Source organism: Agrobacterium sp. SORGH_AS_0440 (assembly GCF_031453135.1).
Classification (GTDB): Bacteria; Pseudomonadota; Alphaproteobacteria; order Rhizobiales; family Rhizobiaceae; genus Agrobacterium; species Agrobacterium pusense.
The window spans coordinates 916,409-972,500 of record NZ_JAVIYR010000001.1 but is presented as its reverse complement, the minus strand read 5'-3'; the positions used below and the strand labels follow the sequence as shown (position 1 = coordinate 972,500).

General features: G+C 57.0%; 46 protein-coding genes, 1 tRNA gene, 2 rRNA genes and 4 pseudogenes. 31 read left to right on the top strand and 22 right to left on the bottom strand.

Annotation, left to right across the window (positions count from 1 at the left end):
• Window positions 1-91: 91 nt before the first annotated feature.
• The 3 genes from QE453_RS04505 to QE453_RS04495 all read left to right on the top strand — a co-directional run bounded on the left by QE453_RS04505 (window position 92) and on the right by QE453_RS04495 (window position 3,565).
• A 23S ribosomal RNA gene (locus tag QE453_RS04505) occupies window positions 92-2,890 on the top strand.
• A gap of 264 nt (window positions 2,891-3,154) precedes the next feature.
• Window positions 3,155-3,269, top strand: a 5S ribosomal RNA gene (gene rrf, locus QE453_RS04500).
• A gap of 219 nt (window positions 3,270-3,488) precedes the next feature.
• A tRNA-Met gene (locus QE453_RS04495) sits at window positions 3,489-3,565 on the top strand.
• Window positions 3,566-3,751: 186 nt separating this feature from the next.
• Here QE453_RS04495 and QE453_RS04490 read toward each other — a convergent pair.
• Both QE453_RS04490 and QE453_RS04485 read right to left on the bottom strand, forming a co-directional pair.
• Window positions 3,752-3,971 (bottom strand): annotated as a pseudogene (locus QE453_RS04490) (IS3 family transposase); the annotation flags it as partial.
• A 23-nt stretch (window positions 3,972-3,994) separates the two neighbouring features.
• Window positions 3,995-4,945, bottom strand: a complete 951-nt coding sequence (locus QE453_RS04485; protein WP_309776478.1) for an AraC family transcriptional regulator — start codon at window positions 4,943-4,945, stop codon at window positions 3,995-3,997.
• A 96-nt stretch (window positions 4,946-5,041) separates the two neighbouring features.
• Between QE453_RS04485 and QE453_RS04480 the strand changes: the two genes are divergently transcribed.
• A complete protein-coding gene (locus QE453_RS04480) occupies window positions 5,042-5,794 on the top strand; it encodes an SDR family oxidoreductase (RefSeq protein WP_100911259.1) in 753 nt (250 codons plus the stop codon).
• 87 nt (window positions 5,795-5,881) lie between these two features.
• On the opposite strand, the gene QE453_RS04475 is transcribed toward QE453_RS04480, so the two are convergent.
• Window positions 5,882-6,613: an SDR family oxidoreductase gene (locus QE453_RS04475; RefSeq protein ID WP_309776476.1), complete on the bottom strand. Its 732-nt coding sequence runs from the start codon at window positions 6,611-6,613 to the stop codon at window positions 5,882-5,884.
• A gap of 81 nt (window positions 6,614-6,694) precedes the next feature.
• On the opposite strand from QE453_RS04475, the gene QE453_RS04470 reads away from it, so the two are divergent.
• From QE453_RS04470 to QE453_RS04450, 5 genes are all read left to right on the top strand, one after another.
• Window positions 6,695-7,087: a helix-turn-helix domain-containing protein gene (locus QE453_RS04470; protein ID WP_022563258.1), complete on the top strand. Its 393-nt coding sequence runs from the start codon at window positions 6,695-6,697 to the stop codon at window positions 7,085-7,087.
• Window positions 7,088-7,258: 171 nt separating this feature from the next.
• On the top strand, window positions 7,259-7,888 hold the full coding sequence (locus tag QE453_RS04465) for a hypothetical protein (RefSeq protein ID WP_309776475.1): 630 nt from the start codon (window positions 7,259-7,261) through the stop codon (window positions 7,886-7,888).
• Between the two features lie 257 nt (window positions 7,889-8,145).
• Window positions 8,146-8,457, top strand: a complete 312-nt coding sequence (locus QE453_RS04460; RefSeq protein ID WP_022563255.1) for a hypothetical protein — start codon at window positions 8,146-8,148, stop codon at window positions 8,455-8,457.
• Window positions 8,458-8,635: 178 nt separating this feature from the next.
• Window positions 8,636-9,025 carry a hypothetical protein gene (locus tag QE453_RS04455; RefSeq protein WP_309776474.1) on the top strand — a complete coding sequence of 130 codons (390 nt, stop codon included), beginning with the start codon at window positions 8,636-8,638 and terminating at the stop codon, window positions 9,023-9,025.
• A 248-nt stretch (window positions 9,026-9,273) separates the two neighbouring features.
• Window positions 9,274-9,672 (top strand): hypothetical protein, encoded by a 399-nt coding sequence (locus QE453_RS04450; RefSeq protein WP_044459344.1) that lies wholly within the window; start codon window positions 9,274-9,276, stop codon window positions 9,670-9,672.
• Window positions 9,673-9,948: 276 nt separating this feature from the next.
• On the opposite strand, the gene QE453_RS04445 is transcribed toward QE453_RS04450, so the two are convergent.
• On the bottom strand, window positions 9,949-11,052 hold the full coding sequence (locus QE453_RS04445; RefSeq protein WP_309776472.1) for a hypothetical protein: 1,104 nt from the start codon (window positions 11,050-11,052) through the stop codon (window positions 9,949-9,951).
• 137 nt (window positions 11,053-11,189) lie between these two features.
• Here QE453_RS04445 and QE453_RS04440 point away from each other — a divergent pair, with 137 nt between their 5' ends.
• Complete coding sequence (locus QE453_RS04440; protein ID WP_004446155.1) at window positions 11,190-12,050, top strand: LysR family transcriptional regulator; 861 nt, start codon at window positions 11,190-11,192, stop codon at window positions 12,048-12,050.
• Window positions 12,051-12,317: 267 nt separating this feature from the next.
• On the opposite strand, the gene QE453_RS04435 is transcribed toward QE453_RS04440, so the two are convergent.
• On the bottom strand, window positions 12,318-13,397 hold the full coding sequence (locus tag QE453_RS04435) for a LacI family DNA-binding transcriptional regulator (RefSeq protein ID WP_006697922.1): 1,080 nt from the start codon (window positions 13,395-13,397) through the stop codon (window positions 12,318-12,320).
• Window positions 13,398-13,634: 237 nt separating this feature from the next.
• Here QE453_RS04435 and QE453_RS04430 point away from each other — a divergent pair.
• From QE453_RS04430 to paoC, 10 genes and pseudogenes are all read left to right on the top strand, one after another.
• Window positions 13,635-14,613: pseudogene (locus QE453_RS04430) on the top strand (substrate-binding domain-containing protein).
• Window positions 14,614-14,731: 118 nt separating this feature from the next.
• Window positions 14,732-16,222, top strand: coding sequence for a sugar ABC transporter ATP-binding protein (locus QE453_RS04425; RefSeq protein WP_060942241.1), 1,491 nt, complete (start codon window positions 14,732-14,734; stop codon window positions 16,220-16,222).
• Window positions 16,215-17,228, top strand: a complete 1,014-nt coding sequence (locus QE453_RS04420) for an ABC transporter permease (protein ID WP_244405569.1) — start codon at window positions 16,215-16,217, stop codon at window positions 17,226-17,228. The genes QE453_RS04425 and QE453_RS04420 overlap by 8 nt, the downstream gene beginning before the upstream one ends.
• The gene (locus QE453_RS04415) at window positions 17,228-18,223 is read left to right on the top strand and encodes an ABC transporter permease (protein WP_004446146.1); all 996 of its coding nucleotides are present in this window, start codon (window positions 17,228-17,230) and stop codon (window positions 18,221-18,223) included. Before QE453_RS04420 ends, QE453_RS04415 begins: the two co-directional genes overlap by 1 nt.
• A 1-nt stretch (window position 18,224) precedes the next feature.
• A complete protein-coding gene (locus QE453_RS04410) occupies window positions 18,225-19,073 on the top strand; it encodes a sugar phosphate isomerase/epimerase (protein ID WP_045535017.1) in 849 nt (282 codons plus the stop codon).
• Window positions 19,074-19,099: 26 nt separating this feature from the next.
• Entirely contained in the window at window positions 19,100-19,765 is a 666-nt protein-coding gene (locus tag QE453_RS04405; protein ID WP_111814399.1) for a nucleoside triphosphate hydrolase, read from the top strand.
• A 66-nt stretch (window positions 19,766-19,831) separates the two neighbouring features.
• Window positions 19,832-20,701 (top strand): sugar phosphate isomerase/epimerase family protein, encoded by an 870-nt coding sequence (locus QE453_RS04400; RefSeq protein WP_022563244.1) that lies wholly within the window; start codon window positions 19,832-19,834, stop codon window positions 20,699-20,701.
• 631 nt (window positions 20,702-21,332) lie between these two features.
• Window positions 21,333-21,968, top strand: a complete 636-nt coding sequence (paoA, locus tag QE453_RS04395) for an aldehyde dehydrogenase iron-sulfur subunit PaoA (RefSeq protein ID WP_004446138.1) — start codon at window positions 21,333-21,335, stop codon at window positions 21,966-21,968.
• Window positions 21,965-22,915 (top strand): xanthine dehydrogenase family protein subunit M, encoded by a 951-nt coding sequence (locus QE453_RS04390; RefSeq protein WP_244405571.1) that lies wholly within the window; start codon window positions 21,965-21,967, stop codon window positions 22,913-22,915. Before paoA ends, QE453_RS04390 begins: the two co-directional genes overlap by 4 nt.
• 5 nt (window positions 22,916-22,920) lie before the next feature.
• Window positions 22,921-25,125: an aldehyde oxidoreductase molybdenum-binding subunit PaoC gene (gene paoC / locus QE453_RS04385; protein ID WP_244405573.1), complete on the top strand. Its 2,205-nt coding sequence runs from the start codon at window positions 22,921-22,923 to the stop codon at window positions 25,123-25,125.
• A 371-nt stretch (window positions 25,126-25,496) separates the two neighbouring features.
• On the opposite strand, the gene QE453_RS04380 is transcribed toward paoC, so the two are convergent.
• From QE453_RS04380 to QE453_RS04325, 12 genes and pseudogenes are all read right to left on the bottom strand, one after another.
• On the bottom strand, window positions 25,497-26,744 hold the full coding sequence (locus QE453_RS04380; protein ID WP_112765527.1) for a glucarate dehydratase family protein: 1,248 nt from the start codon (window positions 26,742-26,744) through the stop codon (window positions 25,497-25,499).
• A gap of 8 nt (window positions 26,745-26,752) precedes the next feature.
• Complete coding sequence (locus QE453_RS04375) at window positions 26,753-27,538, bottom strand: sugar phosphate isomerase/epimerase (protein WP_037092172.1); 786 nt, start codon at window positions 27,536-27,538, stop codon at window positions 26,753-26,755.
• Window positions 27,535-28,570, bottom strand: a pseudogene (locus QE453_RS04370) (hydroxyacid dehydrogenase). Before QE453_RS04370 ends, QE453_RS04375 begins: the two are co-directional and overlap by 4 nt.
• Window positions 28,567-29,736: an SGNH/GDSL hydrolase family protein gene (locus tag QE453_RS04365; RefSeq protein WP_045535032.1), complete on the bottom strand. Its 1,170-nt coding sequence runs from the start codon at window positions 29,734-29,736 to the stop codon at window positions 28,567-28,569. The pseudogene QE453_RS04370 and the gene QE453_RS04365 overlap by 4 nt, the downstream one beginning before the upstream one ends.
• A gap of 15 nt (window positions 29,737-29,751) precedes the next feature.
• A complete protein-coding gene (locus QE453_RS04360) occupies window positions 29,752-30,501 on the bottom strand; it encodes an SDR family oxidoreductase (protein ID WP_309776468.1) in 750 nt (249 codons plus the stop codon).
• 19 nt (window positions 30,502-30,520) lie between these two features.
• Window positions 30,521-32,851 (bottom strand): alginate lyase, encoded by a 2,331-nt coding sequence (locus QE453_RS04355; RefSeq protein ID WP_309776467.1) that lies wholly within the window; start codon window positions 32,849-32,851, stop codon window positions 30,521-30,523.
• A 70-nt stretch (window positions 32,852-32,921) separates the two neighbouring features.
• Window positions 32,922-34,451 carry an extracellular solute-binding protein gene (locus tag QE453_RS04350; protein WP_034497518.1) on the bottom strand — a complete coding sequence of 510 codons (1,530 nt, stop codon included), beginning with the start codon at window positions 34,449-34,451 and terminating at the stop codon, window positions 32,922-32,924.
• Between the two features lie 60 nt (window positions 34,452-34,511).
• Entirely contained in the window at window positions 34,512-35,393 is an 882-nt protein-coding gene (locus QE453_RS04345) for a carbohydrate ABC transporter permease (RefSeq protein ID WP_137069646.1), read from the bottom strand.
• Window positions 35,394-35,403: 10 nt separating this feature from the next.
• Window positions 35,404-36,333 (bottom strand): sugar ABC transporter permease, encoded by a 930-nt coding sequence (locus QE453_RS04340; protein ID WP_309776466.1) that lies wholly within the window; start codon window positions 36,331-36,333, stop codon window positions 35,404-35,406.
• Window positions 36,330-37,445, bottom strand: coding sequence for a sn-glycerol-3-phosphate ABC transporter ATP-binding protein UgpC (locus QE453_RS04335; RefSeq protein ID WP_309776465.1), 1,116 nt, complete (start codon window positions 37,443-37,445; stop codon window positions 36,330-36,332). Before QE453_RS04335 ends, QE453_RS04340 begins: the two co-directional genes overlap by 4 nt.
• Before the next feature lie 34 nt (window positions 37,446-37,479).
• On the bottom strand, window positions 37,480-38,190 hold the full coding sequence (locus QE453_RS04330; protein ID WP_035210402.1) for a GntR family transcriptional regulator: 711 nt from the start codon (window positions 38,188-38,190) through the stop codon (window positions 37,480-37,482).
• A 902-nt stretch (window positions 38,191-39,092) separates the two neighbouring features.
• Window positions 39,093-39,974: a LysR family transcriptional regulator gene (locus QE453_RS04325; protein ID WP_006697902.1), complete on the bottom strand. Its 882-nt coding sequence runs from the start codon at window positions 39,972-39,974 to the stop codon at window positions 39,093-39,095.
• Window positions 39,975-40,096: 122 nt separating this feature from the next.
• On the opposite strand from QE453_RS04325, the gene QE453_RS04320 reads away from it, so the two are divergent.
• The 6 genes from QE453_RS04320 to QE453_RS04295 all read left to right on the top strand — a co-directional run bounded on the left by QE453_RS04320 (window position 40,097) and on the right by QE453_RS04295 (window position 45,948).
• Window positions 40,097-41,146: a hydroxyacid dehydrogenase gene (locus QE453_RS04320; RefSeq protein ID WP_309776464.1), complete on the top strand. Its 1,050-nt coding sequence runs from the start codon at window positions 40,097-40,099 to the stop codon at window positions 41,144-41,146.
• Window positions 41,147-41,178: 32 nt separating this feature from the next.
• A complete protein-coding gene (locus tag QE453_RS04315) occupies window positions 41,179-41,862 on the top strand; it encodes an RraA family protein (protein ID WP_045535044.1) in 684 nt (227 codons plus the stop codon).
• 94 nt (window positions 41,863-41,956) lie between these two features.
• Window positions 41,957-42,913: a tripartite tricarboxylate transporter substrate binding protein gene (locus QE453_RS04310; RefSeq protein WP_309776463.1), complete on the top strand. Its 957-nt coding sequence runs from the start codon at window positions 41,957-41,959 to the stop codon at window positions 42,911-42,913.
• Entirely contained in the window at window positions 42,913-43,377 is a 465-nt protein-coding gene (locus QE453_RS04305; RefSeq protein WP_309776462.1) for a tripartite tricarboxylate transporter TctB family protein, read from the top strand. The genes QE453_RS04310 and QE453_RS04305 overlap by 1 nt, the downstream gene beginning before the upstream one ends.
• Window positions 43,378-43,388: 11 nt before the next feature.
• Window positions 43,389-44,897: a tripartite tricarboxylate transporter permease gene (locus QE453_RS04300; protein ID WP_006697897.1), complete on the top strand. Its 1,509-nt coding sequence runs from the start codon at window positions 43,389-43,391 to the stop codon at window positions 44,895-44,897.
• Window positions 44,898-44,967: 70 nt separating this feature from the next.
• Entirely contained in the window at window positions 44,968-45,948 is a 981-nt protein-coding gene (locus QE453_RS04295) for a D-2-hydroxyacid dehydrogenase (protein ID WP_309776461.1), read from the top strand.
• Window positions 45,949-46,163: 215 nt separating this feature from the next.
• On the opposite strand, the gene QE453_RS04290 is transcribed toward QE453_RS04295, so the two are convergent.
• Complete coding sequence (locus QE453_RS04290) at window positions 46,164-47,060, bottom strand: LysR family transcriptional regulator (protein WP_006697895.1); 897 nt, start codon at window positions 47,058-47,060, stop codon at window positions 46,164-46,166.
• A gap of 136 nt (window positions 47,061-47,196) precedes the next feature.
• On the opposite strand from QE453_RS04290, the gene QE453_RS04285 reads away from it, so the two are divergent.
• Window positions 47,197-47,523: a nuclear transport factor 2 family protein gene (locus QE453_RS04285; protein WP_309776459.1), complete on the top strand. Its 327-nt coding sequence runs from the start codon at window positions 47,197-47,199 to the stop codon at window positions 47,521-47,523.
• Entirely contained in the window at window positions 47,520-48,299 is a 780-nt protein-coding gene (locus QE453_RS04280; RefSeq protein ID WP_153776030.1) for an SDR family oxidoreductase, read from the top strand. The genes QE453_RS04285 and QE453_RS04280 overlap by 4 nt, the downstream gene beginning before the upstream one ends.
• 29 nt (window positions 48,300-48,328) lie before the next feature.
• Here QE453_RS04280 and QE453_RS04275 read toward each other — a convergent pair whose 3' ends face one another.
• Complete coding sequence (locus tag QE453_RS04275) at window positions 48,329-48,796, bottom strand: MarR family winged helix-turn-helix transcriptional regulator (RefSeq protein ID WP_035210393.1); 468 nt, start codon at window positions 48,794-48,796, stop codon at window positions 48,329-48,331.
• Between the two features lie 144 nt (window positions 48,797-48,940).
• On the opposite strand from QE453_RS04275, the gene QE453_RS04270 reads away from it, so the two are divergent.
• Window positions 48,941-49,732 carry an alpha/beta fold hydrolase gene (locus tag QE453_RS04270; protein WP_035210392.1) on the top strand — a complete coding sequence of 264 codons (792 nt, stop codon included), beginning with the start codon at window positions 48,941-48,943 and terminating at the stop codon, window positions 49,730-49,732.
• A gap of 32 nt (window positions 49,733-49,764) precedes the next feature.
• A pseudogene (locus tag QE453_RS04265) lies at window positions 49,765-50,211 on the top strand (GMC oxidoreductase); the annotation flags it as partial.
• Between the two features lie 351 nt (window positions 50,212-50,562).
• Here QE453_RS04265 and QE453_RS04260 read toward each other — a convergent pair.
• Window positions 50,563-51,060, bottom strand: coding sequence for a DUF6985 domain-containing protein (locus QE453_RS04260; protein WP_244405583.1), 498 nt, complete (start codon window positions 51,058-51,060; stop codon window positions 50,563-50,565).
• 277 nt (window positions 51,061-51,337) lie between these two features.
• Here QE453_RS04260 and QE453_RS04255 point away from each other — a divergent pair, with 277 nt between their 5' ends.
• The gene (locus tag QE453_RS04255) at window positions 51,338-52,726 is read left to right on the top strand and encodes a GGDEF domain-containing protein (RefSeq protein ID WP_309776457.1); all 1,389 of its coding nucleotides are present in this window, start codon (window positions 51,338-51,340) and stop codon (window positions 52,724-52,726) included.
• A gap of 149 nt (window positions 52,727-52,875) precedes the next feature.
• Here the strand turns inward: QE453_RS04255 and QE453_RS04250 are convergent, their stop codons facing one another.
• Both QE453_RS04250 and QE453_RS04245 read right to left on the bottom strand, forming a co-directional pair.
• Window positions 52,876-54,831 carry a methyl-accepting chemotaxis protein gene (locus tag QE453_RS04250; RefSeq protein WP_060942244.1) on the bottom strand — a complete coding sequence of 652 codons (1,956 nt, stop codon included), beginning with the start codon at window positions 54,829-54,831 and terminating at the stop codon, window positions 52,876-52,878.
• 511 nt (window positions 54,832-55,342) lie between these two features.
• Window positions 55,343-56,092, bottom strand: coding sequence for an SDR family oxidoreductase (locus tag QE453_RS04245; protein ID WP_309776456.1), 750 nt, complete (start codon window positions 56,090-56,092; stop codon window positions 55,343-55,345).

The window sequence follows — 56,092 nt, the reverse complement described above, 5'->3', positions numbered from 1 at the left end:
CGTCGATGTCATCAGGAAGGACTTGATTGTAAAAGGTAATCAGGTTGCCGTTCCTTTGGAACGGCTATGGATGAGCATAGACAATGAGAACGAAGAAGTGAATTAAGGGCATTTGGTGGATGCCTTGGCATGCACAGGCGAAGAAGGACGTGATACGCTGCGAAAAGCCGTGGGGAGCTGCGAATAAGCTTTGATCCATGGATCTCCGAATGGGGCAACCCACCTTAAATGCTTGGAAAATCCAGTCTGTTTTAACGAACGGCCTGGGTTTCCAAGCATTGTGATAAGGTATCTTACTTTCGAATACATAGGGGTAAGAAGCGAACGCAGGGAACTGAAACATCTAAGTACCTGCAGGAAAGGACATCAACCGAGACTCCGCAAGTAGTGGCGAGCGAACGCGGACCAGGCCAGTGGCAATGATGAATAAAGCGGAACGATCTGGAAAGGTCGGCCATAGAGGGTGATAGCCCCTTACGCGTAGAACAGTCATTGTCCTTGAGTAGGGCGGGACACGTGAAATCCTGTCTGAACATGGGGAGACCACTCTCCAAGCCTAAGTACTCGTGCATGACCGATAGCGAACAAGTACCGTGAGGGAAAGGTGAAAAGCACCCCGACGAGGGGAGTGAAATAGAACCTGAAACCGGATGCCTACAAACAGTCGGAGCCCGCAAGGGTGACGGCGTACCTTTTGTATAATGGGTCAACGACTTAGTGTAACTAGCAAGCTTAAGCCGGTAGGTGTAGGCGCAGCGAAAGCGAGTCTGAATAGGGCGATTGAGTTAGTTGCATTAGACCCGAAACCGAGTGATCTAGCCATGAGCAGGCTGAAGGTTGGGTAACACCAACTGGAGGGCCGAACCCATAACTGTTGCAATAGTTCGGGATGACTTGTGGCTAGGGGTGAAAGGCCAATCAAACTCGGAAATAGCTGGTTCTCCGCGAAATCTATTTAGGTAGAGCGTCGACCGAATACCCTCGGGGGTAGAGCACTGGATGGGCTATGGGGACTCACCGTCTTACTGATCCTAACCAAACTCCGAATACCGAGGAGTACTAGTCGGCAGACACACGGCGGGTGCTAACGTCCGTCGTGAAAAGGGCAACAACCCTGACCTCCAGCTAAGGTCCCCAAGTCATGGCTAAGTGGGAAAGGATGTGAGGATCCCAAAACAACCAGGATGTTGGCTTAGAAGCAGCCATCATTTAAAGAAAGCGTAACAGCTCACTGGTCTAAATAAGGGTCTTTGCGCCGAAAATGTAACGGGGCTAAAGCCATGCACCGAAGCTGAGGATTTGCAGCAATGCAAGTGGTAGCGGAGCGTTCCGTAAGTCTGTGAAGGCGGACCCGTGAGGGCTGCTGGAGATATCGGAAGTGCGAATGTTGACATGAGTAACGATAAAGGGAGTGAGAGACTCCCTCGCCGAAAGACCAAGGGTTCCTGCTTAAAGTTAATCTGAGCAGGGTTAGCCGGCCCCTAAGACGAGGCGGACACGCGTAGTCGATGGGAACCACGTTAATATTCGTGGGCCTGGTGGTAGTGACGGATCTCGTGTGTTGTTCAACCTTATTGGATTGGTTGGGCGGCGAAGAGGTTCCAGGAAATAGCTCCACCGTATAGACCGTACCCGAAACCGACACAGGTGGTCAGGTAGAGTATACCAAGGCGCTTGAGAGAACTATGTTGAAGGAACTCGGCAAATTGCACGCGTAACTTCGGAAGAAGCGTGACCCTTTTGTACGCAAGTATGATGGGGTGGCACAGACCAGGGGGTAGCGACTGTTTATCAAAAACACAGGGCTCTGCGAAGTAGCAATACGACGTATAGGGTCTGACGCCTGCCCGGTGCTGGAAGGTTAAAGGGAGGGGTGCAAGCTCTGAACTGAAGCCCCAGTAAACGGCGGCCGTAACTATAACGGTCCTAAGGTAGCGAAATTCCTTGTCGGGTAAGTTCCGACCTGCACGAATGGCGTAACGACTTCCCCGCTGTCTCCAACATAGACTCAGTGAAATTGAATTCCCCGTGAAGATGCGGGGTTCCTGCGGTCAGACGGAAAGACCCCGTGCACCTTTACTATAGCTTTACACTGGCATTCGCCAAGGCATGTGTAGGATAGGTGGTAGGCTTTGAAGCAGGGACGCCAGTTTCTGTGGAGCCATCCTTGAAATACCACCCTTATCTTCGTGGATGTCTAACCGCGGTCCGTTATCCGGATCCGGGACAGTGTATGGTGGGTAGTTTGACTGGGGCGGTCGCCTCCGAAAGAGTAACGGAGGCGCGCGATGGTTAGCTCAGACCGGTCGGAAATCGGTCGTCGAGTGCAATGGCATAAGCTAGCCTGACTGCGAGACTGACAAGTCGAGCAGAGACGAAAGTCGGTCATAGTGATCCGGTGGTCCCGTGTGGAAGGGCCATCGCTCAACGGATAAAAGGTACGCCGGGGATAACAGGCTGATGACCCCCAAGAGTCCATATCGACGGGGTTGTTTGGCACCTCGATGTCGACTCATCGCATCCTGGGGCTGGAGCAGGTCCCAAGGGTATGGCTGTTCGCCATTTAAAGCGGTACGTGAGTTGGGTTCAGAACGTCGTGAGACAGTTCGGTCCCTATCTGCCGTGGGTGTAGGAATATTGACAGGATCTGTCCCTAGTACGAGAGGACCGGGATGGACGTATCTCTGGTGGATCTGTTGTCCTGCCAAGGGCATAGCAGAGTAGCTATATACGGAATGGATAACCGCTGAAGGCATCTAAGCGGGAAACCAACCTGAAAACGAGTGTTCCCTATCAGAGCCGTGGAAGACGACCACGTTGATAGGACGGGTGTGGAAGCACAGCAATGTGTGAAGCTTACCGTTACTAATAGCTCGATCGACTTCTTCGTTCCCATTGTTCATGCTCATCAAGCGGAGCTTGATGATCTGTTCTGTCTTCACGCTGACGTGGCCTTCGGCCACTACGCTGCAGACGGCGCGCCAAACGATTGGCGACGGACTAGCGTCCTGTATGGGCGCCACGCTCGACCTCGAGCAAGGCAACATACGGATAAGTCACAGAAACGACGTGTAAATTAAACAGAGCCTTGAGCTCTCCAGCTTCTCGAAAACAACGTTCATGTGAAAACATGAACAATGTTGCGTTTTGCCGACCTGGTGGTTATCGCGGGGCGGCTGCACCCGTTCCCATTCCGAACACGGCCGTGAAACGCCCCAGCGCCAATGGTACTTCGTCTCAAGACGCGGGAGAGTAGGTCGCTGCCAGGTCTGCAAAACGCATCAAAATCTTCTCATCACATCCCTCGGCCCAGCCGAAAAAAAAGGGCCGCCAAAAGCGGCCTTTTGCAGTTTAAGACAAAACTTAAGGAAAACGCCAAGTGCGTCCCTTACAGGAGATAAATTGCTCCGCAATTTACTCCGGCAAAGATCCGTCGTCGCTAAAGCAACGACGTAACCGCGACATTCGGCCTTGCCGAATGCGCTGGACGCGGGGTGGAGCAGCCCGGTAGCTCGTCAGGCTCATAACCTGAAGGCCGCAGGTTCAAATCCTGCCCCCGCAACCAAAATTACGATACAGTGTCCCAGAATAGCCCAAAGCTACGAGCCAGCGCGCTAAACAGCTACGATCAAGAAGGCAAAATTCTCGACTTAACAAAGCTCCTCCGCGTCAGCGTCGAGGAGCTTTTTGTGTTTCTGTTGCGTGTCGATCTCTCAACGTCCATGACCTTTGACCCTGTCCCCAGACTTTGTCCAGTTTTGAGTTCGCTCCAGCGGTTTGGGTTGCTGTATTCTGGGCGGTAACAGCGGGTTGAGGTGCCGATCCATTCTGGCTCCGCAGCACCTCATCACGTCACGTCGCGGGTTGATTGTCTGAGTGAAGAACTCGGCGGATGTCAGCCACCGGAGTCCAGAGTTCAGTCGATGATCGTTGGAATCGCTGCGCCAGTTTGAAAGCGCTGGTCGGGCGTATTGTCGATAGGCCAACTGCATTGTTATAATTCTGTCAGTGGCCGTAGCAATCGGTTGTCTCCTGCCTCGCCGTTCTGCGCGGCCATACGGGCGTATCGAGCAGGAGGGATGCCGGTGCGTCGGGCAAAAGCCACGCTGAACGTACTTGCTGATCCATATCCCACCCGCTCGGCTACATCCTCGATTGCGAGATCACAGCTCCGCAAGAGCTGCCTTGCCAACGCCATACGCCATGTCAGCAGGTATTCCATTGGCGCAACCCCGATTATTCGGTTGAAGCGCGCAAAAAATGCCGAACGGGAGAGCGCCGCCTCTTTCGCCAGATCAACGACGGTCCAGGGATGGCCGGGACGGTCATGCATAGCCCGAAGTGCCGCCGAAAGGCGCTCATCACCAAGCCCTCTGCCGAGGCCCTGCGCAGAATTGGTGTCGGTTGAGGACCGTAGTGCCTCGATCAACAGTACCTCGATAAGTCGTTCCAGAACCGGTTCGCGCGCTGCGCGCCGTTCCTGCGTCTCCTCGTCAATCAACTGCATCAACGTCGCAAGCCGGGGTTTGTCGCGAACCAGAATCACGTCCGGCAACAAAGAAACGAGCAGGGCCGCATCCGGTGTGCCGAAGCTGCAATGTCCGATACGCATTCGTAGTGCGGGTGGGCCGTCATGTGGTCCCACACGAAAATGTCCCTCATTGATCTTTGTCGGGACCGTTGCCGGCAAGTGGGCTGTGGCGTTGGAGCTTTCATTGACGAGATCGCGCATGGCAGGCGCGAGAATGAAGTCCCCGGCCTGCAGGATAAACGTTTGTCGGCCACCGAAAGTGACCCGGCATTGCCCTTCCAGGATGGCACAATAAAACGGCTCGCCTGTGCCCTCACGACGTATACGCCATGCACCGGCGCACTCCACCAGTTTCGACGCCCGGGCGGCGGGTTGCAGGAGTGTGACGATCTCGGTGAGCGGGTCTGTTGTCATATCCAGGACTATTACTAAAGAAATGAGGAGCCTGGAACATATAAAGTCTCCCTTCGGGTCGCTACCATAATGACACAGCCACTTATGGAGAAAATAATGCCCGCAATTCTGATAACCGGTTGTTCCTCGGGTTTTGGCCTGGAAACTGCAAAACTGTTCCTTGAAAAAGGCTGGGACGTGATCGCCACGATGAGAACGCCCGACGAAAGCTTACTCCCGGCGTCCGGGCGTCTGCGTGTTCTAGCACTCGATGTCACCGTCCCGGACAGCATCTCACAGCTTGTGAAGGCAACGGGTCAAATCGATGTTCTCGTCAATAACGCCGGGTTCGGAGCGCCATCTCCTGTCGAACTGACTGCATCCCAGACCGCACAGGCACTCTTTCAGACGAACACGATAGGCACTCTGGCGATGATCCAGGCCGTCGGCCCGCAAATGCGTCGTCGCCGGGCTGGCGTCATTATCAACGTTACGTCCTCGGTCACACTGAAGCCGCTGCCGATCATCGGGGTTTATCGCGCCAGCAAGGCCGCAGTGAATGCGCTCAGCGAGTCCCTTGCGATTGAAATGGAGCCCTTCGGCGTTCGCGTCCACATCGTTTTGCCCGGACGTTCGCCGGAAACGAGTTTCGGCGCCAGTGCCCGCCCACACCTGCGCGGCATGGACGATGCGGACTATGCGCCTCTTTTGCACCAGTTCGTCAGGAATGTTCAGGACGACAAGGGCCCTGTGACCCACGCGCGCGATGTCGCGGAAGCGATCTGGAAGGCTGCCACCGATCCGTCTGCGCCACTGCGCATACCGGCAGGTGCAGACGCAGCGCTATGGATGGCTGAGGCGGGCCTGTAATCTGCGAAATTGCGATCCGTCGCTTCTCTGTGGAGCGTTTGCTGTACCCGGTCATTCCAGATCGGGTACAGCGTTTCGAATTCTGGCTCAGACCTGCCGCAAGCCGCCATCGACGCACAGTTCGGCACCGGCGATGTAACTCGCCTCATCGCTTAACAGGAACAAGGCAGCTGCAGCCACTTCGGCGGGGCGCGCCATCCGTCCCATCGGGATCGGAGCGACAATGGCCGCGCGCATGTCTGGCTGAACCGCAGCCATCATTTCCGTATCGGTTGGACCCGGTGCGACGACGTTAACGCGTATACCCTTGGATGCCAGTTCTGCAGTCCAGGTTCGTGCATAGGAACGCACGGCTGCCTTGGTCGCAGCATATGTGCCATAGGAAGCATAGCCGCCGCTGTCTGCAATTGATCCGACGAGGACGACTGAGCCGCCGTCCCTCATCGCCGGCAGAGCCGCCTGGAAGCCGAAGACCATTCCTCGAACGTTAACGTCGAAGTGGCGGTCAAAGTGTTCAGGCGTTATCTCCGTGATCTGGGCGGGCTCGGAAAGACCGGCGTTCAAGACCAGCGCGTCGATACGGCCGTGTTCCCTTCTCACTTTTTCGACCGCCTCCCGCATATCTTCGGGGAGCGCGGCATCGGCGACAATGCCGACCGCACCATGACCGATGGCAGTTGCCGCCCTTTTGGCATCTTCGCTTCGGCGACTGGTGATGAAGACCATCGCTCCTTCGGCCGAAAGCCGCTCTGCAATTGCCAAGCCGATACCCTTGGCGCCCCCGACAATCAGGGCAACCTTGTTACTCATCCGAGCCATCGTAAGTCCTTTCAATTGATGGTCGCTGCATGATATACATTAGATATCTGGTATCAATTACGCACCTTAAGTAGCCTAGATATGGACGAGTATACTGACCTTGAAGCACTTTCTCAGTGCGCCCTTAGAGACATGGCGCAGGTTCGCCCCGTGCTCGACAAGATCGCGGACAAATGGACAATCCTGATCCTGACGGTGATTTGTCCCAGGCCCTCGCGCTTCAACGAGATCAAGCGCCGTCTCGACGGTATCACCCACAAGGCCTTGGCCGATGCTCTAAAGAGGCTTGAGCGGAACGGTCTTGTGACGAGGACCGTCCTGCCGACCCAGCCGGTGGGTGTAGAATACGCGATCACCCCGCTGGGCCATTCTCTGCGGCAACCGTTTGAGGCCCTGTGCTCATGGGCAGTAGCTAATGGCGATAAGGTCGAGGCCGCTGCGCTGCTTTATGACAACAGGGCAAATCATCGCTGATATCGCGATGGCCGCTTGAGCACCTACTGGCCGGAAGGCTCGTCGTTTTAAACCGGAGAGCCATACCCCGGCTAAGCAGGACGTTTCCGATAATCGTAGGCTGATTCGGATCTGCGGTCGCCGAACAGTTCACCTCGTTGAACGAAAGGAGATCGGCACTATTTAGAAGAGATGCGGAAACTCGAGAAGAGCGATATCGAACTGATCAGGACGTGGATGTTGTCGCCTGCGGTGACGCTGGGATCGTCCGTGCGAGCGAAAGGCATTCTGCAGGAAATGCAGGCCCGACTGCCTGCGGCTTTGAAGAAAGCGATCAGCCTGGAGGGCAACGAGATCACGCTCGCGATGCCAGCCCGCGACAAAAACGCCTTCGACGCCGCTGCGAGGACCGTGGCCGGCGTGATGATGGAAGCCGAAACTCTTCCGGTGATCCCGCGCGAGATACAGGACATCCTCGCCATCAAGACGAGCGAGCGACATCGCTGGCTCGCGGATGGACGTCTCAAGAGCGCCGGGACGAGAACCGTGCGGCTGAACGGCCGTGCCCGGCGCATCACCTTCCATGTCTTCGATCCGAAGGTGGTCGAGGACCTTCTCGATCGCGGGCTCGTGGAAGAGTGGCGGGTGGAGGACGCCGAGGCGAAGGCAGAGAAACGACAGAAAGCGGCCTATCAGAGGCGGCTGGCTCGATCGCTCAAAAAGAAGTTGAAGCCGGGAGAAAAGGCGGGTCAAAAGGTCGACGAAGGTGCGGCCGACCTTCGTGGATGGGGAGAGTTCGATCGGGATGGGTTCCTTCGGTAGGCAATCGGGCCAAACGTGGTGCCTCCAGCGATTTCGAGAAGCTGTCCCTCCAGCGTTACGGGAACGTTCTGTTGTTATCAGCAGCATCAATCGTGGCCGCGCGCTGGGTCGACCTTCGCGGAATGGAAGGTGGCATAGAGTTCCGGCCGGGACATAATGGAAGCCGCCCCACCACAATGTGGGAGAAACTTCTGATTGAGGGAACAAACAGGGCAAAATCCCCGTTGCTCGCACAATAATTTCTTTGGAGGCGCGTCATGAGACTCAAGCTGGCTTTAAGCGTGGTTCTAAGCGTTACCTTTACGGCGGCAGCGGCGGAAGCGCGGACACAATTGCATCTTTACGGTACCGTTCCGGTGACGGGTAACCATGTACTGGAGATGGCCTATCAGGCAGCCCTCGACAGATGCAGTTTCGAACGTTACCCATCATATGGCGACGTGGGTTTCTATGCAGGTGCCTATGGCTCCGCCCACGTGCGCAGTTGCATGTATCGCAAGGGTTTCGTTTTTGAGAATGGTGAGCCTTTCGCATATCCTGTGAGAAAAGCGACCTACCTTTCATGGTGACGAGATTACGAAGCGTCTGACGGCGGAGCGCCCGAGGGTTGCAATCTCGGAGTGAGGCCGTCTTCGCAATTCACAAGTTGCGGGTTTCAGGAGCATGTGATTTTTCAGTCGAGTGGCCCGAATCCGTATTGAAAACCGGCGGCAGAGTATCGATTTCAGGGGTAACCTGGAGGTCGGAATGATCTACGTTATTTTCGCGTTGTGCGCGCTCGCGGTAACATTCTTTGCCTGTCGGTATTTCGCCGCCAAGGCTCTCCTTGTCGAACGCGAAATCGACAAAGCGATCGCAAGGCGGTTTGAATCGAGCGGAAAGGTTATCGAACTGGCGGAGCTGCGAGAGGAAAACGCGGTCATGCGTAATCTTCTGCTGGACCTTCTGGAAAACGAAGCCGTTTTTCCAGTCCAGTCAGCACCTCCATCAAGGGTCGATTTGCGCAGGATGGGCGCCGCAAAGGTCCAGAGGTATCGCGAAATACTTGCTGAAAGTCAGTACGTCTTGCAACAGCGTGGAGCCACTGGGGTCTTCGAAGACCATGGCGCATTCAAGGACGATCAACGCAGGTCTTGAGTTTAGGAACAGCTCGCGCAGCTTCCTCGTGGGAGTGCGGTAGGAAGAAAGGCCTGAAGTTTTCCTTGTAGAGCGAGGCATCTTCACCCTCCTCGATTGCTTTACCCGATGCGACCGTCTGACGAACCGGTTCTGCGTGGACTCCATCTGGAATTCCCGACGTGTTTTGACTATCACGGTAGCGCCTCGCGTCGCAGCTGAAGCGAAGCAAAAAGTGTATTCGCATGAGAGCTGACAAAGGAATCCGGATGTCGATCACTGTACAGAGAACAATTCCTGCCGAGCGGATGCGCCAGTTCCATCAGATGGTTGATCGCTGGCTGGAAGAAGGTCCGATCAAGCTCGCGACGAACGCAACGATAACCGCCATGGAGAACGCCGGCATCCCAAAGGCCGAACAGGCAGCGATCATCGAGGACCGCGATATCATCATGAAATACAATATGCGCCTCGGTGTAATCAGCGAGGTATTCGGCCCCGCCATCGAGAAGGCGGTGGGGTCGTACCGCTCGGGAAGTGAAGCACAGGACGAGATCGCGCGTTTGATTGTAACTGCCATGGGTCTCCGGCAGGACGATGACAGCGAACTGGTCACGTTCACCTTCACGACCCAGAGTGAGGCAGATGTATTCGAAAAAGCCACTTGAAACATCAAATTCTGCCCGCCGCGCGCGGCCCCTGCGAATCAGGGCTTGGGACCGTGACCGTCAATGCGGCTGAAGGGCAGGCAAGATTAGCTCGGGCCTCTATCGATCAATCCATCAATCGGAAAGCGCGACTGGAAACCGATATCGAATTGCCAGACGGATCGTTGGAAGCGTCTCCATAAAATTCGATCGTGACCGGCTCGTCCGCGACATAGATCATTATGTAGCCAATTTCATTCGACGTTCCTTCTGCGGTTCAGATGCATATGCATCCCTCTAGTCGAACGCGCGCAACTCGCGCCGCATCAGGACCCACCATGTCAGGGTCAAGAGAATGCCGATCACAGCGACGAGTATGGCGCTGAACGAAAACGATACCCAGCGCATGAGCCCGACAGTCAACGCCGCACCGATGCCTATGCAGATCTCCTTGATGAACATGGTTTTTTGCCGGACAGAATAGTAGTCGATATGACCAAAGGTACATTCTGCCAGCGAAATCATGAACACCCAGACCACAGCGCCGGTGAATGTATGGACGCGGAATGCACCCGGAAAAGCCAGAAGAAGAAAGCCGGAGAAGATAAAGGCAAAGATCACCAACAGTCGGAAGCGGCCGGTCATCTCGATGAATTTTAACGTCGGTATCTGGCCAAGGACCACCACCGCACTGTTGAGGATGATCATCAGACCATACCAGGCAGGAAGCGACTGCCCCGATTTCAAAATTGTCTGTGGTAGCACCGAAAAAACACCAAAAAGCATCATTCCCATTGCTGTGCCGACAGATATCCACGCGACGATGGCACCGGCTGATTGCCCTTGGAATATTTTGACGTGAATGAGGGTTGTATCGAAGCGTCGAGGCATTGCGACAAGCGCGCAACCCGCGATCAGCGCGGCGGCGCCCCAGAAAAACACGTCCTGCCTAAGAAATGGCAGCATGATCACAAGTCCCGCCGTGAACGCACCGACATTCATGGCAATGCGGTTATTGGCCGAGCCGCGTTTGGATTGCGCCGCGACGTTCTTGATCAGATAGCCACTGTTTGCCGCGCCATAGGAAAAGAGGCATGCCGCAGAAAGCGATTGTATCAGGCTTCCATTGAGAGACAGCAAGCCGGCGCCTGCCGCCATGGCGGCAAGTGAGACCAGCAAGGACCGGCCACCAAACAGATGAATTGTCACTGGCAGCAAAACGAGGCCAAAGCGATAGCCGAGGGCCAGCACGGTATTTGTGGTAGCATCGAGCCAGATATTAGCTTCGCCCAAAACGGCAAAGAGCGTGACGGCCGTCACGATACGGATGCTGATTAAATTAAAATCATATGTCAATCGGCCACGGGAGGCCCCGATTTCAGGTTCGGCAATTTCAGCCACTTTTCAAGCTCCGCTGGACCTTAGCGCGAGAGGCGTCCGGCCCTGTTGTTTTGTGAATTGGATAAGCCGTTTTTGCAGTCTGGGATGGCCTTTAGAAGCAGGTTGGAATAGATTTCAGTGATCACGATCTGGAATAAATGGCATTACTAATGTTGGATCCCGAGGCGGTGCTGACCTTCATTTTGGTGAGCGAACACAAGAGTTTTACCAAGGCGGCGCACGCGCTTAACACCACTCAATCGGCCGTCAGCATGCGTTTGCGTCGGTTGGAAGAACAATTGGGGGTCCTGCTTGTCGAGCGATCGACACGGAGCCTGAAACTTTCCTCGCCAGGGCAGGCTTTTATACAGCCGGCGCGAGACTTTCTGAGCGCGCATGACCGGGCGATGGGAGTGTTCGAAACGCATCGACCACAATTGAGCATAGGAATAAGCCACCATTTGGTGGGCCTCGACGTCTCACAGGTTTTAGCATCTATCGCTCGCGAGAATCCCGGCCTGATTGTCAATCTCACTGTGGACGGATCGCAGGCCCTTCTCGCCCGATATGAGCAGGGCGAAATGGACGCAATTATCTTGATGAAGCACGCGTCAGGGAGACGGCACGGAGAGAAGATCGGCGTTGCCCGTTTCGGCTGGTTCGGGGCGCCGGATTTCGAGAGCGGGACGCGCGAAGAAATTCCGATCGTCATCTATCCCGAAGGATGCAGTATGCGAAATATGGTCATTAACTCGTTGGGCGATGCGAACGTGCAATGGCGCGAAGCCTTCATCGCTACGTCAGCCACTAACCTCCGCGCGGCGATCCTGGCGGGATTTGGCGTCGGCGCGCTATCGATCAATGTGACAGAAAACGGTTTGCTCGACCTTGGCGATACTTTCGGCCTTCCGCGGCTGCCGTCTCGCGATATTATGCTCTTGTCGCAGGTCCGCTCGCACCAGGCGCAGCGAGGCATCGAGACGATCAAAATGGCAATCAGCGATTTGAGTAACAGCTGAAGCGAATTGCGGTTTCGTCGGGCTTTCGGCAGCTCGGATTCCGCATGTGAAAGCGGCGGTCATCTTGTCGAGTTTACGACAGGTTGGCGACTGATCTGCGGGGCGAAAGGAGATACTCGTGGATGAAAACAGCCTCGACGTCCATCATGCGCCGATCACCAGGCGGTCGTCGAGCGTGCATTCGTCAGCCATGGCGCTCCAGTGCTCCAGCCGATTGAAATTTATCGCGACGCGCCGACCGTTGAGGTCAAGTGGCATTTCGCATGTTCATCGCGCCATGCGGCGCAATGCCAGGGGATCCCATATGTCGTCGAGCGGACCTTCGAGAGCGGTTCGCGGCGAAATGAGTGTCGGTTCGATAATGGTGACTTCGGGTTCGGTCCGGTTCTCTGCCAGAAGTTCGAACCCCTTGTTGAGCATTTGCGCTATATCGGGCTTGATCATGTAGACCGGGAACGGAAGGAACGATGCGAAGGGGTCGTAGTCAAAACAGCCGACAACGATATCGCCAAACGCCTCGCCGTCATGGCGCCCCATGAAACGCAGCAATCCTTCGAAATTGATCGATGAATTGACGAAGAAGCAGCGGGGCAGGCGGCCTTTGCGTTCAAAGAAACGTTCGAAAGCGAGTTCCGTCATGCGTGGTGAATAACCGGTGATTTCGATATCGTCCCCGTTATCGACCCCGAAATAGGCGGCCTTGGTGGCGTGGAAGCCATCTATACGGGCGCGGCTGGCGTGGTCGTCATGACCGCCGAACAGGATGACGTCGTCAGGGCCGAGAGGTCCGTGTTTTTCCGCATGGGCAAGGATTGCCGATGTCAATATTTCCGCACCATGTCTGTTGTCGGAAATGACCGAGGGTACAAATTTGCCGGGAAGGTCAATATTGACATGCGGTAGTGCTGCGCGGGCGCAGACCTGGTGCACGCCGTCGGGATCGGTCGCGCCCGCAATGAAGAGTGCATCGATCGAATAGGCGATCAGTGTCTCCACCGTGCGGCGTTCTTCTTCAGGATCGCGCCGCCCCGATACAACCATCGGCGAAAGGCCGCGCTTGCGTGCCTGCCCCTCGAATGTTTGTGCCATCGAGGAAAAGAACCGGTTGTCATAAATCGGGACCAGTAGGCCAATGAGTCCGGATTTCGAGCTCCTCAAACCTCTCGCCTGCAGGTTGGCGGTGTAGCGGTGCGTCTTGGCGAGCGAGAGAATTTTGTTGGCCGTTTCCTCGGAAATCCGCCTTTTTCGCCATGATCCATTCAGGACGGCGCTGACCGTCGACGCTGATGCGCCGGACAATAGCGACAAGTCGTATATAGTGGCCTTCTTGGAACTCATGCCCGTCATTGTGATCTCCCCAACTGATTCTAATTATTAGAGTAGGCGTCCCCTTGACGGAAGGGAGCTTCATGATATGGTTATTGCACCATCGATTGTGCAACTTGGCAATATCGATTGTGCAAGATGGTTGCTGTGGGAGTGGCAAGGGAGAGTCTCGAATAAGCGAGATGAGAAATTTTGAACGCGCCAGATGAAAAATGGCTGCGGCGGGTTTCGTTTGCCTGTTTTTTGAGGAGGAACATCATGAAGAAAATTATTGCTGCAGCGGTTGGTCTGTCGCTCGCGCTGCTCTCGTCCGCAGCCTTTGCCGAAGGGCCGAAGGTGGGCGTCGTCGTCAAGATCGGCGGCATTCCGTGGTTCAATGCCATGGAGGCCGGGATCAAGGAGCAGAGCAAGAAGCTCGGCGTTGACGGTTTCATGGTCGGCCCGACGAGCGCCGATCCCGCCCTGCAGGTCCGCGCCATCGAGGACCTGATAGCCCAGAAGGTCGATTTCATCGGCGTCGTGCCGAATGATGCCAAGGTGCTGGAGCCAGTTCTGAAAAAAGCCCAGGCCGCCGGTATCAAGGTCATTACCCATGAATCCCCGAAGCAGCTCGGTGCCGACTGGGATTTCGAACTCGCCTCCGCCAAGGGTTTTGGTGAAGCGCATGGCAAGCTGCTGGCGGAGAAGATGGGCGGCAAGGGCTCCTATGCCGTCTTCGTCGGTTCTCTCACCGTTCCGCTTCACAATGCCTGGGCGGACGCCGCCATCGCCTATATCAAGGCCAATTATCCGGACATGAAGCTGGTCGGTGATCGCTACGGCGTGGCGGAGGACCTCGACAAGAGCCGTTCGACGGCGCTGGACCTCATGTCCGCTAATGCCGACCTCAAGGGCTTTCTGGCCTTCGGCTCGCAGGGACCGATCGGAGCGGGGCGTGCAGTTGAAGAGCGGCGCAAGGATGGCAAGGTCTTCGTCATCGGCCCGTTCTCGCCGGGACAGGGCGCCAAGCTCATCAAGACGGGGGCGCTGACGGGCGGCTTCATGTGGAACCCGAAGCAGGCCGGTGAGGTATTCATCACGCTCGCGGATCGCATCGCCAAGGGTGAGGCACCCAAGGCCGGCGGACAATATCGAAGGTCTCGGCACCATCAATCCCGAGGGCAACACCATCGTCGTCGATCAGCTTCTGAAGATCGACAAGGAAAGCATCGACAAGCTCGTTTCCATGGGCCTCTGATCCTCCCCAAGGCAAGGGCGTCGCGCGAGGTATCATACTCTCGCGCGACGCCTCATCTGGAAAACATGCCGAGCGCCACGTCTGCAATGCTGCCGCGGCGAAGGAGATTTACGTTATCATGAGCGCAGAACCGCTCCTGTCCCTCAAAAATGTCAAAGTCACCTTCGGCGGTGTTCGCGCGCTGAAGGGTGTTTCTTTCGAGGTCAATCCGGGTGAAGTGCATTGCCTTGCCGGCGAAAACGGCTGCGGCAAGAGCACGCTGATCAAGGTCATAACGGGCGTTTACACGCCCCAAAGTGATGCTGAACTCTATTTCGACGGCAAGCCGATAGCCGCAATGACCCCAACGCTTGCGCAATCGCTTGGCATTCAGGTGATCTGGCAGGATCTGGCGCTGTTCGATGAGATGACGGTGGCTGAAAATATCGGCTTCCAGTACGCGGTGAATGCAAAATACGGGCTGGTCGACAAGCGCGCCATCGAGCAGGCTGCCGAAAAGGCGTTGGCCCGGCTCGGTGTCGAGATCGATCTCGACAGGCCACTCAAGGAACTGCCCATCGCCCAGCGTCAGATCGTGGCGATTGCCCGCGCGCTGGTCGGTGAGGCACGGCTCGTTTTTATGGACGAACCGACCGCGTCGCTCACGCAGTCGGAAACGGATTACCTGATCGACATCGTCCGCAACCTGTCGGCCTCGGGTGTCGCGGTTGTCTTCGTCTCGCACCGCCTTGCGGAAGTGCTTGAGATTTCAGACCGCATAACCGTTTTGCGGGATGGCTCGCTTGTCGGTGTCTTTCCCGTTGAAGGCATGACCCAGTCACGGGTGACCGAGCTGATGACCGGCCGCAATTTCGACAGTGCCGTCATTGCCGCCGATCACGATGACAAACCCGTCGTTCTCTCGGTACGCGGGCTGAGCCGTGCCGGCGAGTTCGAGGATGTTTCGTTCGATCTGCGGCGGGGCGAAACGCTTGGCATAACCGGCCTACTGGGAGCCGGCCGCACGGAACTGGCTTTGACACTGTTCGGCATGCATCGGCCGCAATCGGGTGAAGTACTGATTGACGGTGAGAACGTTGATTTCCGTTCCAACCGCGATGCGATCCGGGCGGGCGTAGCCTATCTTTCCGAGGACCGGCTTTCGCTTGGTCTCAACCAGCCGCAATCCATTGCCGACAATCTGGTCATGGCCTCGCTCGACCGGCTGCTGCGCGGCGGCCTGATCTCACCGTCGAAAAAGGCGGATGTCGTTTCCCGCTGGATTTCTGCGCTCGGGGTGAAGATCGGCCTGCCCGAAGACCCGATCCGGACGCTTTCGGGCGGCAACCAGCAGCGTGTGGCGATCGCCAAGTGGCTGGCGATCGGGCCGAAAATCCTCATTCTCGACGCGCCGACCGTGGGGGTCGATGTCGGCGCCCGCGCCGGCATCTTCGAAATCGTCCGCAAGCTCGCCGCAGAAGGGCTCTCGATCATCGTCATCTCCGACGAGCCGCCGGAAGTCTATTTCAACACAGACAGGGTCATCCACATGGTCGAAGGCCGGTTCCACGCCACCTATGATCCGCGACGACTGTCGTTGACCGAACTGGAGGCCGCCATCTATGCGTAGGCTCATCCTCGGACATACGACCGAATTTACGCTGCTTGTGGTCATGGTGCTGCTTTGCACGGGACTGTCCTTCGCCACCGACCGGTTCCTCACCATCTCAAACGCCTTCGATGTACTGAATGTCTCTGCGGTCAACATCATCTTTGCGGTCGGCCTGCTTGTGGTGCTGATCTCGGGCGGTATCGACATTTCCTTCGCGGTCGCCGCTTCCGTCGTTCAATATGTGACGGTGCTGGCGCTCAATGCGCTCGGCGGCGGCAACTGGGCGGAAGGTTTCATCATTGCCGGCGCGGTTGGGCTTGGTCTCGGTTTCGTCAACGCTTTCCTCGTCTGGCGGCTCAACATCATTTCAATCGTCGCGACGATCTCCACCTTCAACATCTTCTTCGGGTTGCTGATGTTCTTCACCAAGGGTGTGTCGATCTACGACCTGCCGGAATGGCTGTCGACGCGTGTGGTATTTTACGAACATGAAATGCCTGATGGTTCATGGGTAGAGCTGACGCTGCCGGTCGTGGTCATGATCCTCTGCTGTATTGCAACGTGGTTCATGATTTCGCGCACCACTGTTGGGCGCAGGCTTTACGCCTTCGGCGACAACCCGGAAGGTGCTCGCCGCTTCGGCATCAATATCGGCGCGATGCATTACATTTCCTTCGGCTGGCTTGGCCTGATGGCGGGCATTGCCGGGCTCATGCAGGCGCATTACGCGCAGGAAGTGGTGCCGAACGCGCTTTATGGCCGCGAGCTGGATGTTCTTGCAGCAACGGTCCTCGGCGGTGCGCGGCTTGGCGGCGGCAAAGGCTCTGTCATCGGCTGCGTGCTCGGGGTTCTCATGGTGTCGATCACCCAGAACGGTCTTAACCTCATGGGCGTATCACCCTTTGCCTTCAAGATGATCGTTGGTGCCATCATTCTGATCGCGATCACCCTCTCTTCCACCCGGTTCGACAAGCTTTTGCCGAGTGCGCTTCGCACGTCCACGAGAAAGGGGAGCGCCCAGTGATGAGCAGCCTTGTCAGGAAATTCAACGCCATTTTCGGTGCCGATATGGCTGGACCGGTGATTGCCTTCATCGCAGTCATGCTCATCTTCGGAACGTTCGCGAATAACTTCCTCTCGCTTGCGACATTCGGTTCGGTGGCCTTCCAGCTGCCGGAACTCGGCCTTCTCACGCTGGCGATGCTGCTGCCACTGCTGACGGGCGGGATCAATCTGTCCGTCACCTTCGCGGCCAATCTCTCAGGACTTGCCGCAGCCTGGGTACTCCAGGCCCATGGCGGCGTAGATGCACCGCCGAGCGCCTTTCTCTTCGCCTGCCTTGCTGCATTTGTCACCGGCGGGGCTGCCGGTGCCATGACGGGTGCGGCGATCGCTTATACCCGCGCGCATCCCATTCTGGTGACGCTGTCGATGATGATTTTCCTGCGCGGCCTCGGCGAATTTCTGACGCGCGGCGGTGACGTGTCAGGGTTTCCCGCCTACATGGCGCCGCTTGGCCATGGCACGCTTCTCGGTCTGCCGATCCCGCTTCTGATTTTCATCGTCTGCGTGGCGCTCTGGCATGTGCTGCTGACGCGCACGAAGCTCGGCTTCGGGCTGTTGATGATCGGCTCAAATATCGAAGCCGCGCGTTATTCCGGCCTCAACACGCGCAAGATCCAGGTGCTCGTCTACACGCTCTCGGGTCTGATGTGCGCGGTCGCCGGCATCATCATGCTTGCCCGTTTCAACTCCGTCCGTGTCGGCCACGGGGAGTCCTATCTGCTGATCACGGTGCTCGCGGCCTTTCTCGGCGGCATTAATCCCTTTGGCGGTTTCGGTCGTGTGCTTCCCGTTTTTGTCGCGCTCATCGTCCTGCAGCTCCTGTCCTCCGGCCTTAATCTTCTCGGCGCCAACCAGCATCTCGCCACGGCCCTTTGGGGTGTCCTGATGATTGTCGTCATGGCGGCGCGCGGCCTGTTTTCAAGCTACTTCGCATCTCTCAGAAAGAAGGTATGACGTGAAAGGCTTCGGTGTTCACGCAATGATGTGGTCTCTCAAATGGGACCACGAAAACGCCAGGCGGTCCATCGCCGCTGCTGCGGATTACGGTCAGGATTTCATCGAGATCCCGCTTATCGATATCCCCTCCGTCGATGCAAAACACACGCGCACCCTGCTGGAAAAATACGGTTTGCGCGCCGTCTGCTCGCTGGTGCTGCCGGAGCCCGCATGGGCGTCCGTGCGTCCCGATGCGGCAATCGACCATCTGAATGCCGCGCTCGACAAGGCCGCAGAAATGGGCGCGGAAGCGCTGACGGGTGTTACCTATGGCGGCACCAATGAGCGAACCGGATTTCCGCCGACACAGGGTGAATATGACAACCTGACAAGGGCGCTCTCCAGGGCTGCCGGCCACGCAAAAACACTCGGCCTGCAATTCGGCATCGAGACGGTCAACCGCTACGAGAACCATCTGCTCAACTCCGCCGAACAGGCGGTGGCGCTGGTGGAGCGCATCGGTGCGGACAACGTCTTCATCCATCTCGATACGTTCCATATGAATATGGAGGAAAAGGGCATTGCCAATGGCATCATCGCCGCCCGCAACCATCTGAAATACATGCATATGTCGGAAAGCGACCGCGGCACGCCGGGCTGCGGCAACGTTGCGTGGGACGAAGTGTTCTCAGCGCTCGCAGCCATCGGCTTCAAGGGCGTGCTGACGCTCGAAAGCTTCGCCGCGATGCCCAAGGAGATGGCGGGCGCGATTTCAACCTGGCGCCCGGTTGCGCCCAGCGCCGATGAGGTTCTCGACAAGGGACTGCCATTCCTGCGCGACAAGGCAAACCAGTACCGCATTTTCTGAAAGCACTCATTATCGGGGCAAGCACCTTGAACACTATTGACGATAATGCCCGCGAGATTGTGGGCCTTGCTCTCCAGCGACTGGAAGGGTCAAAGGCCCGGCGTGTGATGGTTGCGATTGCCGGTGCCCCCGGATCGGGAAAATCAACCATCGCCGAGCGTGTGGTCGATGCGTTGAACGCGGGCGAAGGCGTGTCCGCCGCACTGTTCCCGATGGATGGCTTTCATTATGACGATGCGGTGCTTGAGGAGATGAACCGCCGGCCCTTCAAGGGCGCCATCGATACGTTCGATGCTCACGGCCTACGCCATATGCTTGAGCGCCTGAAAGCCAATCAGGACGACGTCGTTGCCGTCCCCGTCTTTGACCGCGCCATCGAGATCGCCCGCGCCGGCGGCCGTCTGATCCCGCAATCCGTCGATATCATCGTCTGTGAGGGCAATTATCTCCTCACCAGCCAGTCGCCATGGGATCGTCTAAAACCGATCTTCGATCTCACTGTCTTCGTTGATGTCGACGAGGACGATCTGCGTGCGCGGCTGCGGGATCGCTGGCGGAGCTTCGGTCTCGGCGAGGGGGAGATCAACCGGAAGGTGGAGGAAAACGATCTCCCCAATGGCCGCTTCATCACATCCACAAGCACGGAGCCGGACCTTCGCATCGGAAATCCGGGAAGCACTCCCGCGTCGTGAAACGGCCTGAAGGGCTGCGCCTCCCCACCCAAAGTCAAGCAAAACAGAAAAGCGAAAGAGACCCCCATGAAACACGGCATCTATTACTCTTACTGGGAACATGAGTGGAGCGCCAAGTTCGGCCCCTATATAGAGAAGGTTGCCAAGCTCGGCTTCGATATCATCGAAGTAGCCGCCCATCACATCAATGAATACAGTGACGCCGAACTCGCCGTCATCAGGCAGAGCGCGAAGGATAACGGCATCATACTCACTGCCGGTATCGGCCCTTCGAAAACGAAAAACCTGTCGTCAGAGGATGCCGCGGTTCGCGCAGCCGGCAAGGCGTTCTTTGAACGCACCCTTACCAATGTCGCCAAGCTCGACATCCATACGATTGGCGGCGCGCTGCACTCCTACTGGCCGATCGACTACTCGCAGCCGGTCGACAAGGCAGGCGATTATGCGCGCGGCGTGGAAGGTATTCACGGCATTGCCGATTTCGCCAATGACCTCGGCATCAACCTTTGCATCGAAGTCCTCAACCGCTTTGAAAACCACGTGCTCAATACGGCTGCCGAAGGCGTCGCTTTCGTCAAGGATGTCGGCAAGAACAACGTGAAAGTCATGCTGGATACGTTCCACATGAATATCGAGGAAGACAGCTTTGGCGAGGCCATCCGCACGGCTGGCCCGTTGCTGGGGCATTTCCATACCGGAGAAAGTAATCGCCGCGTACCGGGCAAGGGCAGGATGCCCTGGCACGAAATTGGCCTCGCCCTGCGCGATATCAATTACACCGGCGCGGTGGTCATGGAGCCTTTCGTCAAGACCGGCGGCACGATCGGCTCCGACATCAAGGTGTGGCGCGATCTGAGCGGCGGCGCCGATCTCGCGAAAATGGACGAGGATGCGCGCAATGCCCTGGCATTCTCCCGTTTCGTCCTTGGCAGCTGATGCCCCATGGCGCGGATGGAGCGGGATGACTTGATCAAGCGTGAGCCCCATCCGTGAGACAAGCGGTCCAGTCTGGTATCATTGACGCAGGCGGCACTTGCGCGGTTGCCAGCTGGCCGCGCTTTTTGCGCCAGGGCAATGCGGGACATGACCAAGGGATTATCGCGGGAAGAGGTGGACACACTGGTGTCTTTGCTTCGGCGGGTGCTTGATAACGTAGAGGCACTTGAGGCGTGAGTAGCTCTCCAAACGCCCTTATATGCACATGGGTGACGCATGCAATGCAAGAGGATCACCCATGAGGCCGAGATCGCTCCACAAGGGGTATCGATCTGCCAGTGCGATTGCCAGAGATTAACGGGAACCGCCTAGGAAGCAAGAGCATGCGGCTCGATCGGGACGACGGCTAAAACCGCTCTTCCAGGATTTGGTGTCAAGAACCGATGTCCTGACCCGCCCCACAATCGGCAAGGAGCCTCGATCTCCTAGCCGGTCCTTTCGCGCTATGAACAAGGCCTATCGGGAACTCCTTCTGCTGCTCATTCGTTCACGGGTCAGTTTTCAATGATCCGCGTTCTCGCCCCTTGATGCGAAACCTTTGATTTCTCCAATCGATGAAGTGGAACTGGCGATGCCAGGCACCGGCATATTTGAACTTTCACGCCGAAACTTACTTATATCTTCGGCCGCGACGGTCGCTGCCACCACTGTCACCAGGGGAGCGGCAGCTCAGTCAGGAGGAGAAATCATGAAACACACGTCAAGCGTATCGTTGAAGGTCAACGGACAGGTCCGAGACCTTGATGTTGACAATCGCACGTCTCTTCTCGACGCACTGCGCGAACACCTTCACCTGACCGGAACCAAGAAGGGTTGTGATCACGGTCAATGCGGGGCCTGCACCGTACTGGTCGGTGGACGCCGCATCAACTCGTGCCTCTCGCTTGCCGTGATGCATGATGGTGACGACGTTACGACGATCGAGGGCCTGGGACAGCCCGGCAATCTGCACCCGATGCAGGCGGCGTTTGTCAAGTATGACGGCTTCCAGTGTGGCTACTGTACGCCGGGACAAATCTGTTCCTCCGTGGCGGTGCTTGAGGAGATCGCGGCAAACATTCCGAGCCATGTCACGCTGGATCTTAACGCGCAGACATCGGTGAGTGAGGGCGAAATTCGCGAGAGGATGAGCGGCAACATCTGTCGCTGCGGCGCCTATTCCAACATTGTCGAGGCTATCGTCGAAGTTGCGGGGACAAAAGCATGAAAGCCTTCACCTACGAAAAGGCCTCATCTATCGAGGCTGCAACCAGATCCGCCTTTTCGAACTCGCAAGCAAAGTTCATTGCAGGCGGCACCAATCTCCTTGATCTGATGAAGCTCGAGATCGAGACGCCGACACATCTGATCGATGTGAATGGTCTCGGGCTCGATACAATAGAAAAGACGTCTGAGGGAGGCCTGCGCATAGGAGCGCTGGTTCGCAATACCGACCTTGCTGCCGATCCAATTGTTCGACGTGATTATGGGCTCCTGTCGCGCGCCTTGCTTGCAGGGGCTTCGGGCCAACTTCGCAACAGGGCAACAACCGCAGGTAACCTCTTGCAGCGAACACGATGTCCATATTTCTACGACACCGCACAGCCCTGCAACAAGCGTTCGCCGGGAAGTGGCTGTTCCGCCATCGGCGGCTTCAGTCGCCAGCACGCCGTGGTGGGTGTGAGTGATAGCTGTATCGCCACGCATCCCAGTGACATGGCCGTTGCCATGCGCGCACTCGATGCGGTTATCGAGACGGTAAAGGTCGATGGTAGCCGCCGAACAATCCAAATCGCCGACTTCCATCGCTTGCCGGGCGATACCCCTGAGATCGAAACGGTTTTGGAAAAGGGTGAGTTTATCACCGCAGTGGTGCTACCGCCGCCAACTGGGGGAAAACAGATCTACCGCAAGGTCCGCGACCGCGCTTCCTACGCGTTTGCTCTGGTCTCTGTGGGTGCAGTCATTCAGCCTGATGGTACTGGCCGGGTGGCAATCGGCGGCATTGCTCATAAGCCGTGGCGCGTGGAAGCTGCGGATGACGAACTCTCAAAGGGAGCGAAGGTCGCAGCGAAAGCTCTCCTCAACGGCGCTCGTCCGACCGAGCAGAACGAGTTCAAGATCGATCTGGTGGAGCGCACACTCGGCGCTGTAATCGCCGAAGCGAGGGGGTAATTGCCATGAAGTTCGATACACCCGCAACGACCAATCCGATCGACCAGCTGAAAATCGTCGGTCAGCCCGTTCACCGCATCGACGGTGAGCTCAAGACAACGGGGCGGGCCATGTACGCCTATGAGTGGCATGATCCGAACCTGGCCTATGCCTACGGTTACCCCGTCGGATCGACCATCGCCAAGGGCCGCATCATCTCGATGAATATCGAAGCTGCCGAACGCGCGCCGGGCGTGCTTGCCGTGGTAACGACGCTTGACGTCGGCAAACTTGAGAAGGGCAAGTACAATACTGCGATACTTTTCGGTGGCGATGAGATCCAGCACTATCATCAGGCGATTGCCGTGATCATCGCCGAAACCTTCGAACAAGCCCGCGCAGCGGCAGCGCTAGTAAAGGTGGATTACGCGGAAGAACAGGGTAGTTACGATCTCGCCGAGGCGATGGGTTCGGCAGTCAAGCCGAAAGATGCGGGCGGCGCCCCGCCCGATACCGCCGTGGGAGATTTCGAAGGTGCGTTCAAGTCCGCGGAGGTGACATTGGACGAGACCTACACAACGCCGGACCAGTCACATTCGATGATGGAGCCGCATGCCTCCATCGCCGCCTGGAATGGTGACGAGCTGACGGTCTGGACTTCCAGCCAGATGATCGATTGGTGGCGGTCCGACCTTGCAACGACGCTTGGTGTTGACAAGGAGAAAATCCACCTCATGTCGCCGTTCATCGGCGGCGGCTTTGGCGGTAAGCTGTTCCTGCGTGCCGACGCTGTTCTGGCCGCGTTCGGCGCGAAGGCAGCAAGGCGGCCTGTAAAGGTGGCGCTGCCGAGGCCTTTCCTCGTCAACAACACGACGCATCGTCCAGCAACGATCCAGCGCATCCGCATTGGTGCAGCTCGCGATGGAAAAATAACGGCAATCGCCCATGAAAGCTGGTCGGGCGATCAGCCCGATGGCCAGCTTGAAACGGCTGCCATGCAGACGCGGCTGCTCTATGCCGGTGAAAACCGCATGACGGCGATGCGGCTGGCGACGCTGCACCTTCCCGAGGGCAACGCCATGCGCGCACCCGGGGAGGCGCCCGGACTGATGGCGCTCGAGATCGCCATCGACGAGATGGCCGAAAAGCTCGGAATGGATCCAGTGCAGTTCCGTATCCTCAACGACACACAAGTGGATCCGGAAAAGCCCGAACGTCCGTTTTCGCATCGCGATCTTGTCGGTTGTCTCCAGCTCGGAGCAGAACGGTTCGGCTGGCCGGGGCAAGCTCAACCCGGCTCTCGTCGCGAAGGCAACTGGATGATCGGTTCCGGTGTTGCGGCTGCGTTCCGCAACAACCTTCTGGTGCCATCCGGCGCGCGCGTCCGTCTGGACAAGGAAGGGGTCGTCACCGTCGAAACCGACATGACGGACATAGGCACCGGGAGCTACACGATCATCGCCCAAACCGCGGCGGAAATGATGGGCCTACCGATTGATAAGGTCGCCGTGCAGCTTGGCGATTCTCGCTTTCCCGTATCTGCAGGCTCCGGCGGGCAGTTCGGCGCGAACTGCTCGACCTCAGGCGTCTACGCAGCCTGTGTCAAGCTTCGGGACGCTATCGTCAAGAAGCTCGGCTTCAACGAACAGGACGTCGTCTTCGAAGATGGTCAGGTCCGTTCCGGTTCGCGTTCGGTTCCGCTTGCGGAAGTGGCGGGTTCCGAAGGGCTCGTCGCCGAAGACACGGTCGAGTGGGAAACGCTCTCAGACAGTCATCAGCAATCGACCTTCGGTGCGCATTTCGTGGAGGTGGGCGTCGACGTTGCCACGGGCGAGACGCGGATTCGCCGGATGCTTGCGGTATGTGCCGCCGGCCGCATTCTCAATCCGATCACGGCCCGCAGTCAGGTGATTGGTGCGATGACGATGGGCGCCGGTCTGGCGTTGTCAGAGGAACTTGCCGTCGACACCCGTCGCGGGTTTTTCGTCAACCACGACCTCGCTGGCTACGAGGTGCCGGTTCACGCGGACATCCCGTACCAGGAAGTCGTGTTCATGGATGAGACTGATCCAGTTTCCTCGCCAATGAAGGCGAAGGGTATTGGCGAACTCGGACTATGCGGAGTTTCGGCAGCGATCGCGAACGCGATTCATAACGCAACCGGCATCCGCCTGCGACACTATCCGATGACCTTGGACAAGCTTATTGGGGGCCTGCCAGACGTTGCGTAACTGCGCCATGCCCCTGGAAATCGCCATCCTGAAGCCGCTTGGCGAACAGGCATACGCCGCTGCGTAGGCTCTGAAATCGGCATATGTCCCAAGCCCTCTGTTCAGGTTCAACATCGTCAATCACAAGATGATCCGGAAGGCGGGGTCAAAACGACGCTTATTTTCCTGCCATTGGGCGCGTGGGTAGATTTGCCAGGATACGCGAGCTCGTCATCAATGGTCCGCCCTACGTCGCCGCCTTATTGATTGCCGAGGCAACAGTTCGAATTCTCAGCGTACTCCATGGCGTGCTTGCGTCGCTAACGGTCGCAGTGCAAAGCCACAGTCCGGAAACCGTCATGCGGATCAGATGTCGCTCAACGTCTGGGCAGTCACCACCGGGGCACGCGACGTTCGTAATCTGGTTCAAAGAGCTTCATGTAGGCCGTGTCGTCTCGCTCTTTCATGGCTGTCTGTTCGTACAAACCAGCGAATATTGACAGTTTGTGTCGATCTAACGATATCCCCAATCCTGGATCCTTCGGCACCTCCAGGCTGCCGCGTTCGAAGACAAAAGGGACTCCTTCAGTCACATCAACACCAGTCCAGGGAAAATGCGTATCGCAGTCATAGCTTAGATTGGGTGTCGCCGCAGCGACATGGGTCATAGCAGCGAGCGTGATCCCGAGATGCGAGTTGGAGTGCATCGACACTCCGAGCCCCAATGTCTCGCAGATTTTGCCGAGATGCGTTGAAGCACGAAGACCGCCCCAATAGTGATGATCGGACAAGACGATTTGAACGGCGTTCTTTCGGAAGGCTCGAGCAATCTGGTCAAACTCAAGGACGATCATGTTCGTGGCGAGCGGAATTGATGTCGCCGCTGCGACCTGTGCCATCTGGTCCATACCGATGACAGGATCTTCGAGATACTCCAGAACGCCTTCCAATTTGCGCGCTATGTAGATAGCAGTGTCGATGGTCCACCCCCCATTGGGGTCGATCCGCAAAGGGTGATCTGGAAAGGCTTCGCGCAGTTTCAGCATCGTCTCGATTTCGAGATCGGGATGCAAAACACCCCCTTTGAGCTTCAGTGACTGGAAACCGTATTTATCCACCATCCGTCGGGCTTCCCCGACCATCTGGTCTGGCGTCAGCACTTCCCCCCATTCGTCCGGTTCTTCTCCAATATGAGCGGCGAATTTGAAAAACAGATAGGCGCTGAAGGGAACCCTGTCGCGAACCGCACCACCAAGCAGGTCACACACCGGTCGCCCGAGCAGCTTGCCCTGAATATCGAGGCATGGAACTTCAAACGCCGAGGCGACAACGTCCGTCAGTTTGTGGTCGGCAACGGCGCTTTTTGCATTGATGCCACCACCACCTGGCAAAGCGGCAAGGACCCGTGCCTTCAATTCGTGAAGGTGAAACGGATCGAGACCGATCAATGATGGAGCCGCACGTCTTAGACCGTCCAGTGCTTTGATACTCCCGTAGCTCTCTCCCAAACCAACGGTGCCGTCATCACAGGTGACTTCAATGATGGTTCTCAGGGCGTGAGGCTGGTGAACACCCTTGCAGTTCAGCAATGGTTTGTCGGGAATGGCAACCGGCGTTAGTTGAATGTCGGCAATACGCATAAGTACTCCTATCGCCACCAGGCGCGCGCTGCGATCAACGCGTCATCCAGACGTGGCAGTTCGGGATGCCAGTGGCGCTCCCATTCGAGACTGAGAGGGAGGTGTCGGTCATTCGATCCGACAAGCGACAGAAGATCCGCCATGGGGAAGTTACCCTGGCCTGGAAGCACGTAATGGCGTCGGCCGTCGTCTCCCATCTTGCTGTCCTTGACATGTAAATGAACGACATTGTCGACAATATCAGGCCAAAGGCGCTTGATATCGGAACCCTTGGCCCAGGTGTGATGGGTGTCCCATAATATCAGGGCATTTGGCACAAGCCTGATGAAGGTAGAGAGTTGCGTTGCATCCGCTAGAGCATCATGGGTTTCGATCATCAGATCGACATTCAGCCCCCGTGATTGCCGGTCGACTTGCCATTGATCGAGCACTGCACCTGCACGTGTCATCTCGCCGGTCGTTAACCGATTTCCGCCGTCAAATATCCTGAGATGTGCAATGCCTGCCGCTTCCGCCCACGCAATGAAGGGCTCAACGGCAGACATATCGCCGCTATCAAACAACCGGATCGATGTATTGAGCGCCGTGACCTTGAGGTCACGTTGCGCCAGAAACGCAGCAAAGATTGAAGGGCTGCCAAACTCACCCTCCAGTGCCGAAATCAGGTCGACGGAACCGCAAAGCGTGCGCAATTCCACGGACGAAATACCGTGCCGTTTCGCCAGGTCAGCGGTTTCATGCAGGTTGAGTTCGGAGCAGCCAAGCGTGGAAAAACAATAGTTGAAAGCCCTCATGCCATGCGCTCCATGTCATGTTTGCGAACGGGGTAGAGCGGTGGAAGACCCGCAACAAAGCGCTCGATTTCAGTGATTGCGACATCAGAAAGCGCGCGCAATTCATTGCCCAACGCACCGGCGATGTGTGGGGTCAGCACGACATTCGGCAAGTCGTAAAACGGGCTGTCGACCGGTAGCGGTTCGGGTTCCGGCGTATCGATCAGGATCCGCAGGCGACCGGATCGCGCCTCTGATAACAGTGCTTCGTGATCGACCAGCCAGCCACGCGCCGTATTGATGAACACCGTATGGTCGGCCATCAACGCAAGCTCTTGCGCACCAATCATGTGACGGGTTTGCGGCAAGATCGGTGCATGCAGCGAGACGATGTCGGACCATGCGAGAAGCGTATGCAGTTCCATTTTTGTCGAGCCAAGTTCCGTTGCCTCAACCGCGGACAGGAATGGATCATAAACGCCGATTTCGAAACGGCCCCGTGTCAGCATATCGATAACCAGTCGTCCAATGCGGGAGGCACCGACAATGCCGACCTTGCGGGAATAGCTTCCAAGCCACGGCAGGTTCATGCCACGGCGGCTGCCAAACCCACCGGTGCCGCGCTCAGCCCGGTGTTCATCTCGCAGGCGAAACACGTCCTTGCTGCACATGATGATGGCCGCATAGGTAAATTCCGCCACTGGCGCGGCCATGGCAGACGCTGCGGTTGTCACCAGAATATTGGAGTTGTCCCAGAATTCAGCAGGCGCGACGACGCGAACGGATGATGCCGCATAGGCCAACATCTTGAGGTTAGGTGCTCTGGCAAGGCGTTCTTTTGTCAGCGAAGGTGTCCCCCAGGCCGCCAGCAGAATGTCGGCCTCGGCCAAAGCCCGGCGACCTTTCTCCGTGTCGAAGTCCGTATAGGGAAATCCGTCAACGATATCGGTCACCGCATTCAGTCGCGCCCATTCGCGCGCGCCCGAAAAACCCTTGCGGAAGCTCGCTGCGCATGGCGATCAGCAGCTTCGGCTTTCCACCGCCCTTGCTCATGCACACACCGGACTTGAAACGGGCCGTACATCAATGCGCGTAATATCGATGCTGATCGGCTTTGAACCAGCCTGCAGCAGGACATCAAGATATAGCTCCGGCGGTGCAGCACCCGGCCGGAGTTTTAACGGCGGCGTCCGCAAAGCACCTTTCCAATGTGTATCAGGGAAGGGGAATACTGAGCCGTCTTCGGCACGAAAGGGACTTAGCGCACATGCCTCTTGCCCTTCCTCGGCAATATCTTTCAAACGTAGTGTTACTCCGAGAATGCCTGAATGCGCTGGCACGTCGATATCGCAGATTGCCTCAACCCAGTTACCGGTTCCAGGATGCACAATCTGCCCACCAAGACGGTGGCTTTGCTCCAAGCTCTCTGTCAGAGTTTTCGCGGACATTTCGGTTGCCAGATTGCCGGTCGGGTTGTTGACGGCGTCGAAACGATCATCTCTTGGCAAAACGCGGTCTGCCGCACGCGGCACAATGTTTGCGAGATAGCCTGCCAGCAGCTTGCCGACGGCAAAGGCACCGCGCACCGAAAAATGCGTTCCATCGTCGGAGTAACCGGGATAGGGCTCTCCAAACTCGCTGTTCGGATCGACCCATGCTGCGTTCCAGTCGAATACATGGCAATTGGCGTGACTGGCGGCAAATTCAGCACTCTGGCGATTGATCCAGTGCGCCTTTGCCCGTTCGGAGCCATGCGCCGGCCATTTACCCACGCCACGCGCCAGAATGGGCAGCAGAATGACCGTCTTTCCAGCCGCCAATAAAGCGGACGCAATCCGTGCTCTGGTATCTGCAATTGTCTGGCGCGTTTCCACCATCATGTCGTTGGTGCCGGCATCCAGCAGGATCAGATCGAAATCTGATTGCAGCAATCGCGGCAGTCGTCGTTCGATTTCGATCGCCTTCTGGCCAGAGACACCGAAGTTGAGGCCGGCAAAAAACCGGCTGACGCCCGGCCGATTGCTCGGCTCCCAGCCCGGTGGCACCGATGGATCGTGATGGACCGGGCAATGCAGCCTGCCGTGAGACAGAACCTCGGCCCAGCTCATCCAGCCGCGTGCCGATGTCGCAAGCATCCTGGCATCGCCAATGTGGTTTTGCTGAACGAGCGACGTGCCAAGAATGGCAACGCGGCTCGCTCTCGGTAACGATACGGACATGGTTTTACCAGGATATCAGGAGAACAGGACGCCGCCATTGATGTCGTAGCAGGCACCAGTGATGTAAGCGGCATCATCAGATGCAAGGAAGGCCACCAGACCGGCAACGTCCTCACTCGATCCTTCGCGCTTCAACGAAGTCGCACCGGCCACTTTTTCACGTACTTCGGGTTTGGTGAAGGTGTCGTGGAACGTCGTCGAGATCATGCCCGGGCAAACTGCGTTGACGCGAATATTGGGACCAACTTCCTTGGCGAGACCACGTGTGAAGGTCATTACCGCACCCTTGGATGTCGCATAAGCCAAGGCGCCGGGACCGCCGCCATCACGACCGGCTTGCGACGAGAAGGTCACGATGGAACCGCCTTTTGCCATCTTCGGCACGGCGGCCTTGGCGATGAGGAAAAGCGACGTTAGATTGACATCAAGAACCTGATGCCAGAAAGCCTCGTCCATATCGGCCAGAGATTTCCGGGCAATCAGACCGCCTGCCACATGCACCAGACCGTGAATGTCTCCGAACTTGTCGGTCGCACCGGAAATCGCAACCTCTGCATCGGCCGCCTTGGTGAGATCGGCCTTGATGGCCAGTGCCTCGCCACCGAGCTTCTTGATCTCGGAAACGGCCGATACTGCGCCTTCCGCCGCGCCGTTATAGGTCAGCACAACATTGGCGCCTTCCCGAGCAAACCGGATAGCGCATGCGCGACCAATATCACGACCTGCGCCCGAGACGACGACCGTTTTGTTTTTGAAACGTAGCATTTTGGAAACCTCGTATTGATTAGAACTGCTTGGCAAGAGAGAGTTTGAAGCGCTCGTCATCGACATCGCTGAAGTAGATGTCCGTCGAGAAACCCTGATCATCGATGAAATTGAAAATCCGCTTCGGTTCGCTCAGGATGTAAGGCACCAGAAGAGTGACCAGACGGTGCCGCGTTGCTGCCGGCACGGTCGCGCAAACGTGGTGATGAATTTCGAGCCCTTCAAATTCCTTCGGGTCGATACCCTGGAAACCTTCAACGGCGGAAATCTGCGGTGCGCCAGAGGATGAATAGACAAACTGGCCGTAGAAGCCGGCTTTTTTGCCAGTGTAGCGAAAACTGGAACGGCCGGTCTGGGGGGCACCGATCGTGTGACAAAGCCATTGCAGTTCCTGTGGCTCACTGCACTCAACCTCATCGACGAACACAAAATAGCTGTCGTTGACGAAATGGATTTCTCGCTCTGCCTTGCGCACCAACGGGTTCGCAACCTGATAGGCCGCCGTTGCATCGCCGACGATTTTGATATGGCCGGGTTGCTCGTCTACCGAAACGATACGCCCGGCTGCACGCCGCGCCAGCGCCTTGTCCTTTTCGGCATATTGGCCTTTGCCACCTATCAGCACCGCATTTTTTGACCGGGTTTGACGGCGCCAGTTCACATGCATCTGTGAATTGAAGGCAACGTAATGACCGGATTGGATCGCGAGGTCTTCGCCGTAGGCGTAAAGCACAAAGGCGTTCTGATCGCCGTGGCTGTGGCTCAGCGAACCGTAGGGACTGGACTTGAATACGAATTGCAGATGCCGGTCCGGATCTTCCATGTGTTTCTGGATTGTCACCCAGCCAATATCGTTGAACACGGAAAGGGCTGGAAGATCGGTCGGCGCAACGGCCGCCACCTGCTGGTAATCGTGACGATAAACGAGATCGTCGAAATTCAGGTCCCACCAGCCGTAATTGTAGAAGGCCATTTCTGTGCCGGTGGCATCCTGCTTAATGCGATCGAAATACCATTGGTAATGGCCATTGCCGGTCACACCAGCAAACTGGCGCACATTGTAACCAACCTTCAGACCGGGCAGATCGCCCATGGTGGAATCGTCACCAAAATTGGCGCGACGTGTTCCGGGCGCCTTGGTGTAGAGAGGGAACCGGCCGGTGTTCTGGAAGAAGGGGCGCTGATAGAGATCGTAACCGATATAGGACCGGATCAGGTTAGCCGCTTCAATCAGATAGGCCATGCCAGTCATCCAGTAGTGCGGACCTTCGGCCCAACCACCATCGGTGCCAGCCCATGGAGAATAAAGTGTCGACAGGAACTCAACCGTATAGTCGAGCCATTCGCCGCCTTCGTCGCTTTCACCCAGCAATGAAATGCAGGCAGGTGTCAGCACGGCAGACAGGGAGCGTACTGCGTGGCTGTCGTAGGGGAAGACGTGGATACGCGCATGCGAGATCACATGGTCAGCGACCTCACGCGTACGGCGCAGCAGAACGGCTTTGACCGTTTCGCGCTCTTTCGCACTCAGATGGTCGTAAAGCCAGTCATATCCCCAGGCCAGTGCAACAACGACACGAAAGGCGGCTTCATCATTATAGGCGCGGGAGGTCGGGCCAGACGGATCCCAGCACGCCACGGCCAGCAGCCAGTCACGCGACCTGTCGAGCAGGTCTTCCCGCCCCAGAACACGTCCCGCAATCGCCAGATGGCGAATGGCATAAATCACTTCCTGGCAGTCAATATACATTTGCCGCCACAAGGTCGCGACACGGACATTGTTCGGATAGGGTTTCGGTTCCAGGATGATCGGCCGGTCCAGCCAGGGCTGGACAGATTTTTCGAAAAAGTCAGACCATCCGCAATGATCGGCATCCTTAGCAACAGCAGCCGAGAAAGCTTTCAACTGGTCGCCATTCAGCCAGAGCCTTGGATGGCTCGTATGGGCGGCGGCACGTCGCGCCGCCCGGCCGGGTAACGGGGTTTTTGGCAATGCGGCAGTGATTTCGAAGCCCCGCGCCTTGCTCCAGTTGGAAAGAGGTTGCCGTGCATTCTGGTCCCAGAGCGCGTAACTCCAGTGATAATGGCCATCCTCCAACGCCACGTCTGGGGTGAAGAAATTCCAAGCTAGATCTTCAAACACAGTTGTCTGTGCGTCAGGGAAATTGGGGTCAGTCGAGATGCGCAGCACATAGCGCGCACCATCATCAATATCGGGAAGCCAGGAAAAACGTGGGGGATTTTCGGTAGGCGGTAATTGCTCACTTGGCATGTAGCCAATGGTCAGGGAACCTGGGCGCGGTTCATCGAGATGAGCTTGTCTGGCAATCGCCGAGGCAGAGGGACGCATTGCGCTCTAACTCCTATAAGAACAAAGAGAGGAGATGGCGGCGACAGGGCCGCCATCACAATAGCCTGATTTATTGGGCCGATTTGTACTGACGGTCGTAGGCTGACTGCATCATCTTGATGACCTCATCGTAACCGAGTGCCGTCAGCCTTTTCTTGTAGGCATCCCAACCGGCATCGACATCCTGCGCACCAAGGATCCAGGTTTGCTGCATCTCGGTCATGTATGTGAGAATGCTCGGCCAATAGCGGTCGAAGGTTGCCTTTTCCTCGGCGTTCAGCGACACGCCCATGAACTCGTCCTTAAGGCAATTGCACTTGTCGTACATATCGATACCTTCAAGCGCGATTTTGTTGGTCCACTGGCGTTCATATTCGTAGTCCATCCAGTAGCCGCGCGGTACCTGCGCACCCACAGCCCACAGCTGGGCATTAACCGGGTCCTTGTTTTCAAGAACTTCCTTTTTGAACTGCGGTTTGCCGTCGACCATCTCATAGGTCAGGCCTTCGACACCGAAGTTCGACAGGACACGGCCCTGCTGGGAGAACCAGAAATCGAAGTATTTGATCGTTTCGACCGGATGTTCATTGGCGGCCGAGATCGCCCAGCCAACCGGCTGAACACGCAATCTGCGGGCATCTTCGAAACGTTGACCGGAGACGGTCTTCGGCGGCAACATTGGCTTCAGCGCGAAACCTTCGATCTTTGGCGACAGCGCGTCGTTATAGGTCGAGGTGCTGGCGAACCAGTCATGCGTCATGCCGCCGAGATTGTTGCCTAGAAGATATTCACGCGACCGGGCGCCGCGCGTGAAGATTTCCTTGTCGATCAGGCCTTCCTTGTACCACTTGGCAACGTTCGAGATGCCGGTCCTATAGTTTTCTTCAGCCCATGGATGGCGCAACTCGCCGTCATAGACGGCAAAGTCACCATAACGTTCAGAACCTGAAACCCGGGCATCCCAGAGATTGATAAGGCGAACCGCGTCGATCTCTTCACGGGCAAAATACGGTACTTCGTCCTTCTTGCCGTTGCCATTTGGGTCCTTGTCGCGGAAGGCTTTCAGGACCTCATAGACTTCTTCAGGCGTTTCCGGCTGTTTCAGTCCCAGTTTGTCCAGCCAGTCCTGGCGGATGAACCAGCCACGGGAGTATTTTCCGTCCGGCACGTAGGGAATGAAATAGAGTTTGCCATCCGGTCCGGAAATCGCGTTGCGGATATCCTTGTGGCTGTCAAAGAATGCCTTGAGGTTGGGGGCGTGTTCCTCGATCAAATCATCAAGCGGAACAAATGCACCTTCCAGCCCGTAACGAATGAAGTCTTCCTTCAGTCCGCCTGACGCATCACCGCCGACGATGTCGGGAAGGTCACCCGAAGCGATCAACAGGTTGAAGGCATCGCGGCTGCTGGTGGTCGCCAGCGATGCGACGTTGCGCACACGGATATTGGTGATCTCCGCAGCCTTCTGCTCCACCGGCCACTTTTCCGAATAGACGTATTTGTCGCGGAAGTGGAAGTGGATCGTCAGCTCCAACGGGTCTTCTGATATTTTGCCCGTATCTTGCGCGAAGGCCGGCAAGGCCATTGTCGCTGCAGTCATCAACGCCAGAAGGGGCGTGCCTTTTCGCAGTTTTCTCACAGGTTCTCCTCCCTTGTGCAGCTACTCTTTGACCCCGCCCAGCAAAATTCCCTTTGTGAAATACTTCTGGGCGTAGGGGTAAATGATAAGGACGGGGATGATCGACGCGATCATGATCGCGGAGGTCACCGTCTCGAATGAATAATGGGCTGTGAGCAGGCTCGAAGCGAACTCGTCGTTCGAATTGAGGTCGACGATAACGCGCTTGAGGTAGACCTGCAGCGGGATTTTCTCCTCGCCACGCAGGAGCACCATTGCCCAGAAATACCCGTTCCAGCGCGAGACAATGCAGAACAGCGCCACCGTGACGATGGCCGGTTTGGAAAGCGGAATGAATACTTTCCACAGCAGTTGCAACTCGCTTGCGCCGTCCATCTTGGCGGCTTCCTCGAAGGATTTCGGCACGGCTTCGAAGAAGTTTCGTAACAGGATGACATTGAAGGCGCTGGCCGCGAACCCGATGATGATACCAAAGCGGCTGTCGAGCAGGCCGAGATCCCGCATGTTCAGGAAGAAGGGGATCATGCCGGCATGAAACCAGAGCGTGAAGGCAATCGCGATATTGAAGAACGTGCGACCGCGCAGACGCCTGCGTGACAATGCATAAGCGCCCGGGATCATGATCAGCAGGCTCATGAATGTACCGCCGAACGTGTAGATGAACGTGTTGCCGTAAGCGATCCAGAACATCCTGTCCGAGAGGACATGTTCATAGGCCGCCAGCGTGACATCGACCGGCCAAAGGGTGACGCGACCGGCAGTCACCGCGGCCCCTGAGGATATCGAAACTGCTGCGACGTAAATGAACGGGTAAAGCGTCGACAGAACGAATAGCCCTAGAAGAATGGCGTTAGCCCAGCCAAAAATCCTGTCGCCACGCGAATAGAGATTGAAATTTGTCATTTTCAGTTCCTCACCACAGCGATGTCGACGAGACTCTTCGGCTGATGCGGTTTGCCGAATAGACCAGCACGAAAGCGATAACCGCATTGAACAGGCCGGCGGCCGTTGCCAGGTCGTACTGGGTACCTTGCAGACCGGTGCGGTAGATGAAGGTCGAAACGACGTCGGCAGTCTCGTACGTGGAAGCGCGGTAGAGAAGGATGATGTATTCGAAACCGACCTCGACCAGATTGCCAATGCGAATGATGAGCATGATGACAATCGTGGGGAGAATGCACGGCAGCGTGATCCGCCACATCATCTGCCAGCGCGAGGCTCCATCGACCCTCGCGGATTCGTAAAGGGTTGGGCTCACACCGGCGATTGCTGCCAGATAGACGATCGATTCAAACCCCGACTCCTTCCAGACCGACGAGCCGATGAACACAGGCCGAAACCATTCGGGCTGCGTAAGGAAATATACCGGTTCAAGCCCGATGCCCTTCAGCAGAAGATTGACGATGCCGATGGATGGTGAGAGGAAATTGATGACGATACCCGCAACGATCACCACGGAGATGAAGTGGGGCAGGTAAACGATCGTCTGGGCCCAGCGCTTGCCGATTTCGCTCTGAACCTCGTTAAACATCAAGGCCAGAATGATGGGGACCGGAAACGCGAAGATGAGACCGAGGCCACTGATGGTGATGGTGTTCCAGAATGCACGAACGAACATGTCATTCTGGAAAAGCTCGATGAAATTCGCAAAGCCGACCCACGGACTTTTCTCGATGCCACGGAAAATCGAAAAATCCTGAAAAGCGATGACCAGGCCGTACATCGGCTTGTAAAGAAAGAGTGCAAACCAGATGGCCATCGGGGCAAGAAGCAAATAAAGCTGCCAGTCACGGCGCACATCTTGCCAGAGCTCGTGTAGCGACTCCTGAAGATACTGTCTCATGGCCGCGCCCTGCCGGCGGCCTTGAGAGATCTGCCGCTTGCGGCGTCAAAAACATGGATGCGCGCCGTATCGATACCGAGCCGGGTAACGCCGTTTAGCGAGTGATCCGCATAAAGCGTTTCGGCTTTGGCGATGAAGGACTGGCCATCGGCCTTCCCGTGCAGCAGTGCCTCGGCACCAAGCGGTTCAACGAGGTCGATGCTGCAATTGAGCACGTCCTGTCCATCGGCCACTTCTACGGACATGATTTCGGGTCTGATGCCGAGTTTCACCGGCTGGCCCTGCACCGCGTGCCGGGCAAAGGCATCGGGGATCGTCAGGCTTTGTCCGGCATCACCCGTGAGGACGGCGTTGGTGCGGCCATCCTGCTTGTCGATTGTCGCGTCAAAAAGGTTCATGGGCGGAGAGCCGATGAAGCTGGCGACAAAAACATTGGCCGGCTCAAGAAAGACTTCCATCGGCGAGCCGACTTGCTCGATATTGCCGCGGTTCATGATGACTATACGGTCGGCCAGTGTCATCGCCTCGACCTGATCGTGGGTCACATAGACGCTCGTCGCCTGCATGCGCTTGTGCAGCTGCTTGATTTCAGCCCGCATATGGGTGCGCAGCTTGGCATCAAGATTGGAAAGTGGCTCATCGAAGAGGAAAATCTTGGGGCGACGTACGATCGCGCGCCCCATGGCAACACGCTGACGCTGCCCGCCCGACAGGTCGGCTGGCTTACGTGCCAGATATTCCGTCAGACCAAGGATTTGGGCGGCTTCGGCAACGGCCTTGTCGACCACATCGCGCTTTTCGCCGCGCACGCGCAGGCCGAAAGCAATGTTCTCGGCGACGTTGAGATGCGGATAAAGCGCGTAGTTCTGGAACACCATGGCGACATCGCGATCTTTCGGGGCGATCTTGTTGACCACCCGCCCATCAATCGCGACGGTGCCGCCGGAGATATCCTCAAGACCTGCGAGCATGCGCAGTGTGGTGGATTTTCCGCAGCCCGAGGGGCCGACGAGCACGACGAATTCTTGCGGTTGAATGGAAAGGTTGATGCCATGTACGACTTCGAGAGCACCGTAGCGCTTGACGACGTCGTTGATTTGAACTGCGGACATGAAAGGCCCCTCCTCAAAAGCCTTGAATGTTCAGTCAGGCAGGGGCCTTGGCTCCTCTTGACACACGCTTCCTGGTGACGCGCGTATTGACCTGTTCGATGAAGGTCCAGATTTTGGGGTTCTTGGAGAGCTCTGCGATTTTGGATTCCAGCGATCCCAGATGACGCTGTATGGCGTCACGCGCTGCCTCGACGTTGCCAGACTCGATCGCATTCACGATGGCATCGTGCTCTTCGATAACCTTTTCCGTGCGACGTACAGCAAATACCCTTTTCAGGTGGCGCATGCGGTCCATTTCACCTTTGGCCTGATTGACGACGCTCCAGGCGCCGGGCAGGCGAGCCGCTGCAAAAATCGTGCGGTGGAATTCCTCGTCGAGCAGGAAAAAGTCAGTAAACTCTTCATCGGCCGCGGCGGTACGCTGCTGCGAAAGACAGGTCTTCAGGCGGGCGATATCTTCAAGTGAGTGCCGCTTGGCAGCCTCTATCACCGCGCCTTCTTCAAGCTTGAAGCGGATGAAACACGCTTCCATGTAACGCTGCACGTCGATCGGCGAGATATAGGTACCACCCTGCGGTACAACCGTCACGAAACCTTCCTCTGCAAGGCGAATGATCGCCTCGCGCACCGGCGTCTTGCTCACATGCAACAACGCCGCGATTTCCTTTTCGGACAAAGCCCGACCCGGCAGCAGCTTCACTTCCACAATCAATTGGCGAAGCAACGCGTGGATCCGATTGGTCATGTTTCCCTCAACCGGCAAGTCCTGCGGCGTCACAAGATCGGACAGAGGCAAAGATGGGAATTCAATGGTGTTAGACATATCAATAACCAAACTGAGATATCAGAATATAAGTTGACATATCTGTTGGTTTTTCGGAAGTCAAGCTTGTGATGACAATGGAGATGTCGACATGCCCACAAATCATCCGGATTTTCTACAGAAAGCATCTTCACCCGCAGGGGCTAACACATTGATTAAAAAACATTTTCAGTCCGCCTGTGAGTGGCTCGGAATATGCCGTTCGAAAGCGGTGCGTCCGGGACAGTGTGAACATCCGGCGCAGTTGTTCGGGAGGCTTCGACACGTTTGATCGCTGCAATCGAAGCTGGCGTGGATTCAGACGCAGGCTGAATTCGCCATAGCAAAGTTCGTTGACAAGCTGATTTTGGGCCAGCCAACATCAATTCCGCCAACATTGCTTCGTCAACCTTCGCTCCTTCGAAGCATAGAGCAGAGGCCCATTTTGGAGACGTGCGATCACAGCGCGCGATGATGCAGTCCAGAGGCAATATCAACGTTCCATCCATCGCACGTGCGGCGTTCTACCGGTTGATGAAATACAGAAGTCCCCAGTCCTATTGCGGGAAAAGAACGCTTAACAAGAAAGTGGAGATCCAAACAGGAAATCAATTGGATCTGGATTAGTCCGCCGGGGCGCTTGGGTTCGAATCTCGACAAGTGTTGATCTATCGGCGCTCGAGAGCTCCTCGCCGGATGTCTATTGAGGAATATTCGCGAAAGCATGAAGCGCCACGCCGATCTTCTGAGCCGCAGCGGCGAGGCTTTTATCCGTCGTCCACGAGCTTGATCATCGATCGGGGAGGATTGAAGTCAACAGATGGGCATCAGTATGCCAGCGTCAGTCAACGGGCTATACCGTACGGATCGCTAAGCCTGCTCAAGTGCTGGTGCAGCCTATCTATAATCGCGACGCGCGTCCCGGCCCGCCTTTGCACGAGCCCGATAGGCCGAAATATCTGCGGCTCACCAAATGGCGCCGAGACAATCGGCACAGCGATATCTCTCAGCGCGATCCAGGGCACCACGGACACGCCGAGACCATGAATTACGCAGGAGACCACCGACGCGATCGTGTCGATCTCGGCTATCAGGTTCGGGGCGACGCCGGTTTTTGCAAGCTCGGTCTCGATGATCTGGGCCAATCTGAACCGACTGTTGAACCTGACATAAGGCATCGTCGACAGCATGTCGATGCCGGACATTTGGGGAGTGCCCTTGGGAGCGATCACCAGCAGAGGTTCGTTGATAAAGGGGTGCCACCTAAGCGCTGAGGGGATTCCAGAGTACTCGGCGACCATCGCGCAGTCCAGGCGGCCGGACAGGACGCCGCTCATCAATTCATCTGTATTGGCGACCTGTAGCTTGATCCTGAGATCAGGATAATCTGCCTTGAGGGCGACGATTGAGAGAGGCAGGAGCGAAAGCGCACTTGAGCGAACGGAGCCGATTGTGAAGGTCCCGCTGATGGCTCTGCCGGAGATAGTGTCAATGATGTTGTCTGCATCACGCACCAGAGTACGTGCTGCTTCGAGCATCTGCAGCCCATGGCCGTTAAGCGTGATCGGCCGGCTCGAGCGATCGAAGAGTTCTCCGCTGACCTCTAATTCCAGTGCCTGCATCTGCTGACTGACTGCGGATGGGGTCAAACCGACGGCCTCAGCAGCCTTTGCAAAAGTTCCGTGCTCAGCGATCGCGATGAAGGTCTTCAGTTGCCGCGTATCCAAACCATCCTCCGACTAATTAAGATTCTCTGTTCATCTTGGCCAGAATTATTCGCTTTAATCAAGAGAGGCTTATGTTAACTTCCGCTCAGGAGACGCCAGGAGGAGCTTTGGCGTATGGGAGGATGGCTACGCTGCGCGCTCAGCGCTCGCGTCCTCGCGCATTCCAGTTCGAGGCACGCATGGGAAGCCGAAACATCCTGGTCACTGGACCAGCCATCAACGAACAAGCAGTCAAGCTGATCGCCGAGAACGGCTATCAGGTGTCTTACGTTCCCCCTTACACGAGCGAAGACGACCTGGTCCAGATTGTGACGGAACTTGATCCTGTCGGCGTGGTGGTGCGCATGGGGCGGTTCGGCTCCGCAGCGATTGAAGCCGCGCCTTCGCTACGTGTCCTTTCCAAGCACGGGGTTGGGGTTGACAACATCGACGTGGACGCCGCGTCTCGCCGCGAAATCCCCGTTGTCGTCGCCGCTGGCGCAAATGCGCTTTCGGTCGCTGAACATGCGATTGCACTACTTTTTGCCGTGGTAAAGCGGATTGTGCCGCTCGACAGCAGCCTGCGCGCTGGGCGCTGGGAGAAGGCGGGCTTTGCTGGCAAGGAACTGGCTGGCATGACTATCGGCCTTGTCGGGTTCGGCGCGATTGCTCGGCAAACTGCCTTGTTCGCTAAGGGTTTTGGCTTGAAGGTCCAAGCCTTCGACCCCTTTACAGATGAGGCGGCGTTTGCCGAGGCAGGTGTCCGCCAGGTGACTGATGTCGACCGCCTCCTCTCCTCGTCGGATATCTTGAGCCTGCACTGCCCTTTGACGCCCGACACGCGGAATTTGCTTGATGACCGCCGGCTCGGCCTGATGAAGCCGGGATCGTTCGTTATCAATACAGCCCGGGGCGGCCTGATCGATGAGGATGCCCTTCTTCGCGCTGTCGAAAGCGGACAGATTGCCGGGGCCGGGCTTGACACGTTCCAGACAGAGCCTCCTGGAGACGACCACCCGTTCTGGCAGAATCAGCGGATCGTCGTCACGCCGCATATCGGCGGCGTAACCCAGGAGGCGAACGTTCGCGTCGGCGTCGATGCCGTCGAAGGCATTCTTGCGATCGTGGAAGGTCGTGAGCTTGGCCGCGAGAGGATCGTGAACCATCGCGCGCTGGCAAAGACACCTGCCTGAAAAAGACAATCAAGAGCATCGAGGAGAAAACGTTGACTATAGGATTTAGGGTCCGCAACAGGGACAGGATCGTCGAACAGGAATGGATCGACAAGTTCAGGGAGCTTCCCGTCGCCAACATCAGCGATAGCATGCACCGCATGTACGCGGGCGGCGCTCAGCTTCGCCCGATGCACCGCGACGGCAAACTTGTCGGCCGCGCACTGACCGTCAAAGCGCCTCCGGGCGACAACCTTATGCTCCACAAGGCGATGGACATGGCCGTGGACGGCGACGTCATCGTCATGGATGCCGGCGGCGACGTGACCCACGCCCTGATGGGGGAGATGATGCTCGACTACGCTCATCGCCGCGGTGTTGTGGGCTTCGTTCTCAACGGTGCGATCCGCGATGCGGATGCGTTTCTCGAAATGAACGTCCCCTCCTACGCGGTCGGCGTGACCCACCGTGGCCCCTATAAGAACGGCCCAGGCGAAATCAATACGCCCATTGCCATTGGAGGAATGGTTGTGATGCCGGGCGACCTGATCGTAGGCGACGCGGACGGGGTCGTCGTTGTTCCGATCGACGATGTGGCGGAGGTTTACGAACGGACGGTTGCCAAGCACGCCGCCGAGCAAAAGCAGATCGAGAATATCAAAGCTGGCACGCACAAGCCGACTTGGTTCAACGACGCCCTCGTCAAGGCCGGATGTGAGCTACCGCCGACTAACTGAACGAAGCTGGCCGATGTTCCGGAGGGGAAATGTCGGCCGGTCACCGAGACCTTGGACGGTACCGTCCAAATACAAACTATCCTGGGAGGATAAGATGAAGCATTTGATTAGAAATACCGCACTGGCAACGACGCTGCTTCTCGCCACAGGCGTAGCCCACGCTGACTGGCCAACGGATCGTCCGATCGAGTTTATCGTGGCGTTTGCTCCGGGCGGCGGCACTGATGTGATGAACCGTACGCTTGCTCCTTATGTGGAAAAGGAACTGGAGGCGAAGATAACCGTCCTAAACCGCCCAGGTGCATCCGGTGAAATCGCCTATACTGCGATGACCCAGGCTCGCCCCGATGGCTACACAGTTTCCTCGCTAAACACGCCTGGCTATCTGACGATGCAAATGGATCGCAAGGTGCGGTTCGACCCGAAAAAGCTCTGCCTCGTCGCGCGCATTGTCGAAGATCCCGGTTCGTTCATTGTCCAAACCAATTCCAAGTTCAATACGCTCAAAGACCTCGTCGCCTATGCGAAGGACAACCCCGGGGCTGTTACCGTCGGCACAACTGGCCTCGGAACCGACGAGCATCTTGCCATGCTTCAGTTGGAGAAGTCTGCAGGTATCGATCTGACTGCGGTCACCTTCAATGGGGCGAACGAGGCTCGCACCGCGCTTCTCGGCGGGCACGTCGACACGATCGGCATCAACGTCGGGGAGTTCGTGGGCAGCGATCACTCCGCGTTTAAGAATCTCGGCCAGTTTGCCGAAGAGCGCGCCTCCATCGCTCCCGATCTCCCAACCGCAAAAGAACAGGGTTTTGAAGTCCTGATGAGTTCTGAGCGCGGAATCGCAATGAGCTGTGACGTGCCGGACGAAATTCGGACGAAGTTCTCCGCCGCGGTGAAGAAAGCTCTCGACGATCCAGAGTTCAAGGCAAAGGCGAAGCAGATGTCGCTGGCCATTTCCTATCGCTCGTCCCAAGATTGGGACAAGGAGCTTCCCGTGCGCGCTGAGCGCCTGGGCGCGATCTGGAAACTGGCCAAGGAACAGAAGTAATGGCCGCTCCCCGCAAGGCTGGAAGCACCGGTGACCGGCCGGACCTCTTCACCGCAGCGTTATTCATGGGATTCGGCGCGCTTGGCCTATGGGCCGGGGGCGACCTGACCATGGGCACGGCATCCGCCATGGGCCCAGGTTACCTGCCTCGAATAGTGTGCTGGCTTCTTATCATCATTGGCGCCACGATCGGCGGGTTGGGCGCGGTCCGGGCACGGGTCGACATCGACAAACCGAAGCTCTGGCCGCTTATGGTCATCCTTGCAGCAGTTGTTGGCTTCGCCTTCATCGCGGAGTTCTTTGGTTTCGTTGCGGCGTCCGTATGGTTGCTTCTGGTCGGCAGCATCGCTGACCGCGATTCACGGCTTCGCGAGGTCATCCTGCTGACCGCTGGGCTTACAGCGTTTGGCGTTTTGGTCTTCATTGTCGGCCTTGGCGTGCAAATGCCTATCTGGCCGTTCTGAGGGAGGTACACATGAATTTCGTTGACCTTCTCATGCTGGGCTTCAGCGAGGCCCTGACGCCGACGAACCTGGGCTTCTGTCTGCTTGGCGCTCTGCTGGGAACGCTGATCGGGGTGCTACCAGGTATCGGGCCGACGGCGACGATCGCGGTTTTGCTGCCGATTACGTTCTACCTTCCGCCTCTGGCGGGCCTCATCATGCTCGCCGGCATCTATTACGGCGCGCAGTACGGTGGATCGACGACGGCTATCCTCGTCAATCTTCCCGGAGAGGCGTCGTCGGTCGTGACCGCTGTCGACGGTTACAAGATGGCTCAGAAAGGAAGGGCCGGGTCGGCGCTTGCCGTCGCGGCGCTCGGTTCCTTCTTCGCCGGAACGGTCGCGACGTTCGGTATTGCTATCGCTGGTCCGACGCTATCGTCTTTCGCCCTTTCCTTTGGCCCGGCAGAATACGTGTCGCTGATGCTGTTCGGCCTTCTGGCGGCCACTATCCTCGCCCGCGGGCCAGTCCTGAAGGCGATCGGCATGATCCTTCTCGGTCTGCTGCTCGGCATGGTCGGGATCGACGCCAGTTCCGGGGAGGAACGCCTTACGTTCACTGCAGTCGAACTCTTCGACGGCATCGACTTCGTGGTCATCGCCATAGGTCTGTTCGGTTTCGCGGAGATCATCGAAAATCTTGAGAACGTCGAAGCTCGTGGTGTGCTTGTCAGCAAGCTCAGCCGCCTGTGGCCGACCAAAGAGGACTTCAAACGGGCCTGGCCGGCTGTCCTTCGCGGCACGGGTGTCGGGACGTTTCTCGGCGTACTTCCGGGCGGCGGAGCCACTCTTGCCTCCTTCTGCGCCTATTCGGTCGAGAAAAAAGTATCCAAGCGTCCCCAGGAGTTCGGCGAGGGTGCCGTTGAGGGTGTCGCCGGACCGGAGGCTGCCAACAATGCCGGCGCACAGTCCTCGTTTATCCCGCTTCTGACCCTGGGCATCCCATCGAACAACATGATGGCGATGATGCTGAGTGCGTTCATCATACACGGCATCACCCCGGGACCGACGGTACTGGCAACCCAGCCGGAAATCTTCTGGGGACTCGTTGCCAGCATGTGGATCGGCAACCTGATGCTCGTCGTGATCAACCTGCCACTGATCGGCGTGTGGGTGAAGCTCCTGACGGTCCCGTATCGTCTGCTGTATCCGGCAATCCTTCTCTTTTGCTGCGTCGGTGTCTACAGCATCAACAACCGCATATTCGACGTGGTACTGGCTGCCGGGTTCGGCCTGCTGGGGTATGCCTTCCGCAAGGCCAAGTGCGAGCCCGGTCCGCTACTTCTGGGGTTCGTCCTGGGACCGTTGTTGGAAACCAACATCCGTCGCGCCCTGACAATTTCGCACGGAAACCCCAGTGTCTTCGTGGAGCGGCCGATCAGTCTGGTCCTGCTGATCGCGACAGCCGGCGTGCTTCTGCTGATGATCCTGCCGTCATTCCGCAAAACACGCGAAGAAGCGTTTCAGGAAGAAGAAGCCTGAGGCTGATCTTAAATTGAGCGGCCGCTTGAAAGCGGCCGCTGTTCTCCCTCTGAACCTGGTGTCCCCCCAAATGCCTCATGCTTCCAGCAAGCCTCTTCGGATCGTCCTTCTCGATCGGAAGACCTTACCCGACGATATTCACTTTCGTGCGTTCTCCTTCGCTCATGAGCTCGTTCAGTTTGACCAGACGGCTCCCGACGAGGTGCCGGAGCGCATCAAGGAGGCCGACATCGTCATTACCAACAAGGCCCCTGTGCGCGGCTCAGCGGTCGCGTCCGCTCCCAAACTTAAACTGGTCGCCGTAGCGGCGACGGGCACCGACGTCGTTGACGTCGCAGCATGCGCGCAGCGTGGAGTCATCGTCTCAAACATCCGCAACTACGCCGTCAACACCGTACCCGAGCACACTTTCGCTCTGATCCTTGCGCTTCGCCGCAGCCTGCTCGCCTATCGCAATTCGGTGCAGGCCGGACGCTGGCAGGAAGCAAACCAGTTCTGCTATTTCGACTTTCCGATTAACGATCTCGCCGGTTCGACGCTCGGCATCATCGGTGACGGTGCCCTCGGGCGCTCGGTGGCCGATCTTGGTCGTGCTTTCGGGATGAAGGTTCTTTTTTCGGACTACAAGGGCACCAGCGGAATGGGGCCGCTCTATACGCCGTTCGAAAAGGTCCTCGCGCTCAGCGACATCATCACCTTGCACTCTCCCTTGATGCCTTCGACCCGCAACATGATCTCGACCGCGGAGTTCGCACGGATGGCCAGGCGGCCTCTTTTGATCAACACCGCACGCGGCGGGCTCGTCGATGAGGCCGCGCTGGAACACGCCTTGAGAAGCGGCCAGATCAGCGGCGCCGGCTTCGACGTCGTCACCACCGAGCCGCCTGCACACGATCATCCGCTGATGCGGCTGCTCGATCTGCCGAACTTCATCCTGACGCCGCATGTGGCGTGGGCGAGCCGAGAGGCTGTGCAGTCGCTGGTCGACCAACTGATTGATAATGTCGAGGCGTTCGAGCGCGGCGCACCCACGAACACCGTGGCCGCTTGATCATGGCGGCAGTCGCGGACAAACGCGCGCAGCCTTCGGGATATCTCTGCCTCGATGATTTCGCGGAAGGTATCCGCCCATTTTATCGAGGCGAAGTAAATCTCTCGACAAGGGACTTTTGAACTTTAGCTGTGTCCCAGCAGTTAACCGGTTCAAATAGCTTCAAGAGTTTAAGAACGCCCAGCGTTCACTGGCATCGAACATCTGCACGCCGGTCATTCTCTTGCAAATTCGCGAGCAGCCTGAATGAATGCGGTGAACGCTGCAGGGGGGTTCTTCCTACCAGGGTAATACAACGCCAGCGGGGCCAACGAGGGCGTCCAGTCCTCAAGAACGCGCACCAGTCGCCCAGCCTCAATATCCTCTCGAACATCCGCTTCCATGAGATAACCAAGCCCCACCCCATTTTGGGCTGCTATCGTAACGAGGCTTGGCTCGTCCAGAGTGATCGCGCCTTGCACGTCGATCTGGAGTGCATTTCCGTCTTTCTCGAATTTCCAACGGAAAAGCGCGTTGTTCGGAAGGCGCGCGCGAATGCAGCGAAACCTGTAGAGGTCAGTTGGTACAATTGGCTTGCCATGTCTGCGCAGGAATTCCGGTGATGCGACGACCGCATTGCTGCGCTTCAAGCCCAAAGGCACGGCGATCATGTCGGCAGGAACGAGATCGGCCGGTCTCAGACCCAGATCAAAACCCGCCGCGACAATATCGACAATCCGTCCCTCCGTGACAAGGTCGATATGCACTTGCGGATACTTCTCCAGAAATGACAGGACGAGCGGCGCCATTACTTCCCGTGCTGCCGTGGCGAAGGCGTTGATGCGCAATGTTCCGCTCGGGGTCTCCTGAAGCGACTGGGCCGCGAGCATTGCGTCGCGGATGTCGGTCACCGCTGGTCCGACCCTTTCTACAAACGTCTTCCCCGCATCGGTCAGGGACACGCTTCGCGTCGTCCTGTTGAACAGCCGGATACCGAGGCGCTGCTCCAGCTTCGCGATGGAGTTGCTCAAGGCCGTTGTTGACATTCCAAGGTCGAGAGCCGCTGCGCGGAAGGTTCCAAGGCGGGCGATGCTGAGGACGGCATCAAGGTCAGCAAGGACGGAACGGGTCATTTATCCCTCTTTTCGTAATACCTCATCCTTATTTATCCCGCTTATCCCGTCAATAAGCTTGATCTATCTTCCAGCCAGTGGATATCGCGAAGGCGGAGCCACAGCCCAAGATACCAAAAAGACGGGAGATACTACGATGATCGAACTACCCAGCGCTATCGAAGCCTATTTCGAGGCCGACAGGTCAGGCTGTCCGGACGCCATCGCTGCCACCTTCACCGAAAACGGGGTCGTCAAGGACAAGGGGAAGATTCACATCGGGCAGAAGGCCATTCGGGCGTGGATGACCGATGAGGCCCAGCAGTACAGCTACACGGTCAGGCCTTTCCTGATCGCCGTCGAGAATGGAAAGACCCAGGTGATGGCCCACGCAGCCGGCAACTTCCCCGGAAGTCCGATCGACCTTCGCTTTATCTTCGTCCTTTCGGGCGACAGGATTGCTGAGCTGGAGATCACCCTATGACGCCGTTTCTGACACTGGAGGGCCGTCGAACTCTCATCACCGGCGGGACGTCGGGCGCTGGCGCTGCGACTGTGGCTCAGTTCAAGGAGCTCGGCGCCCGCGTGCTGACAACCGCACGCAGAAAGCCGGAGGACTTTTCCGGCGCGGCCTTCGTCGAGGCCGACCTGACCACGATGGATGGCGTTCAGACAGTTGTTGACGCAGTCCACCGGGAGCTCGGCGGACTCGATATCCTCGTCAACGTGTTGGGCGGATCCTCAGCACCTTCTGGCGGCTTTGCGGCGTTGACCGAAGAGGAATGGGAAAAGGAATTTAACCTTAATTTCTTCCCTGCGGTGAGGCTGGACCGCGCCCTTATCCCCGGAATGATCGCGCAAGGAAGCGGCGTCGTCATTCACGTAACGTCGATCCAGCGCGTCCTTCCGCTGCACCAGGCGACGACCGGATACGCCTCCGCAAAGGGCGCGCTCAATACCTACAGCAAGAGCATCTCCAAGGAGGTTTCTCCCAAGGGTGTACGGGTGGTTCGTGTTTCTCCCGGCTGGATTGCAGATCCGGGCTCCAACGGTCTTGCGCTTCGTATCGCGGAGGAAGCCGGCATCAGCTACGACGAAGCTGTGCAGACGATCATGGACTCGCTTGGTGGTATACCGCTTGGCCGGCCGGCCAGGCCTGGAGAAGTCGCCGACCTGATCGCGTTCCTTGCGTCGGATCGAGCGTCGTCAATCACGGGTACAGAGCATGTGATCGACGGTGGGACCGTACCGACCGCCTGAGCGTTGAGGCGATTTACCACTATCGAAGGTCAGGCGGGTGCGTCCCATCCGCCGATCTGGGAATAGATCGCGTTACGGAGATACCGGACATCGCGGTTAAGAGCAGCGAGTTCCTTTGGCGTCTGTGTAGAGGCCGCGAGCAGAGTGTCGCTGAGGCAGCCGGCCTTGTGCTGCAAGGCACGGCCGTCGTCGGTCAAGGCGATGACAACCTGCCGCTCGTTGCTAAGGTTGCGCGTCCTGCGCAGCAAGCCGGCCGTCTCGAGTCGCTTCAGCAGCGGTGTCAGCGTGCTTGATTCCAGAGCAAGGGCCTGGGCGATGGCGCCAACCGTCTGTCCGTCCTGGCTCCATAACACGTTGAGTACGAGATATTGCGGATAGGTCAGGCCCAGTTCATCGAGAAGAGGCTTGTATGCACGCTGGATCGCAATGCCGGCGGTGTAGATCGCATAGCATAGCTGGTCGTGCAGGGGCGGTGGATCGTTATGGGGTCTGGTCATTGTGAACTCCTGTTGCGTCAAATGTAACGAACGAAAGCACGAAAAACAATATCGCGATAATAATTATGTTGACGCACAGCTCAAAATCTGCGAGTTTGAATGTATCGCAATAAATGTTATCGCGAATAGAAAGAGGAGAAAGTCATGACACGCAAGATCCCGCCCACCGTCGCAGCAATTGCAGCCGTAGCCACATTAACTGCCGCATTGCCGGCAAACGCAGCCGATACCATCCCCAGGGAGCAGTCCGTCAGAAACGTTGTCCTCGTTCATGGAGCCTTCGCGGACGGCTCCGGCTGGAAAGGGGTTTACGATAATCTGACCAAGCGTGGTTACCGCGTGACCATCGTCCAGAATCCACTGACGTCTCTCGCTGATGACGTTGCCGCGACTGCCCGCGCGCTTGAGCGTCAGGATGGTCCGGTCATTCTTGTCGGACATTCCTGGGGCGGCACTGTCATCACGGAAGCCGGTATCGATCAAAAGGTTGCCGGCCTCGTCTACGTCTCCGCACTTTCTCCGGATGTCGGCGAAACGACGGCTCAGCAATACGACGGTTTTGCTCCTGCATCGGAGTTCGTCATCGAAACCACGAAGGATGGATTTGGCTATGTCAGCCCGGACAAGTTCAAGGCTGGGTTTGCCCATGACGTCAGCGACGCCGATGTTGCGTTCATGAAAGATGCCCAGGTCCCGATCAATATGTCGGCGTTCAGCACGAAGCTTGAACATGCTGCCTGGCGTATGAAGCCCAGCTGGGCTGTTATCGCAACCGAAGACAAGGCGTTCGATCAGGCAATGCTGATCCATATGGCCGAGCGCATCAAGGCAAAAATCACAAAGGTCTCGGCAAGTCACGCACTGTTCATGACCCAGCCGGAGGTCGTGGCCGATACCATTGATCAGGCCGCCAAGGCCGTCTCCGCGAAGAAGTAATGCCAGGCAAGGCGTCATCGCAACAGCCAAATTCCCTGGTCGAAACAGGTCTGGAAACACCGGAATATGGCTGGACGATGTTCAACGGACTTGCCCATCCGAAGAGTCGGGGCCGGTTGCTACTCTCCGGCTCCGACGCAACTGATCCGATCCTGATCGAATCGAATTCACTCAGTGAGCCGGAAGACATGGCTGCCGCCTTGGCCGCCGGGGAATTGTGCCGCATGCTCGGGAATAGTGACAGTTTCGCACCTCCGGTGAAAGGCGAAACTGCTCCGGGCGCGCGCGACCGATCGGGCATGATCAATTTTATTCAGCGCTCTGCCGTCACCTACTGGCATCAGTCCTGTACTGCAAAGATGGGTCGTGACAGCATGTCTGTTGTCGATAACAAGCTGAAAGTCTACGGGATCGGCGGCCTCCGTATTGCGGACGCCTCCGTCATGCAGGCATCTCCGGTCTTCATGTGTCGGCGTTGAAGTGGGTCTGGCTAGAATCTCGGACGCCGAACAGTTCGTCTCCTTCCAGATTGCACAGAGTATTTTGCATCCTCACCGAGCTCGAAGAGCAAAACCTTCGGAATGCTGATGTGATTACGGACGAGATCACAACGACTGGAGAGGGGCGGCATTGTGCGACCGATTGTTCTGCACGGTTTCGACACGTCGTTTAGCATCTTGTTTCTGCTGCGAGTGTGCGCCATGGCGGCGAGGAGGTGGGGACTTCCGATGTATAGCCCAGGTCGTCTCGCCTTTCATGGCTTTCTCAAACAACGTGTGGTGAGCGTTTTTCCTGGTAGGTTCACACGCCCGTAAGCAAGTCTCGGATACTCACTCGGCAATCCTAGTTGTGTATTCCGGGTTTCGCGCCTTGTAGACGACAGCCTCCAAAGCGGGATCTGCGTAGGCATTCACATTGGTCAGGTGACCATTATATCCGCCGACTTTCGTAAGCGTCGCACCGTTTCGCCAAACCATCATGAGTCCGCGTTCGACATCCCAGCCGCACTCAGCCTGCATCACGACGTACCAGTTTTCATCCTCCTTTCGCCCTTTCTTGACGGTAACAGGTCCGGGAGTGACATGATCCCATATATCGGCGGGTGATTGTGGAACGCCCATTTCCGCGTCCAGCCATTCTGGTTTCCCGGCCTCTTCGTAATAGTCCTTGTAGAAGGCAAAAACGTGCCGCGTGTCCAAGAGCCTGTCCGCCTCCGTCAGCGCAAGAAACGAGGCCAGAGCAGCAGCGGACCCCGGAGCGTCAGGATCAGGCTCTTCGTCCAGTTCAACTTCAGCGCCATCAAAATAAGAAACGACGATCGTAGTCATAAATCTGCACCTTCAATCCTGCCGCACGCCGATTTTCAATGCGCCTCCACGGGAGCATCGGAGGCGCACTGTATCATGATGTTTCGCTGCTGGAAGGGATTGAGGGCGCTGGCAGCGCAGACCGCGACGGGCGGCCTAGAGGCCAGACGCCTCTATCAGGTCCTCTGTATCTCCTTAACGGCCAATATAACGAACATGGTCTAACCGTAGTAATTGAAAGTTCGGGTCGAATTAAAGCGCGGTGATGGGGCGGCTTTTTGGAAGACCGGTTCGTTTTTTGTTCAATGCTGTTAGTGAAGTTAACCCGGCCTCTGCGTGCACCAGATTCCATCCAATTGCTGTGGTCAGAACAGATGATTTTGGCGATGGATTAAAGGCCCGCCAAGTTTTTTACCCGCCGTTCACGGGTTTCGCCGTACTGGTCACGACTTCTGAGATGGGACATCAAATGCCCGATTTTTATACGCTCTTTCTCGTTGTCTTGCTGCTCGGTCTTTCTCAATGCCTTATTTGGGGTCTGGTGGTCTATCGCTACGGCGAGCTGAAAGCGGCACGTTATTGGTTCTCAGGCAGCGTTGCCAGTGTGCTCGGAGGAGCTATTCTGGCCCTCCAGGGAAATGATGGTCTGCTCGTCCAGACTGTACTCGGTAACAGTTTCATAGTTCTGGGATTTTATCTGAACTGCGTGGGCGCCCGCTGTTTCCACGGCGCTCGATTAAAGTTGCTTTCTGTCGCTTGTCTTTTCGTGATCAGCGTAGTGCTGATGCTGGCAACTTTTTATCCCTGGTACGCGCGCAATCCTGTTTACACGTTGGCGCAGTTGTTGCCGCTAGCAATCACCGCAGTCTTTCTCTTGCGACACCATGGCGGCGAACTCGGCGCAATTGTCAGCAGCGGTGCTATGATCGTGGCCGTTTCCTCGCATGCGGTAATTGCTTGCGGCAACATCTTGATTGTCACCCGCCTAACGCCAGAACTGGACCTCAAAGCGGCAGCCGCTGTTGATCTCTTGGCATTCCTTTTTGCCGCAGTGGTCTGGAATTTCGGGTTCCTGTTGTCGGCTGTCGATCGGCTTCGAGGTGAAGTCGAACGCCTCGCCAATGAAGACGAACTGACGGGTCTCGCCAATCGTCGAATGCTGATGAACAAGCTTGCAGATATGTGTGGTCCGTCCGATACCAAACGTGTTTTTAGCGTCATGCTTTTCGATCTCGACCGCTTTAAGGCGATCAATGACAAGTATGGGCATGCTGCCGGGGATGCTGCGCTCCGGCATGCCGCTGCCGTTGTTTCCGAGAAATTATCTGCCAACGATGTTTTTGCTCGGCTTGGCGGGGACGAGTTTTGTCTGCTTCTACCCGGCGTGTTACCCGTCGATGCCGCCGCCAGGGCGAGGACGATGATCAAGGCGCTCACGGCAACACCGATGATATGGAATGACTGTCCCTTGGTGATAAAGACAAGCATTGGCATTGCCTGCTGCACGACCCTGGATAAAATCGATCCTGAGGCACTTCTCGACCAGGCGGACCGTGCATTATACGAGACCAAAAAACGTAGTCGAAACGGATACTCTGTCTATAGAGGTTCGTCTGGCGCTGCGATCAGCGGTAACGTGATACAGCTTAATGATTTCGTCGCAGCCGAGGCAAAATCCAAGTCTTGAAAGTGGAAGCCGAGGGAACTCCCACGACTTGCATCGCTCCTTCGACCGAAAACCCGCTTTTAATCTGCAAGCGAAGTTTCCGATCCAAGGCACTCGTGATGATGATCAACGGCCGGGCGGTTGGTCTGTCGCGCCGCGGCCGTAGATTTTTAGAACTCCTCCCAGCTGTCTTGCGCAACCGCGGCAGCCGAACCACCCCCGAACGCGTTCGCAATCTTGCGGCCAAGGGCTCTAGCCGGTGATGCTGCAGGTCGTGAAGCTGGCGATGCCGAGCGAACAGCCGCAGGGGCTACAGACGAACGACTTGTGCTTGCGCCATCGGCTAGATTGAAACGCGATAGCAGCTGGTTGAGGGATGCCGCCTCCTTGGCGAGGCTGTGGCTTGCGGCTGTCGACTGTTCGACCATGGCGGCATTCTGCTGTGTGCCCTGGTCCATGGTGTTGACGGCCGTGTTGATTTCCTGAAGGCCAACCGACTGTTCGCGCGAGGATTCGACAATCGCGGCGATATGACGGTTAATCTCTTGCACTTCCGTGACGATCACTTCGAGTGCCCTGCCGGTTTCACCCACCAGTGTCACGCCGGAGCGAACGTGTTCACCGGATGTCGTGATCAATGCCTTGATCTCTTTCGCAGCCTTTGCAGACCGCTGGGCAAGTTCGCGAACTTCCTGTGCGACGACCGCAAAGCCCTTGCCGGCCTCGCCGGCGCGGGCGGCCTCAACGCCTGCATTCAAAGCCAGAAGATTGGTCTGGAAGGCAATTTCATCAATAACGCTGATGATGTTGGTAATTTCACCGGATGAACGTTCGATTTCGTTCATGGCGGTAACGGCCTGACGTACGACTGCTCCGGACTTTTCCGCACCATCACGGGCCCTCGCGACCAGATGGCCGACTTCTTCGGCACGGTTGCTGCTGTCCTTCACGGTCGTGGTGATTTCCTCCAGAGCGGCGGCTGTTTCTTCGACTGAGGCAGCCTGCTGCTCAGTGCGCTTGGACAGGTCGTCGGCGGCAGAGCGAATTTCGTTGGCACCGGCATCGATGCCGCGAGCGTTCTCGCCGACGGCGCGCAACGCGTCATTCAGATTCGCGACCGAGCCATTGAAGTTGTTCCGCAGAGTATCGAGATGGGCAACAAACGGTGTCTCGATGCGATACGCGATATCACCATCGGCGAGACGGTCGAGCCCCTTGGCCAGTTGGTCAACGGCAAATTGGGTGTCGGCAGCGTCCTTCGCCTTTTGGGCCTCGCGTTCCAATCGTTCCTGTTCGGAAAGGCTGCGATTGGCATCAGCTTCTTTTTCCAGACGGATTTTCTCAAGAGCATTGTCGCGAAAAATGGAGACCGCCTTTGCCATCTGACCTACTTCGTCCTTGCGATCCTGACCATCGACGAGTGCAGTGGTCTCCCCCTGCGCCAGAGTGATCATGCGCTCGCGCAAAGAGGCGATAGGCGTTGTGATCCCCTTGGCGGCAACAACGAGTGACGCGATGATGCCGAGTGTGAATGTGATGCCGACAACCATCAGCGAGGTAAAGATGGTGGAGTTTGTTTGGTCGGTCAGTTCGTCACTTCTCGCAGCCACGGATTTCAAGACCTGGTCCAGAAACGCTGCGTTGTCGGTCGTCAGGGGAAGAATCAAAGAGTCCGCTTTTGCCAGGGTCGCCCTTGCCGGTTCGTCCTGATCAGCTTTACCCAGTTGAACGGCCTGGTCAGTCAAGACGATGACTTCTTTCGTTCTCTCAATGATTTTGTCTATCGCAGCGCTCTCACGTGGGAGAAGTTCTTTCGTGTGCTGGAGACGCTCAAGAAGCTTGCCTTTGCTATCGCTGTAAAAGTCGATGGCTGTTTTCATGGCCGGATCGTCTTGGCGGTAGGTCAGGATTTGATAGGCGGCGTAAGCAGTTGCGACGACATTTCGGTTTACGCGCGACATCTCGACACTGGCGCCAGCATCATTGGAAATGAAATCGGAGTAGCTCGTATCTGCTGCTTTGTATCGGGTTGCGATAAACGCCGTGGCACACAGGCCCACCACGCACAGAGGTATGATCAGGGATAGAATTTTCGTGCGAATGCTCGCATTTTTAAGAAACGACATATTTCCTCGCGGTTCTGTTTTGAAATCGCGAACACGAAGCAGGGAGCATTGCGACCGGGAACTGGTCGAATGAAAAAAGAACTCTGCTGCAGGGGATTCGGCATGGATATGAAGAATTACAGAAGGTGCATGCCGTCATGGCGACCTGATTTTGCTCTGTCGGCTGTATGGTAAATTAGTTATCGTTTAAATGTAATTAAAGAAACGGCGGCGCTCATAACAAAAGCCGAGGAGACAGGACTTCGCTTTTCGAGCCGAAGCGACCTGTATCCACGAAGTGCAATTTGGCACGTCACCGGATCATCTCTTCAAGATCGAGGACGCCGAAACGGCATTTTCTTGCGTGGTATGCCGACCGCCAGTTGCAACCGTTTTGCGCCTTCATGCTGGCCACAGAAACCAGCTTGGCCGCTGACCGAAAGCAGACGTCACCAGCGATGCGCGCCTTGACATCCGACAACCGTCGGAGCCCGGCGCGCTGCTGTCACCGGATTCCGTTGCTTGGGGAGTGTCACAATGTGCCCATGCCACCGTCGATCATGATCTCGCTGCCGACCGTGTAGGCGGCTTCGTCCGATGCCAGGAACACTACCGCCTTTGCAATCTCGGACGGTTCGCCAAAGCGGCCGGCCGGGACCAGATTTTGAATGCTCTCAGCGACATTCCTCAGGTCAGTCTCGGTGAAACCCAGCTTGCCATAGAGCGGTGTAGAAATGGGACCTGGGCTCACCGCATTCAGCCGGATACCGCGTGTGATCAGTTCGCCGGACAACGTGCGGATGAATGACTGTAGTGCCGCTTTCGAGGCGGCGTAGACACTCGAGTTAGGCATGCCGATGTGGGCATTGACCGAGGTGTTCAGTACGATCGAAGCCGGGTTGGCCAGTATCGGCAGCAGTGCCTGCAGCAAAAAATACGGGCCTTTCACATTGATGTCGAAGACCCTGTCAAAGCCTTCTTCGTCCCATGCTTCCAAAGGCTTGAGAAGGGCGACGCCTGCATTGATGAAGACGATGTCCAGGCTCCCGAATGCCTCCCTGATCGTTTCAGCGACGACCTTCTGGCCCTTCACGTCGGCAGCGTCTGCCTTGATGACCAGTACACTGGGACCAAGCTCCCGCCGTGCAGCTTCCAGCGTCTCGGGATTGGTTCCCGTGACTGCTACCCGCGCACCCTCACTGATGAATTGACGTGCTGTCTCAAGTCCGATGCCGCTGGTGCCACCGGTGATGAGCGCCCGCTTGCTTTTGAGCCTACCCAT

Coding starts and splice junctions, on each gene's coding strand:
- QE453_RS04485 (WP_309776478.1), bottom strand. CDS start 4,945: ATGACAACAGACCCGCTCACCGAGATCGTCACACTCCTGCAACCCGCC.
- QE453_RS04480 (WP_100911259.1), top strand. CDS start 5,042: ATGCCCGCAATTCTGATAACCGGTTGTTCCTCGGGTTTTGGCCTGGAA.
- QE453_RS04475 (WP_309776476.1), bottom strand. CDS start 6,613: ATGGCTCGGATGAGTAACAAGGTTGCCCTGATTGTCGGGGGCGCCAAG.
- QE453_RS04470 (WP_022563258.1), top strand. CDS start 6,695: ATGGACGAGTATACTGACCTTGAAGCACTTTCTCAGTGCGCCCTTAGA.
- QE453_RS04465 (WP_309776475.1), top strand. CDS start 7,259: ATGCGGAAACTCGAGAAGAGCGATATCGAACTGATCAGGACGTGGATG.
- QE453_RS04460 (WP_022563255.1), top strand. CDS start 8,146: ATGAGACTCAAGCTGGCTTTAAGCGTGGTTCTAAGCGTTACCTTTACG.
- QE453_RS04455 (WP_309776474.1), top strand. CDS start 8,636: ATGATCTACGTTATTTTCGCGTTGTGCGCGCTCGCGGTAACATTCTTT.
- QE453_RS04450 (WP_044459344.1), top strand. CDS start 9,274: ATGTCGATCACTGTACAGAGAACAATTCCTGCCGAGCGGATGCGCCAG.
- QE453_RS04440 (WP_004446155.1), top strand. CDS start 11,190: ATGGCATTACTAATGTTGGATCCCGAGGCGGTGCTGACCTTCATTTTG.
- QE453_RS04435 (WP_006697922.1), bottom strand. CDS start 13,397: ATGACGGGCATGAGTTCCAAGAAGGCCACTATATACGACTTGTCGCTA.
- QE453_RS04425 (WP_060942241.1), top strand. CDS start 14,732: ATGAGCGCAGAACCGCTCCTGTCCCTCAAAAATGTCAAAGTCACCTTC.
- QE453_RS04420 (WP_244405569.1), top strand. CDS start 16,215: ATGCGTAGGCTCATCCTCGGACATACGACCGAATTTACGCTGCTTGTG.
- QE453_RS04415 (WP_004446146.1), top strand. CDS start 17,228: ATGAGCAGCCTTGTCAGGAAATTCAACGCCATTTTCGGTGCCGATATG.
- QE453_RS04400 (WP_022563244.1), top strand. CDS start 19,832: ATGAAACACGGCATCTATTACTCTTACTGGGAACATGAGTGGAGCGCC.
- paoA (WP_004446138.1), top strand. CDS start 21,333: ATGCCAGGCACCGGCATATTTGAACTTTCACGCCGAAACTTACTTATA.
- QE453_RS04390 (WP_244405571.1), top strand. CDS start 21,965: ATGAAAGCCTTCACCTACGAAAAGGCCTCATCTATCGAGGCTGCAACC.
- paoC (WP_244405573.1), top strand. CDS start 22,921: ATGAAGTTCGATACACCCGCAACGACCAATCCGATCGACCAGCTGAAA.
- QE453_RS04380 (WP_112765527.1), bottom strand. CDS start 26,744: ATGCGTATTGCCGACATTCAACTAACGCCGGTTGCCATTCCCGACAAA.
- QE453_RS04375 (WP_037092172.1), bottom strand. CDS start 27,538: ATGAGGGCTTTCAACTATTGTTTTTCCACGCTTGGCTGCTCCGAACTC.
- QE453_RS04365 (WP_045535032.1), bottom strand. CDS start 29,736: ATGTCCGTATCGTTACCGAGAGCGAGCCGCGTTGCCATTCTTGGCACG.
- QE453_RS04360 (WP_309776468.1), bottom strand. CDS start 30,501: ATGCTACGTTTCAAAAACAAAACGGTCGTCGTCTCGGGCGCAGGTCGT.
- QE453_RS04355 (WP_309776467.1), bottom strand. CDS start 32,851: ATGCGTCCCTCTGCCTCGGCGATTGCCAGACAAGCTCATCTCGATGAA.
- QE453_RS04350 (WP_034497518.1), bottom strand. CDS start 34,451: ATGACTGCAGCGACAATGGCCTTGCCGGCCTTCGCGCAAGATACGGGC.
- QE453_RS04345 (WP_137069646.1), bottom strand. CDS start 35,393: ATGACAAATTTCAATCTCTATTCGCGTGGCGACAGGATTTTTGGCTGG.
- QE453_RS04340 (WP_309776466.1), bottom strand. CDS start 36,333: ATGAGACAGTATCTTCAGGAGTCGCTACACGAGCTCTGGCAAGATGTG.
- QE453_RS04335 (WP_309776465.1), bottom strand. CDS start 37,445: ATGTCCGCAGTTCAAATCAACGACGTCGTCAAGCGCTACGGTGCTCTC.
- QE453_RS04330 (WP_035210402.1), bottom strand. CDS start 38,190: ATGACCAATCGGATCCACGCGTTGCTTCGCCAATTGATTGTGGAAGTG.
- QE453_RS04320 (WP_309776464.1), top strand. CDS start 40,097: ATGGCTACGCTGCGCGCTCAGCGCTCGCGTCCTCGCGCATTCCAGTTC.
- QE453_RS04310 (WP_309776463.1), top strand. CDS start 41,957: ATGAAGCATTTGATTAGAAATACCGCACTGGCAACGACGCTGCTTCTC.
- QE453_RS04305 (WP_309776462.1), top strand. CDS start 42,913: ATGGCCGCTCCCCGCAAGGCTGGAAGCACCGGTGACCGGCCGGACCTC.
- QE453_RS04300 (WP_006697897.1), top strand. CDS start 43,389: ATGAATTTCGTTGACCTTCTCATGCTGGGCTTCAGCGAGGCCCTGACG.
- QE453_RS04295 (WP_309776461.1), top strand. CDS start 44,968: ATGCCTCATGCTTCCAGCAAGCCTCTTCGGATCGTCCTTCTCGATCGG.
- QE453_RS04290 (WP_006697895.1), bottom strand. CDS start 47,060: ATGACCCGTTCCGTCCTTGCTGACCTTGATGCCGTCCTCAGCATCGCC.
- QE453_RS04285 (WP_309776459.1), top strand. CDS start 47,197: ATGATCGAACTACCCAGCGCTATCGAAGCCTATTTCGAGGCCGACAGG.
- QE453_RS04280 (WP_153776030.1), top strand. CDS start 47,520: ATGACGCCGTTTCTGACACTGGAGGGCCGTCGAACTCTCATCACCGGC.
- QE453_RS04275 (WP_035210393.1), bottom strand. CDS start 48,796: ATGACCAGACCCCATAACGATCCACCGCCCCTGCACGACCAGCTATGC.
- QE453_RS04270 (WP_035210392.1), top strand. CDS start 48,941: ATGACACGCAAGATCCCGCCCACCGTCGCAGCAATTGCAGCCGTAGCC.
- QE453_RS04260 (WP_244405583.1), bottom strand. CDS start 51,060: ATGACTACGATCGTCGTTTCTTATTTTGATGGCGCTGAAGTTGAACTG.
- QE453_RS04250 (WP_060942244.1), bottom strand. CDS start 54,831: ATGTCGTTTCTTAAAAATGCGAGCATTCGCACGAAAATTCTATCCCTG.
- QE453_RS04245 (WP_309776456.1), bottom strand. CDS start 56,092: ATGGGTAGGCTCAAAAGCAAGCGGGCGCTCATCACCGGTGGCACCAGC.